This is a genomic window from Brevundimonas sp. NPDC046655 (assembly GCF_044901625.1).
In the GTDB taxonomy this organism is placed as follows: Bacteria; Pseudomonadota; Alphaproteobacteria; order Caulobacterales; family Caulobacteraceae; genus Brevundimonas.
On sequence record NZ_JBJDPV010000005.1, the window covers coordinates 166,524 to 223,577 of the forward strand.

Genomic DNA, 57,054 nt, shown 5'->3' on the forward strand with positions numbered 1-57,054 from the left:
GCCCTGCGCGGCGTGGAACGCGACCCGGCGACCGGACAGCACGGCGCCCTGGTCAGTGACGCCTCGGGCGGGGTCTCGCTCATTCCGGTCGGCGGACGCTACGGCGACGGCTGGCGCATCAGAAATATTTCGGCGGAAGCCGTGACCCTGGCCAAGGGACGCGAGACGCGCGTCATCCGGGTGTTCGGTTGAGTATCGAGGAGAATGGCATGACGAACCTGACCGCGGGTCCCTCCGCCTTCCGGCGTCCGGCCGCGACCGTTCTGCGTCGCGCGGGCCTGCGCGCCGCCGCCTGCCTGGGCCCCATGGCGGTGCTGGCCGGCTGCGCCGCCTTCCCCGAGATGAACACCATGGTGTCGCGCCCCGACGCCCCGGTCGAAGGCGCGTCGCAGGACGGCCTCATCGGCGGCGGCGTCAATGTGGATCGCGGCGCGCGCGGTCCGGCCAGCATCACCTCCACGACCATTCCCGGCGCCGCCGCTCCGGCCGGCCCGACCCGTCAGCCGGCCACGCCCGAGCAGATCGCGGCCCTGGTGCCGGACGAGATGGTGGACGCCAACCTGTCGCCCCAGGCCATCCCGCAGTTCGCCGCCACCGTCTTCGGCGGCGTGCTCAAGGTGCCCTTCACCCTGGCTCCCGACGTCGCTTCCCGCACCGAGGTCATCGCCGGCGGCAGCGGCGGCCCGATCAGCAAGCGCGCCCTGTTCGCCCTGACGCAACAGGCGCTGAAGCAGTACGGGATCGAGGTCTATGCCGACGGCGGCTTCGTCACCGTCGGCGCCGCGCCGCAGGGCACGGGCGTCGAGGTCAACCGCAACCGCACGCCTTCCAGCTCGGCCGGTCGAGTGGTGCAGTTCTATACGGTCCAGACCATCGAGGTGAACGCCCTGCAGAGCCTGCTGCAGGATCTCTACCCCAACCTGGCCGGCGCCCGGATTACGCCCGACCAGTTGAACAACAGCCTCATCATCTCCGGCTCCGGCCGCGAAGTGGCCCAGGTGGTCCGCGCCCTGCGCGAGATCGACCAGCCGCGCTTCGCCGGCGCCGAGGTGCTGCGCATCGAGCCTTCGTTCTGGGCCACCGACGCCCTGGCCGGGGCGCTGGAGCAGGTGCTGACGACCGAGGGTTATGTGGTCTCGCGTCAGGCCCCGGCGGGACGCGCCCTGGTCATCCTGTCCTTCCCCACCGCCAACCAGATCCTGATCTTCGGGCGCGATCCCGAACTTCTCGCCCGCGCCCGACACTGGGCCGAGACCCTGGACCAGCCCGCAGCCCTCGGCGACAAGACTTCAACCTTCGTCTATCAGGTCAAGAACACCGACGCCGCCTCCCTGGGTCAGATGGCCATGGGTCAGGCGCCGACCACGGCTCAACCCCGCGCCCCTGTCGGCGTCCCCGGCACCCCGGCGGTTCAGATCGCAGGCGCCAACGGCGGCGCGGCTCAGAGCAACGCCAACGGGCAAGGCTCCGCCCCGCCGATCGGCCAGGGCGGCCAGTTCATGAACGGCCGGGTTCTGACCGACCCGGTCGGCAACCGCATCATCTTCACCGGCACGGCGACCGAGTTCGCCCAGCTTCGCGGCCTGCTGACGACGCTGGACACGCCGGCGCCCCAGGTGGTGATCGAGGTCATGATCGCCGAGGTCACCCTGACCGACAACACCAGCCTGGGCGTCCAGTTGTTCGGTACGGAAACGCGCGGCGACGGCGTCCTCAGCGGCGGCACCGAGGGCATTGAACTCGGCGGCGGCGGATTGTTGATGAGCTTCATCGGTCCGGAGTTCCGCGCGCGCCTGAACGCCCAGGCGTCGAACAACCGCGTCAACATCCTGCAGCGGCCGCAATTGGTCGCCCGCAGCGGCGGCACGGCCCGCTTCCAGGTCGGCTCCGACGTGCCGATCATCACCTCGCAACGCGCGGCCAACACCCAGGTGGGCGGCGACAGCGACATCCTGCAGAGCGTCCAGTATCGCCAGACCGGCGTGATCCTGGATCTGCAGCCCGTGGTCTATGGCGACCGGGTCGACATCACCATCAGCCAGGAAATCTCGGAAGTCGGCAAGTCGACCAACGCGGCCATCGCCAGCCCGCCGATCCTGAACCGCAGCCTGACCACCCAGATCGCCATCACCGACGGCTGGACCGGCGTTCTGGGCGGCCTGATCAGCAACAACTACAGCAAGGTCAACGACGGCATTCCTTTCCTGAAGGACGTTCCGCTGGTGGGGTCGGCCTTCCAAAGCAATTCGGTGACGGGCGCCCGCACCGAACTTCTGATCCTGATCACGCCGCACATCCTGCGCGGCGATGAGGACATGGCCGACTACGCCGAGCGCTACGCCAGCGACATGAACGCCGCCTTCCGCACCGGTCGCGGCTGGTCCTATACGCTGACGCCGTTCAACGTCGGCTTCGGCGTGCGCGGCGTGGGCTTCGACCTGCCAGCGCCGAACCGTCCCTCAGATCGCCGCGCCGCCGAGAAACCGGCTGGAGCGGCCCCTGCCCCCCCGTCGCCCGCCGCACCTGACGTCACGGTCACGCCCCCTGCGGCCGAACCGGCCGCCGACTGAGGGCCTAGCCCTCGAAGGTCTGCAGCCGCCGCCATCCCAGGCGGTCGAACACGAGAGGCGCGGGGGGACGCCCCTGCGCCCGTTCGACCCCGACCGTGACCTGATAGAGTTGCACCTCGAAGGCGCCGTCGCCCGCCGGGAAGCCCGCGTTGACGCGGCGCTCGCTCTTGGGTTCGGCCGACCAGACAATCGTATCCCCGCCGGGCAGTTCGATCCGCCCCTGCGGCTGCTGCATGGGATTGAGGTTGCGCGTCAGGGCCAGGGCGTTCTCCTGCGCCGCCACCTGTTCGACGGCCAGGGCCGCGCGCTGCTGGCTGCGGGCCATCTGAATCTGCAGCTCGAAGATGGCTATCAGGGTCATCGAGGCGATGGCCAGGGCCACAAGCGCCTCGATCAGGCTGAAGCCGTCGCGGCCCCGCATTGTCGTCATCAGACGACGCCTTCGTAAACGCTCGACAGGGCCAGAACCAGCGACAGGGCCACGAAGCCGACGACGATGGAGATGATGCCGATGGCCATGGGCTCCAGCAGGGCCGTCATCCGCTTCATCCGGTCGCGCAGCCTTGCCTCGTAGTTGTCGGCCATGAAGCCGAACATGGCGCCGATGGCCCCCGATTTCTGACCCGCGCGCAGCAGGCTGAGATCCATGGCTTCCAGCCGGGTGTGCGCGCCGAGCGAGGCGTCCAGCGTCATGCCGGCGCGCAGGTCGCTGTCCAGAAGGTCCAGCCCCTGACGGAAGGGGCCGATAGGCACCGCCGCCCGCGCCAGGGCCGCCGCCGACAACAGGGGCACGCCGTTGTTCAAGGCAAAGGCCGTCAGTCGCGCCCAGGACGCGATCTCGCGCGACTGGATGACGTCGCCGACGACGGGAAGACCATGAGCGACGGTATAGGCCCGCTCGCGGAAAGCCTTGTTGGTGACGATGAAGAAGATCGCGCCGACCAGCAGCAGCGCCGCAACCCCGACCACGCCCAGGTTGGCGTTGGCGAACTCCCCCGCCTCAAGCACCCAGCGCGACATGGCGGGGATGTTCTCGCGGTCGTCCCCGATCATGGTGGCGAAGCGCGGCACGACCTGGGTGAAGATGAAGCCGATGGCGGCCACGCCCGCGAAGCCGAGGAAGCCCGGATAGGTCATGGCGTTGGCGAAGTCACGCTGCAGCCGGTCCTCATAGGCCATCTGCTCGGCGGCCTCTTTCAGCACGTCGGCGATGCGGCCCGAGGCCTCGCCGACGCGAGCCATGGCGTACACATAGTCGGGGAAGCCGGGAACGTGTTCCTCCAGAGCGTCGCCCAGCGAATCGCCGCGCCGCAGGGCGCCGATCGCGGCCTGGAATTGACGCTTGCCCTTGCGGGCCTGCATCCCCTGGGCGACCGTATCCAGCGCCTCCAGCAGGGAGACGCCGGCCTCCAGCATCAGCGCCATCTGGCGCAGCACCAGCACCCGCTCGCCGGTTTTCAGGCCCCGCTCTCGGCCCTCGGCCTTGGCGGCGGCGGCCGGCTTGATGCGCACCACGGTCAGGCCGTCGGCGGCCAGGCGGCGCATGGCCACGGCCTCGTCGGCGGCGCCGATCAGCCCCTTGACCATCCGCCCGTCGCGACCGGCGGCCTCATACTGGAAGGTCAGTTGGTCGGTCATCTACAGCTTGCGGAAACAGGCCATGCGCTGACCGCGCGGGTGGTCCCACTCCCCGATCGGCTCGAAGACCCACTGGGTCGGATCCACCGTCCAGACCAGATCGCTCAGGCGGTAGTGATAGGGGTCCTGATAGTCGTAGGTGGTGATCCCGCCGCCCGGCTGGGCCAGGGGGGCGAACAGGTCCTGACCGTCCAGGCACTCGAAATAGGTGGCGAAGAAGCGCCCGCCCGACGCCATATGCGGCGCCAGATTGTGCAGGCAGCGACGCAGATGGTTCAGCGGCAGATGGGTGAAGACCGACTGGGCGATGGCGAAATCCATCGGTCGGGTCAGGAAGTCGAAGCTGAAGTCGTCGTTGACGCCGAAATGGCTCCAGGGCGTCTTGGCGCGGCCAGCTTGATCCAGTTCCTGCTCATAGCCGGCACGGATCAGGGATTCGTTCAGGTCCGAGCCGAAATAACGCTCGGCGTCGAGATAGGCGACGGCCCGCGCCCCGAGGCGCAGCGATCCACAGCCGACGTCGAGCAGGCGGTGATGCGGCTGCATCCCCTGGGCGATCAGGAAACGCATCTGCAGATCGCCGATCTCGTCCCACAGGCCGCCGATGATCTCGCGGTGACGGCCGTCGCGCACGCCGTCGCCGACGGCGTCCTGATCGTAATAGCCGCTATGGGACACTGGACGCTCCTTCGGCTCCGGCGATTCGATAGACTTCGGACAGGGCCGTCTCGCCGCGTCGCGCCTTCAGGAAGCCGTCGTCGGCGAAGCTGAGGAAGCCCTCGCTGCGGGCGGCGGCGGTCAGCTGATCCTCGTCGGCCGAGGCGCGCATCCCGGCGATGATGGCTGGCGACATGGGGGCCAGTTCATAGACGCCGACGCGGCCGCGGAAGCCGCTCTGGCCGCACTTGGCGCACCCGACCGGCTCGCGCCAGGCGGCGGGCTCGCGCGTGGCGACGGCGCGCAGGTGGGCCGGGATGGCCATCTCGTGGATCTTGGCCTCGGCGGCGGTCGAGGGACGAGCGCAGTCGCCGCACAGGCGACGGATCAGGCGCTGCCCCGCCACGCCGCGCATGACGTCGGCCAGCAGATAGTCCTCGATGCCCAGATCCAGCAGACGCGGAATGGCGGCCAGGGCGGTATTGGTGTGGACGGTCGAGATGACCATGTGGCCGGTCAGGGCGGCCTGGACGGCGATTCGCGCCGTCTCCGGGTCGCGGATTTCACCGATCATGATCACATCAGGGTCCTGGCGCAGGATGGAGCGCAGGCCGGCGGCGAAGGTCAGCCCGATCTCGGAGCGCACCCGCACCTGGATGACGCCGGGCAGGTCCAGCTCCACCGGGTCTTCGACCGTGATGATCTTGCGCTCGCCGTCGTTCAGGTGGGTCAGCAGGCGATAGATGGTGGTGGTCTTGCCCGAGCCGGTCGGGCCGGTGATCAGGAAGACGCCGTTGGGGTGTTCGGCCAGACGCAGGAAGCCGGCTTCCTGCTCGGGGCTGACACCCAGTTCGGACAGCTGCGGCAGGCGGCTGGTCTTGCCCAGCAGACGCAGGACGATGGACTCGCCCCACGAGCACGGCAGGGTCGAGACGCGCAGATCGACTTCCTGCCCCGAGACGCGGATCGACTGGCGGCCGTCCTGCGGCAGGCGGCGCTCGCCGATATCCATGCCGCTGAGCAGCTTGATGCGCGAACAGACGGCGTCGAAGTTGGAGCGCGGGGCGCTACGGGCGGTGGTCAGGACGCCGTCGATCCGCATACGGACCAGGAAGCGGTCCTCATAGGGTTCGACGTGGACATCGGAGGCGCGCCGCGTCAGGGCCTCGGCGAAGACGGCGTTGACGAAGTCGATGGTCGGCGCTTCCTGCGCCAGTTCGCGCAGGCGGGCCGCGTCGGCGCCGGCCCCGCCGGAGCCCATATCGAGCGCAGGGGCGTGGTCGCGGCTGAGATCTTCGGTGAGGGCCTCGATCAGCGAGCGCTGGGCCAGCAGGAAGACGACAGGCTCCGCGGTCGCCTGACTGATTCGCTCGGCCAGGGCCGGGTCCATCGGCTGGACGGCGGCGCAGAGGATGCGCGAAGCCCCCTCTTCGCCCTCGCGCCAGGCCACGGCCTCGCGTTCGGCCCACCAGCCCAGTGGCGAGCGAATCTCGTCGAGGAAGGTCGAGATGCGTTCCGGCGCGGGCCCGTCCTCGGGCAGCAGGACCGCCAGGCCCAACTGCTCGGAAAGGACGTCGAGAAGCTGGGCTTCGGACAGGGCGCCGAGACGCACCAGGTTGAGCCCGATCAGGCCGCCGTTCTGCGCCTGCAGCGACAGGGCGTTAGCGATGTCGGCGGGGCGCACCAACCCGCGCTCGACCAGCACCTCGCCGAGGCGGCGCGGAGCGGGACTGAGATGAGCGGCGGCGGTCTGGCTCACGCGGGGATGCTCCGACGACGGAAGGGCGCGGCGAGCGCCTTAGCCCTGAAGCTCGGGGATCAGGCCCAGAACGACCGGACGCATGTTGGTGGCGGCAGGCGCCATCATGCGCAGGAGGTTGATCGTATTTCCGGCCGCGCCGCCCAGGTTGAAGGTCGCGTTGTTGAACCGGCAGTTGTCGAAACGCGGCGGGACGCCGCCGTCGTAGTTCAACAGGGCGTCGGTGAAGTCGATGTTGATGAAGTCGTTGTCGTCCAGCGTCACGGCGCCGGTCAGGGTTTGATCTTTGAATTCGGCCACGGCGCTCTCCGACGCAAAACAGGTCCGAGTGATAGCCGCTGAACCGGCTGTGGCGCAAAAGAAAAGGGGAGGGCGTGAGCCCTCCCCTTCCCTGTCTGAGTAGATCAGTCGGTCTTAGTTGACCGGCTCGGAGTTGCCCGTGCCAGCCGTACGGCCCAGCGAGACTTCCGACAGAGCGCCGTTGACGGTGCTCTGGACGAAGCGACGGACGATCAGGTTCTGCGGCTGACCTTCGACGGTGACGCGGATGTCGCCGCGGCCGAAGTCGGCGCCCAGAGCCGTCTGGAGCGAGGCCGAGGTCAGGACCAACTCACCGCCCTTGGCGATCGAGGCGGCGACCGGCACCAGGCCGGTGCTGGCGGGAACGCCCGTCGAGCTGGTCAGCAGTTCGACCGAGACAGCGCCGGTGGCAGCGCCGGTGTTGGCGATGCGGACGACGGTGTTGCTGGTCGAAGTGGTCGACAGGGTGCCCGAAGCAACCCACGGCAGCAGGTAGGACGAACCTTCGCGGGTGATCGACTGGATCGCGGCCGGGCCGAAAGTACCCGGAGCCGTGTAACCCGAAGCCAGAGTCAGATCGGCCTGGACAGTGTAGGCCGAACCCTTGATGGCGTACGGAGCAGTTTGCGGTGCGACCGGCGCCTTGATAGCAGCCTCGATGTCATAGGTGCCAGCAACGCCGTTCGTAGCGTCGGTGAAGGACACCACGCCCGACGAGTTGACAGCATCGCCATCGACCAGAACGTCGACAGTCGACAGGTCGCCCTTAACCGTGAACTTAACGCTCACGACGTCCGTGGCGGACGACGCTGCGGCGGCGGCGTGAATGCCGTTATAAGCACCCGTAGCCACGACCTCGGCGGTGCCGAGGGCCGTATCGCCAACGAACGACTTGAAGCCGTCGCTCAGCTTGGCAGCCGTCAACACGTCATCAGCTTCGAACTCGACGTCGAAAGCCTTGGCGAACGAAATCAGGTTCTTGGCGGGAACGGTGCTGGTGGCGGCGACGAAGGTCGAAGCCTTGCCGCCGTCGATCGCCGTGCCGGCTTCCGTCGTCAGATTGGTTTCGACGTTAACGGCCGAGGTCGAGGTCAGCTGGACCGGGATCAGCAGGTTCAGCGGGGCAGTGTTCGTGCAACCGCCCAATTCCGAAACCAGGAAGGTGACGCTGCTGGTGCTGGCGCCGCCGCCCGACGACACGACGGCCGTCGGAGCGCAAGCGCCGGTGTTCTTGATCACAGCAGCGGCCGTCACGGCATCGCCAAACTTGGCGCCGCCGGTGAGCGTCACCGTCAGGATAGCGTTGCCCGAGGGCAGGATGCCGCCAGTCGAAGGCGTCAGGGCCAGGCCGACCTTACCTTTGGACGAGGTCGAGTCCAGCGTCACTTCCGAAGCGACGACATGGTTTGCCTTTACGGTTGCACCAGTCAGAGCGGGAGCGTTGGTGAGCGTGCCAGCGTTGGCGGCACCAGCCACCGCGAGAGTCGTCAGCGCAGCAGCGCCGAGCAGGGTTTGTTTCTTCATGGGATCCCCCAAAAGGTCCAAAAACAGCCAGATTGCAGTCAAGAGGCGAAATCAGCTGACCGCATTACGCTGCCCGCCTGCTCCTCAGACCATCGCTTATTGAACGGCGAAGAGGGCGTAGTCAACTACCACGCGAGGTTTGAATTGCATGAGGTTTGTGGAAGAGGTCGAATCGACGATTTCCAAAACCTTTGTTGCGCATTTGCAACCGAAAGGTAAAGCTTTGTTCACTTTTTGTGGCGCGCTTTGGGCGAAGAGATGGCGAACGTCGCTCCGACAGCCTGTAAAAGGGGCGATTTTTCCTTAAGGAAGACTTCCGCCCTCGCATAAAGCTCTGCCTTATTGCCTTCTATTGTTTCAATCGCCTGACCATCTTTCAGAACCACTCGCCCTTCAGCGTTTAAAATCGACCAAACCTCCTCGGCCACAGCCTCTGCCGCTACCGCCCCGCGCTCGACAGCATCCGCGATCAGTTGGGTCACCCGGTCCATAATGATAGCCCCCCCCACCACGGCGGAGGCCGCATAGGGCAATTCCTCGCCCTGACGTACCCGCGCCAGAATCGCCGCGTTCATGCGTGCAGCGCCCGCCCTAGCCGCCTCCTCCGTGGCCGAGGTTTGAGCTGCAGCTATAAAGTTCGCCGCCAACAGGACGATCACCGCCTGAAGAACCTGGAGGGGAGCGACACCGACCGGCGTCACCGCCGCTTGAATTTCACCGATGGTGTGAGGTCGGTGGTCCGACAGAATATCCAGAATCGGCCTATAGACCTCTTCCTGTAGCGTGATCTGACGTCCATTCAGTTCGATCGCCATCGTGACGCTTTCGACCGGCGCGACCAGGGCGATCCGCTGCTCTGTCAACATCTGCATCCGGCTTCGAGGGGACGGCGTCTCGCCCCCCTTGATCCAGATATCCTTGCGAAACTGCTGATTGACGATGAAGTCGCGCACCCCCTGGGTGAGAAGGTCAGTCGGCGCGGCGTCGATCAGCGCCTTCTGTTCCGGCGTCATCCAGATTTCATCCAGCATGTCACTATAGTTGGCCGAACAGGCGAAGCTGAGCTTGGCAGCTGACAGCATGTCCGCGACCTCACTGAAATACATCGGCTTCCAGTCGCGGTTAAAGTACTCATGCGCTAGATAGCGACGGTCGAGCCCCTTCATCTGGGCGAAGCGCTGAGCGACCTGAGGATTGGACGCCAGATAGGCAGGTTCTACGGCCAAAAGCGCCTCGACGTGAGCAAGCGCCGCTTCAACCTTGTCCTCAGTAGCCAGGCCCGGTGCCGACAAGGTGGTGGCGTGCTCCGCCATAAGTTGCCGCAACGGCATGGCAGCGGCCCATCCCGGCAGAGTATTGTAGCTGATATAGACCACGCCACCGACGCGCAGCTTGCGGCGGATGAAGTCGACGATCAGGGCGCGGTTCTCGTCCGAGATCCAACTCCAGACGCCATGCAGGCCGATGTAGTCGAAATCGGGAAGATCGTCGCGGGCGAAGAACTCGGCGAAGCTTTCGTCGGTCAGTTGCGCCTTGGAGCCCGCCGCCTCGGCCAGACCTGCAGCGAAGGCCGCGTGCGACGGGTTAAAGTCATTGCCGTACCATTCGACGTTCGGCTGGGCCGCCGCGTGCATATTGACCGAAACACCCTGACCGAAACCCAGTTCGCATGCGGTGCGGATACGCGGCGGGGCGTAGCCGGCGTTCAGCAGGGCTATCGGCAGACGAGCCGGATTGAGTTCCGGATAATACTGGCTGCTATAGCCGATGTCGGCCACATAGCCTGCGGTCCAGTCCATTCGATCGCTCCCCTCACGTCGTTTGCATCCCAGCCGTTACCCGCTAAGGCAGCCGTTGAAAACAGCAACGGCCCGGCCGGAGATGGAAAACCGATGAACGTGCGCGACTTCAGCAATGAGCAGGCCCTGGAACTGTCAGCCGGCGCCGGCCACTATCGCAGCTTCGTCGGTCCGGCCTATCGCTACGACCTGCTGGGCGGATCGCAGTTCTCGCTGCTGTTCCTGCTGGGGCTGCGCGAGCATCACAAGCTGCTGGACTTCGGCTGCGGATCGCTGCGGCTGGGACGGATGGCCATCCCCTATCTCGCCGCCGGCAAGTATTTCGGCGTGGAGCCCGAGGCCTGGCTGATCGCCGACGGCCTGGCGCGCGAGATCGGCCGCGAGGTCCAGGAGGTCAAGCGCCCCCGCTTCGATTACAACACCGACTATCGCACCGATGTTTTCGGCGAGCGCTTCGACTTCATCGTCGCCCAGTCCATCTTCTCGCACACCGGCGACGAGGCGACGCGCAAGGCGCTGCATTCCTTCGCCGGATCGCTGAACGACACCGGCCTGATCGTCGCCAACTGGCTGATCGGCGAAGAGACGGCGGAGTTGGCGCCGGAGACCTGCGGCTGGGTCTATCCGGAATGCGTGCCCTTCGCACAGGCGCGTGTAGAGCGCCTGGCCGCCGAGGCCGGCCTGGCGGTGCGCTTCTGCCCCTGGCCGCATGGCGGAGGCCTGAGCTGGTTCGTGCTGGCGCGCTCGGCCGATGTCCTGCCGTCGGAAGACGAGCTGGCGCGCCTGGCCGTGCCGCCGCTGGAACGGCCCTGAGACTTGCGGGGGGCGGACCTAGAGCCCGCCCTCGACCAGGCCGCGCAGATAGCGGCCGTAGTCATTGCCCCCCATCGTCGTCGCCAGCCGCTCCAACTGGCCGGCGTCGATGAAGCCCTGACGCCAGGCGATCTCTTCGGGACAGGCGATCTTGACGCCCTGGCGCTGCTCCAGGGTGCGCACGAACTGGGCCGCGTCGATCAGGCTGTCGGGGGCGCCGGTGTCCAGCCAGGCGTAGCCCCGCCCCATGCGCTCGACCGACAGCTGTCCGCGCTCCAGATAGGCGCGGTTGACGTCGGTGATCTCCAGCTCGCCCCGCGCCGAGGGCCTCAGGTTCGCGGCGATGTCGACCACCTGCTCGTCATAGACATAGAGGCCGGTCACGGCCCAGTTGGAGCGAGGCTGCGCCGGCTTTTCCTCAAGCGAGCGCGCCTGCCCCTCCGCGTCGAACTCGACCACGCCGTAACGGCCCGGATCATTGACGTGATAGGCGAAGACGGTCGCGCCAGAAGGCCGTGCGAAGGCGGCTGCGAACAGGTCGGTCGCGCCGTGGCCGTAGAAGATGTTGTCGCCCAGGATCAGGGCCGACGGCCCGCCCGCGACGAAATCCGCCCCGATGACATAGGCCTGGGCCAGACCCTCGGGCCGGGCCTGCTCGGCATAGGTGATCGAGACGCCCCACTGGCCGCCGTCGCCCAGCAGGGACTCGAAGGCGGGCCGGTCATGCGGCGTCGTGATCAGCAGGATGTCGCGCACCCCGGCCAGCATCAGGGTGGTCAGCGGGTAGTAGATCAGCGGCTTGTCATAGACCGGCATCAACTGCTTGGAGACAGCGATGGTCATGGGGTGCAGGCGCGAGCCCGTGCCGCCCGCCAGAATGATCCCCTTCATTTGTTCGCCCCCGCGCTCTGCGCCGCCCAGTCGGCGATCCGCTCCCGCCAGCCCGGCAGGACCATTCCAAAGTCGCGCGCGAAGGCGGCGCTATCAAGCCGGGAATCCTGAGGACGTCGCGCCGCACAGGGCCATTCGGATGTCGCGATGGCCGCCACGTGCGGCGGCGTCTGGCCGCCCAGACGCGCCCAGGCTTCAACCGCCGCCTCGGCGATCTCATGCCAGGTCGCCGCTTCCGCGCCCGCCACATGATAGAGCCGCTGCGGCGCCGCCCCCCGCGTCAGCCATTCAGCCGCGACGACGATGGCCCGCGCCAGATCGTTCACGTCGGTGGGGCTGCCGGTCTGGTCGGCGACGACGCGCAGATCCTGCCCCGTGGCCGCGCGCTTCAGGATGGCGTCGACGAAGGAGCCACCCTGCCCGCCCAGAAGCCAGGCGGTGCGCAGCACCAGGGCCTGCGGGTGCTGGTCGAGCACCTGTCGTTCGCCCTCCAGCTTGCTGGCCCCATAGAGGTTCAGAGGCGCGGCCGCGTCCGCCTCGATATAGGGACGGCCCAGCCGACCGTCGAAGACGAAGTCGGTCGAGACATGGATCAGATCGGCGCCCGTCTCGGCGGCGGCCTCGGCCAGACGGCCCGCCCCCGCCGCATTGACCGCGAAGGCGGCCTCCCCTTCGCTCTCGGCCAGATCGACCCCGGTGAAGGCGGCGGCGTTGACGATCAGGGCGGGGCGATGCGCCTCAACCCAAGCCATGACCGCCTCGACATTCGTGATGTCCAACTCGGCGCGACCGACCGCGACCGGACGCCAGCCCTGCGGCCAGGCCGCCTGCATGAGGGCGCGCGCCAGACGGCCCCGCCCGCCGGTGATCAGCACCCGACCCGCGTCGGAGCTCACGGCAGAGGCCGAAGTCGGGTGAAGGGCCGCGCCTCGCGGTCGAAACGCCGATTGTAGAAGGGATCGGCGCCGAACTGGGCGCCCCAGCGGCTCCACAGAAGCCGGCCCGAGGCTTCGGCCACCTTCAGCTTCTCGCCGTCGCGGCTGAAGCCACGCGTCTTGGACTCCAGATGATAGAGGGCGACATGGGGGTCGTAGAGCACCTTCAGACCCTGGCTCTGGGCCCGCATGCACAGGTCCACATCATTGCCCTCGACGGGGAAGTGGGCGGCGTCGAACCCGCCGAGCGCCTTGAACTTTTTCGCCTCGATCGCCAGGCAAGCGCCGGTCACGGCCACCGTCCGGCGCAACAGGGCGTGACGCCCCAGGTAGCCGGGATCGCTGGAGGCCGCCCCGACCCCGTCGTGGATCAGGAAGTTGGCCTCGCGCTCGCGCGCCACGAAGCCCGCGTGCTGGATCGTGCCGTCGGCGTAGAGCAGACGCGCGCCGACGCAGGCCACATCCGGCCGCTCGGCCTGAGCGGCCATCTCGTCCTGCCAGTCGCGACTGATCACCACCGTGTCGTTGTTGAGGAAGACCAGGACCTCGCCGCGCGCCTGCTCCACCGCCAGATTGTTCATCAGGGCGAAGTTGAAGCGGCCTTCGTAGCGGACAATGCGCGCCAGGCCCCCGGCGCTCAGTTCGGCCAGATAGGCCCGGGTCGCCGGATCGTCGCTCTCGTGGTCGATGACGATCAGATCCAGCCCGGTCTGATTTTCGGCAGCGGCGGCCAGGACGCTGTCCAGACAGGGCTTGAGCAGGTCCAGCGCGTTGCGCGTGGGGACGATCACGCTGACCGTCTTGCTGGTCGGCCGGCGCTTGATCCGCGCGGCCCCGGCAACGGTCGCGCCGAACGGATCATCGGCCGCGAGGACCGAGACGGACGGATCGGACGCGAGCGCGGCGCGGACCGTTTCGACCCATGCGCCGTCGGTCGGCGCCGACTGGCGGCTCGAGAACAGGATCGCGGACGCCTGACCGATCCGCTTGCCCTCCAGCGCAAGGCGCAGGACCGCCGCGGCCTCGTCGCCACGGCTCGACGGCGCGTCTTCGCCGTGCCGGAAGGCGACGCAGGCGCCGACGTAGGGCGTCTGGCACAGAAGGTCGAGATCGAAGGCCGGTCGCAACTGCGGCGTGTGCCGACGGGCAGTGGTCGCCTCACCCCCTTCCTCGAGATGATCGGCGTCCGCATAGACCGCCGCCACCTCGGGATCGGCGAAGACGCCCGCGAAAACCGAAAGCGCTTCGGGCGCCAGAACGCCGCTCGCCGGCAGGCTCAGACAGAGGTCGAAAGGCGTCGCCGGAGCGTCAGGGTCGAAGGCCGCGATCCGATCGACCGGCCGTCCCGTCCAGGCCAGGCGCGTGCGCAGCGAATTCAGATGTTGAAGACCGTGTTCATCCAGGCCGCGCACCTCCAGCATCCAGTCGTCATGAGTCTGGGCCAGGACCGCCATGACAGCGTCCTCGACCTCGAAGGCGTCGGCTCCATCGGCATGAAGACGCACAAGAACATGCGCGCTCTGGCCGCTTGCCAGCGGGCCGGCATCGGTCGTGCGCCCATAGGTTTCGGCGTAGCCGGCGTAATCCTGCAGCGGATAGCTCAATCGGGTGACCACCTGCGGAAGGGTGTTCTGAATCCGGTCCAGCGCCTCCCGCAGACTGCGTAGTTCAAGCGTCAGGGCGTCATAGGATTCCGGGCTGGACGGGGGGGCGGCGTGCTCGCCCGCCGTCAGGCGTCGCCCCGTCTCGGCGTCGCGTATCTCGACAAAGCGCCCGCCCGCCGCCAGCCGATCGCCGACAGGCAGACGGAACCCGGCCCGCCCTTCGCCGCCGAACCGGTCCTGCAGCTCTCGCCGAACCAGATCGCCCTCGCCGGCCGAGACGAAGCGTCCGTCGATCCAGACTTCGATCCTCAAGGGCTGATCGGGCGCGCCGCGATCCATCGCCCACCCCTCGACCCAGTCCCAGCCGATGTTCTCGATCTGCGCCTGACGTCGGAACTGGGCCGCGTTCTCGACCAGGTAGTTCAAACCGTCCCAGGCCTCGGGCCAGAAGGGGCGCGTGGAGCTCAGGCCGACGACTTCCTGGAACACCGGATCGGCGAAAATGGCAAGATAGAGCGTCGGCCAATAGTCCGCCCTTTCGATAACCAGGGCGGTTTCCGCCGAGACCGGCATGCGCGCGCGTCCCCAGCTCCGCACCTGTTCCGGCACGTCCCCGGCGTAGAAGTCGGTGTCCGGAGGGCGACGCTCGGAAAGCGGGATCAGAACCCGATCGCGGAACTCGGGGCCTTCGAAGAACACGCTCAGCAGGAAGGGCAGCTCGTGCGCCATGAAACCTTCGATGGCGGCCGGGTCGGCGGGGCGCCCCAGCGCCAGACCGTACAGCCCTTCGATGTCCTCACGTGTCACCGCGCCGGATTGGTCTTGCTGAATCTCGCTCTCCATCGTCTGACGCCTTGTTCCCGCGAAGCGCCCCGCTTAGCATCGGCACGGCTTCAGCGGGAACCTCCTTCTGCCGCACACCGACCTTGAAACCGCCGGATCGCGCGCCTCCCTTGGCGCCAGGACCAGACCTTAGCCAATCGGACCTTCCATGAGCCTGTCGCCCAAGGCCCTCTTTCGCAAGCCCAAGGCTCAACCGCTGATCAGGGCGGGGGACCAGGCTCGCGACACGCGCAATTGGCTCGGCGCCGCGGAGGCCTACAGCCGCGCGCTGAAGATCAAGCCCGAACGCGCTGACGTCTGGGTTCAGCTGGGCCACGCCAAGAAAGAATCCGGCGATCTTCCGGGCGCGGAAGCCGCCTATCTGACGTCAATGCGCCTGGCCCCCAAGGTCGCCGACACACACATGCAGATGGGGCATCTGCGCCGCCTGCAGCAACGCCTGGAAGAAGCCGCCGCCTACTTCCTCGACGCCGCTGAGCTGGACCCGACCCTCTCCTATCCCGTCGACGCCCTGATGCAGTTGTCGGCGCAAGGCGTGAAGATGGATCTGGCGCGCGCCCAGGCCGTGGCCGGCCGCGCCGGCCTGACCGCCTTGGCCGAGCCCCAGCCCGTGACCATGGAATTGGTGGCGCAACAGCTCGACGCCGCGCTCGCTCGACTTGCTCCGGCCATCCGCGAGGAAAACGCCGCCCTGATCCAGGCCCTGATGGGCGGGGTCGCCGCCGCCGAGAAGCTGGCGCCGCAAATGTCCCCTGAAGCAGTCCAGAACGCCGGGCTCCACCTCGTCTTCGACATCTCGGACCTGGCCGGCTACTTCAATGTGGCCCGCCTGCCCACCGGGATCCAGCGCGTGCAGATCGAGGTGATCTCCGGCCTGCTGAACAGCCCGCGCGCTGGTCTGGATGTCGCCGTCTGCACCTTCTCCAAGGAACGCGACCTGTGGGTCGAGGTGCCGCGCGACCTCTTCCTGCGCCTGTGCGCCCTGTCGCTGGAAAGCGGCGACGTTCAGGACGCCACGTGGAGGACCGCGGTCAAGGGCCTGAAGGCGCTCACCGACCTCTCGCCGGAGTTCGCCTTCCGACGCGGCGCCTGCCTGGTCAATCTGGGGACCTCCTGGTGGCTGCAGAACTACTTCCTGCACATCCGCAAGGCCAAGGCCCTCTACGGCATCCACTATGTGCCGTTCGTCCACGACATGATCCCGATCATGACGCCCGAGCACTGCGTCAAGGAACTGACCCAGGACTTCATCAGCTGGGCTCTCGGCGTCTTCGCCCACGCCGACCACTTCCTGACCAACTCCGAAGCCTCCAAGCGCGATCTGCTGGCCGTCGCCGATCAGCTGGGTCACGCCGTCGACCCGGCGAACGTTCACGTGGTCCGCCTCGACGCCGACTTCCGCAAGCCGTCCATCAGCGTGCCCGTGACGCAGACCCTGGCCCGTTACGGCCTGTCCGAGGGCGGCTACGTCCTGTTCGTCTCGACCATCGAGTCGCGCAAGAACCACCTGAACGCCTTCAAGGCCTGGCTGGAGCTGATCCAGAAGCATGGCGCCGCCAAGGTTCCGCGCCTGGTCTGCGTCGGCAATCGCGGCTGGCTGAACGACGCCGTCTTCTCCAAGCTGGAGACGAACCGCGAGCTCGGCGCCAAGGTGATGATCGTTTCAGGCGTATCGGATCCTGACCTGGCCAACCTGTATCGGGCCAGCGCCTTCACCCTCTATCCCAGCACCTATGAGGGCTGGGGCCTGCCGGTCACGGAGTCCTTCTGCTACGGCAAGGCGGCCCTGCTGTCCGACGCCTCGTCCCTGCCGGAAGCGGGCGGCGATTTCGCCGACTATTTCCGCGTCGGCGACCAGGCCGAGTTCGTCGCCCGGCTGGAACGCCTGATGCTGGACCTGCCCTATCGGCAATCGCGCGAGCGGAACATCGTCGAGCATTTCAAGCCGCGTCCCTGGCGCGACCTGGGCGTCGAGATCGGCGACCGGATGCTGACCTGGTTCCCCGCGGGTCAGGCCGACGCCCTGCCCGCCGCCCATGCCCCGACGCCGGGACGCTACTATTCGATGCGACGCGTCGACGCCCTGGCCATCCACCGCGCCATGGAATCCGCCGAGCGGTTCCGCAGTGGTCAGGGCTGGTGGTTCCCCGACGACTGGGGCAACTGGACCAAGCCCCAGGGCGGACAACTGACCCTCCGGCTGACCGGCGACCAGCCGATGCGGCTCTACCTCGGTCTGCGCGGCCTGACAGAAGACGAGCAGCCCTACACCGTCGCCTTCGGGGGCATGGTCGCGCAATCCGGAACGCTGGAACCGCAGGAAACCCGCTGGGTCGCGCTCCGCGTCCAGCCCGACGCATTCACTTCCGGCGAGTTGACCATCAGTCTGAAGGGCGACAAGTTCGACGACTTCGCCATCGGCACCAAGGGCGTCGATGTCCGAAAGAGCGGCCTGGGCCTCGTCGGATTCATGATCTGCGAGGAGAGCGACCTCCTGTCGCGGACGGACTTCATGGAAGCCATGACGCTGGACCAGCTCGACAACCTATATGACACCTAAGACCGCCACCGGCCGCTGGCCTCTTCACTCCTGTTGTCTGCCTAACCTACCGGAAATCCCATGTCCGACACGATCTTGAGCCTGACCGATCTCGCCAACGCCTCAGGCTCGGACAAGGGTACGACGCACCCCTACCCCCACCATTACACCCGCATCTACGACATGCTGTTGCAGCCGCACCGACATAGTCTGGAGCGGATGCTGGAGATCGGCCTGATGGCTGGTGGACCGGAAGTAGGCGGCGACGCCGATCGTGTGGTGCGCACCGCTCCTTCAGTGGAGATGTGGCTGCGTTTCTTTCCCAAGGCGCAGATTTGCGGCTTCGACATCAGCGATTTCTCCTGGGTCGATGACGCGCGCTTCAACTTTGTGCGCGGCGACAGCGGCATTCAGGCCGATCTGGAGCGAGCGGCGGCACAAGGTCCGTTCGACCTGATCATCGATGATGGCTCGCACGCCTCCTTCCACCAGCAACTGGCGTTCAAGGTCTTGTTCCCGCACCTGCGCCCGGGCGGACTCTACATCATCGAGGACCTGCAATGGCAGTCGCCCTTCTACGAAGACGACCTGCCGGCCACCCACAAGACCTGCGACGTCATCGACAACTGGTTCAAGACCGGCTCCTTCCCGGAGTTCCCGGCATCAGAGCTGATCGGTCTGCGTGAACTGGACAAGGACATCGCCTTCGCCACTGTATTCAATCAGCCATTCTCGCACGGTAACGTCATTCCCAAGATGGCGGTGATTCACAAGCATCTGAAAGCCGATCAGCCAGATCAGTGATCAGCCTTTGTAGCGAGCTCTGAACTCGTCGCTATTGATCATGTAGTCGGCGATCGTCGCCACGCCGTCCCTAAGCCCGCAACGCGCAACAGTCCCGACATAGGCATTCTGGGCCCCGCCATCGATCGGTCGTCCCAGGATGCCTTCGTACAGACCCGTGACGGCTTCCAGCGCGCTGGAACCGGAGGGCGTCAAAACTTCCTGCTCCCCGCCGGAAAGCACCCGTGACACTTCGGCGCGGATATGAGCCACACGCGACCGCATGTCGCGCGAATTGGACCGCAGGTGTTGCCGAATGAAGCTCGCCCACGCCGAATTGATCAGGTCTGGCGATTCCACCCACATGGCCGCCTTGTAGTCGTCCGACGCCGCCAGAATTTCATGCAGGATCGACTGATCATCCGGCCCACCTGCAGGGAAGTTGGCGACATCAGCAATGCGGGGCCAGGCATCGAGGCAGCGATCATGCCATTCGCGCGCGAACTGCACCCCGATGTCATGCGACAAATTGACGAAAAAGACGCCAGCATTGACGTCCCACCAATTATCTGACGCCAGAGAGGTCGTGAAGATCGCAGCGCGATCCGCATGCTGTTCAAGGTAATGAGCTACATCGAAGGACTGGTCTTCGATCCAAGCGTCCGCGTCCATGTAGCAGACCCAACCGGTCACGCCCCGGCGCAGCATCTCGTCCAAAATGAAGACGCGATTGAAGGTGGCGTGCCAAGGGTGCTTGCCATGCTTCAGGCCCAGAAACATCTCGTACGATAGATTACGGCTCTGCGCGTAAGCTCGGACCGCCTGTGACGTGATTCCGACCATCTCGGCGTAGTAGAAAGCGTCAGCTGTCTGGACAAAGGTGACGGACAAAGAAAACCTCGGATCAAATTAGGCCGTTCACGTCGCCTTACGCGCGCTCGAACGAATAAATTGTGCAGTAATGATAGCCGTCTAGAGGATATTTTCTGAAAGTGAAGCCTTCCTTCTCGAAGATCGACACCAGAAAATCTTCACGGAAGCCCAACTCCATCCAGCCGCGCTGCCGCATGATCGAGACATTTTCTCCATCGAGGCGGATGCCCCACGGATAGGGCAGCCAAGGCACAGCCCCCTGGGCGATCGGCTCTCCCGCCATCATGACCTTGCCGCTCGGCTTCAACATCCTGTGCAGCCGCGGAATGACGTCGAGGAAGTCGAAACAGTGGTGGAAGCTCTCATAGAAATAGATCAGGTCATAGGCGCCGTCCTCGCCCGCCGGATTGTCTCCGAAGGCGCCGACATGGGACGTCAGGGGCGCCTTGTAACGCTCGCCTAGCTGGGCGACGGCCGCGCTGAAGGCCGGATTGATGTCGACCGTATCCACCCGGACGCCCGTACGCGCGAAGGCCAGGGCTATCTGGCCGAAGCCCGCGCCATACTCCAGGGCCCGGTCCCCGGCTTTCAGGCCGCTCTGACGCAGCAAATGCCCCAGCGCCATCAGGTGATCACCGGCGACGAAGGTGTTCCCGGTCGAATAGAAGGCCGGCCTGTGAATCGCATCTGCGTGAACGATCTCAGGCGTGTCTTCGTCGGCGGCTGGATTATAGGCTGGCCGCTGGGTGATGGCCGACCATAACGCCAACTGTTGAGCCCGGTAGTCGTCGCTGCGGGGGTCAATCCAGAGATCGAAGCCGTCGGGCAGGGCGAAGGCGCCGACCTGGGCGATGTTGCGAAACACATCGACGTTCAGGGCGGCCGTCACAGACGCGACCTGATCCAGCGCAAAGCGCCGCGGCTGCCCCTCGCCCAGGATCGCTAGAGCGGTCAGCTTTTCATCGTCGGGACGGTTGTGGAATTCTTGGCTGGCGATCATGTGGCCATTAAGAACGTCGACCACCATCCCGGCGCCGACTTCTCCCAGCCAATGCTGCAGGCCACCCTCATCCGGCTCTCGCCCGAGGATCTGACGATAGGCGCGCTCGACGTCTTCCTTCGTCCCTTGAGGCGACGCCGTTTCAAACCTGACCATCTAGCTGCCCCACAAAATTGCGACGCTCAACGCCATGTATTTCTAGCGTCCTTTGCGGCCAAACATGATCACACCATGGCAACCGCCGTGGTTGGTGTGCTGGATGATGAGATTGTGAAAGCCGTGACGCGAGGTCATCTCGATAATGCGCGACATATCATAGTCGTACATCTCCATCCCCCCGACATCGCCCTGGTCGTGGTCGAATGAAACGAAGCGATCGCCGTCCCACTGGCCGCGGTGCAAGGTCGGCCACAGGTGGGTCAGGAAGCTCTCGTCCTTGAACAGGGTAACGTGCAGGCTGAGTGCTCCGCCGGAGTTCACGCGGGCCAGCAGATCGTCCAGCAGGCGGTAGCCGCGCTGCGGCGGAATGTGCTGGAAGACGATGATCGAGTTGAGCCAGTCGAAGGTCTCGTCGCCGAGCGCGGATACATAGTTCACATTGGCCGGCGCGTGGCGACGCGCCTCGACCAGCATGCCGGGGGAGATGTCGAGGCCCGTCGCCTGTCGGCACATCTCGCCCATCGCCCGCGTCAGCCGCCCCACGCCGCATCCAAAGTCCAGGGCCGAGGCGTCGGAGAAGTCGCCGAAATGAGCCTGGATCAGTTGCCGATAGCCGTGCATCTCATTGCGCCCGGTCTGCCAGAACTCTTCCAGAGCCGCCGGCGTGATGTTGGCGCGCAGGAAGCGCGGATCGCTGAGCACCCCGTAGAAGGGCTCGCCCTCGCCGAGCATAGCCCAGTCAGCATCCGTATCTTTCACGCCCGCCCCCTCGGATCACATCGTTACTGCGCGACCATGCCAGCCCCAGGCGTCGCGCGCCATGTCGGCGATGTCGCGCTTCGGACGCCAGGCCAGCTTCTCGCGGGCGGCGCGGTTGTCCGCCACCAATCGAGGGGCGTCGCCCGGACGTCTCGGCTGCGAAACCGAAGGCACGAGCCGGCCGCTCGCCCTGGACACCGCCTCCAGAAGCTCTCGAACGGTCACGCCACCGCCGGTTCCCAGGTTGAACGCCTCTCCCCCGGCGCCGCCCTCCAGAAGACGACGCAGCGCCAGCACATGAGCATCGGCCAGATCCAGAACATGGACGTAGTCGCGCTCGGCCGTGCCGTCGCGGGTGTCGTAGTCCTCGCCGAAAATAGAAAAGGCCTCGCGCCGCCCCTGCGCCGTCTCGACGGCGATCGGCAGGGCGTGTGTTTCCGGATCGTGCCGCTCGCCGATACGTCCCTGTGGATCAGCCCCGGCAGCGTTGAAATAGCGCAGGATGATCGGACGGATTCCGCCGTAGGCCGCCAGATCCTTCAACGCCTGCTCGACCATCAGCTTGGTACGACCGTAGGGACTGATCGGAGCTTGAGGGTGATCCTCGTCCAGGGGCAGGTACTGCGGCTCCCCATAGGTGGCGCAGGTCGAGGAGAAGACGAAGGGCTGGATGTTCCGCGCCTGCATGGCGCGCAGAACCGTCAGGGCCCCGCCGACATTGGTCTCGTAGAAGTCGCCGACCTGCTGAAACGACAGACCGACCTCGATCAGGGCCGCGAAGTGGATGACCCCGACCGGCGACCAGCGATCCAGCGCGCGCTCGACATCGGCGTGGCTGCGGACGTCGCCTCGCTCAAGCGGCCCCCACTGGACGAAGGCTTCATGTCCGTTCGACAGATTGTCGAAGGCCACCGGCGTAAAGCCTGCTTCGGCCAGACGCAGACAGGTATGGCTGCCGATATAGCCGGCGCCGCCTGTCACCAGAACATGGTCAGACACAGATAGCCCCTATTGCAGCGAAAGCTGATTCAAACCCGACAATTCCTTGCTGCGACCCGTGGCCTCCAGTTGAGTGAAGGCCGACATGATGTGGTAGAAGGTGCTGGCTGGCGCGGCCTCATTGATGAAGCCGCCCTTGGCCAGACGCTTGTCGCGCCAGACCCCTTCCGGCGTCAGGTAGGACCACAGCGCTCTCATGGCGGCGGCGGCGTCATCCAGAAGACGACGACGTTGGCCGTCATGCGCGTCTTCCGCCAGCAGCAAGGACGCCTTCAGCCATTCGGTCTGGGGCCAGAGCCGCGCCCTCCCGCCCAGCGGGCGCCCTTGATCGTCAATGGCGTCCAGGGCCACGGGCATCCGGCCCGCGATGCCGCGCGCGCCCCAGTCGTAAAGCTGGAAGGCCAGGTCCCGACCATTGGAATTCCCGCGAAGACGGGCATGGCGCGCCAGCAGCCAGGCCCATTCGAACTGATGGCCCGGCTCGACCAGCCGGCCGCGCTCGCCCGTCGCCGGCGTCCAGTCCGCCGTGAAAAATTCGCGCAGGAAACCGCCCTCACGGTCAATGAAGACATTGCGCGCAAGGTCCACGAGTTCATCCGCCAGCTTCGCCCAGCCCTGATCGCCGCCGCCTTCCTCCCAGGCCAGACAGGCCTCCAGCAGGTGCATGTGCGCATTGGCCTGGAAGGGCGCCTCCCCCTCCTCGACGAAGGCGCCGTTCGCCATGCGATGGGCGGCCAGGCGTTCCCGCACGCCGACAGCCAGAGCCTCCATGGCCCCCGGCGTCGCCTCGACGCTGCGCGCCGCTTCGAGCGCAAACATGATGAACGCGTGGTCATAGACCCGCGCCGTCTCGTCTAATGCGGCGCCGTCCGGCGCCAGCAGGGTGCGATAGAGACCGTCCGGTCGAAGATAGGCCGATTGCAGGGCCTCGACGCCCGTAGAGACCGCACGGCTCCAGCCGCCCTGCCAGCCAAGGCGTCCCGCTTCAGCATAGGTCCAGATCTGGCGCGCCTGAACGCGCGTCCGGCGCGCGGCCACGAGCGGCCGAGAATCCAGCGTCAGGGCCTCGGCGAAGCGTCCGTCGGACTGCTGCCCGATAGCGCTCCACATCGGCAGGGCTCGAACCCGAAGCCACTCCGCGAAGCGCGCAGCGCCATCTCCCAGGGTCTCCGGTGCGGGTCGGTGGAAGTCCAGATGCTGCGGGAAGGCCGCACCGACGCGGGCCACGACCCGCTTGACGTCCTGCGCCCGTGACAGATCGCAGACCAGAACAGCGTCTGCCTCTACCACGATCGCGACATTTCTCACGCCAAGGGCGGCGACGATCGTGCCCTCCGGCGCCCGAACCAGACAACCATCAGAATCCTCGAGGATGTGCTGACCGAAATCACCTTCGCCGGTGTCGGCGATCGAATCCCAGGCTCCAAGGTCTGACCAGTCGAAGTCCACCTCGAGCACGGACGCCAGTTCGGTGCGCTCCATCACCGCATAGTCGATCGAGATCTTCGGGGACTGGTTGAAGGCGTCACCCAGCACCAGGACCGGACTGGGCGGCGCGTCTGTGAGCGCTTGCCGCGCTGCGACCTCCACGCCTGGCGCAAATTGTCGCAACTCGCGCACCAGGGCGTCGGCGCGAACGATAAAATTACCGCTGTTCCAGAGGTAGCCGTCTTGAATGTAGGCAGCGGCGATCTCGGCATCCGGCTTTTCCCGGAAAGCCTCGACCTCCGACAGGCCGCGCCCAGTCGGCTTGATATAGCCATAGGCCGAGGACGGGGCGGTCGGCATGACGCCAAGGGTGACGATCCGCCCCCCCCCGGCCCCCGTCGCCGCCTCTCGTACTGCCCGGCGGAAAGCCAGATTGTCCGGCACATGATGGTCGGAAGCCAGGAAGACGTTGACGCCGTCGGCATCGTGTTCCTGGGTCCAGATCGCCGCCGCCGCCATGGCCGCCGCGGAATCACGGGCCTGCGGCTCCAGCAGAACCTGGGCGTCCACGCCGACCTCTTCCAGTTGATCCAGAATCCAGTCGCGGTGGCCCACGCCCCCGACCACGATCAGCCGGCCGCCCTCGACGGCCAGAGGCGCGACCCGCAGCACCGTTTCCTGAAACAGCGAGCGATTGCCCGCCAGCGGGATGAACTGCTTGGGCCGCGACGGCCTCGAAGCGGGCCACAGACGCGTGCCGGCGCCGCCGCACATGATCACAGGATAGAGAACCATTCCCCCTCCTAGACTGCACCGCCATGGATGCGAAGAGCCGAGAAGCCGAGTTGCACGATCCCGACGATCGGCGCGAGATTACATTAGTCTTTGCTGCATCGCTTGCCTGTCTCTCTCCACTGTCTAGTGTGACCGCTCTCAGTCCTTCGGCAGGCGTCCATGTCCTCATTCCAGACCGATCAAGATAGCTCGCCCGCTCCCGTCGCCAGCGGCCTTGACGATCCTCTGTACTTCCTGAACGCCGACGCTCGCGGCCTGGGACCGGCTCCGGGCGGCAAACCCTCTCTGACGATCAGCGACGCGGCTCTGCAGCTGACGCGAACAGGGGCGTCCTGGCTCGGCGGCCAACCCCTTGGCTCGGGTGTGACGGTCAGTTTCGCCTTCCGCAGCAATGCGCCGACCACCATGCCGACCGACACCACGGGCTTCAGCCAGTTTTCGGCGACGCAGATCGCCGCCACCCTGCTGGCGCTGCAAACCTGGTCCGATGTGGCCAACATCCGCTTCGTTCGTGTCGATGACGGCAACGGCTATTCCGACAATGCGACCCTGCTTTTCAGCAACTATTCCGGCGGCCAGGACAGCGCGGCGGCCTTCGCATACATGCCCGGCTCCAGCGCCTTCGGATCGGCGTCTGGCGACGTCTGGATCAACAATACCCTGAGCTACAACATCTCACCGATCCAACTGGGGTACGGCCAGCAGGTTCTGGTTCATGAGATCGGCCATGCCATCGGCCTCAGCCATCCCGCAGCTTACAACGCGTCGGACAACGAGACGATCACCTACGCGAAGCACGCCACCTACTATGAAGATTCTCGTCAGTACTCGGTGATGAGCTACTTCAGCGAGAGCAACACCGGCGCCTCGTTCTTCCGTTCCTATTCTTCTGCGCCCCTGCTGGACGACATCGCCGCGATCCAGCGCCTGTACGGCGCCAACATGACGACGCGGACCGGCGACACGGTCTACGGCTTCAACTCGAACACCGGCCTGCCCTGGTTCACCACCAACAACTCCAGCATCGGCGCCATATTCAGCGTGTGGGACGCGGGCGGCATCGATACCCTCGACTTCTCGATCTATAGCCAGAGGCAGGTGATCGACCTGCGCCAGGGACACTTTTCCAACGTCGGCGGCATGATCGGCAACGTCTCCATCGCGATGGGCGCGGTGATCGAGAACGCGATCGGCGGCGGCGGCGCGGACGTCATCGTCGGCAACTCGGCGAACAACCGGCTCACCGGGGGCGCCAGCAACGACGATCTGGACGGCGGCGGCGGCATTGATACGGCCGTTTTCAGCGGCAATCGCTCAGCCTACACGATCGACACCTCAGGTCCCAAGGTGGTGGTCACCGGCCCCGACGGCACAGACACCCTGGTGAACATTGAATTCCTTCAGTTCGCCGATCAGACCATCGCCCTGTCGACCAACACCGGCGTCAGCCTGACGGGTACGGCCGGTCCGGACACCCTGACGGGCACCGAACAGAACGACTCGCTCGAAGGCGGCGGCGGCAACGATGTCCTCGTAGGCCTCGGTGGTAATGACTATCTGGTCGGCGGCGACGGCGACGACATCCTCATCGGCGGCAAGGGCAGCGACAATCTGGCAGGAGGAGCGGGGATCGACACCGCCGTCTTCGGCGGCCTGTCGCGAGGCTACGCCTCGATCAGTTCGACGGCCGTCAGCGGCGGACGCGACGGCGGCACGGACTCGCTGTCGTCAATCGAGAAAATCAAATTCCTGGATGGCGTGAGGTCTTATGTGACCACTGACGCCTACGCCGTCGTCTATCGTCTCTATGACGCGGCCTTCGACCGTGAGCCGGACCCGGTCGGTCTCGCCACCTACGCCCAGCAGCTGTCTTCGGGCGCGACTGTCACGGACATTCTGAGAATCCTGTCCGGTTCGGCCGAATTCCAGACGCGTTTCGGCGGTACGGACAATGAAACCTATGTCCGACTGATGTATCGCTACTCGCTTGACCGTGAGCCGGACGCCGCCGGCCTTGCGCAGCACGTGGCCTCGCTCAACAACGGCCTGTCGCGCCTGGATCTGCTGGCCGTCTTCAGCGAGTCGGCCGAGCACAGGCAGTTGGTGACATCCAAGATCGAGAGCCGGGGCATCTGGGTCCAGGACGAAGCCACCATCGCCGTCGCCCGTCTGTACGACAGCGTTCTGGACCGCGTGCCCGACATCGGCGGGCTGGACCACTATCGCGGCGCCGTGGACCAGGGTTATGGCCTGCAGCAATTCGCCGACAACATGGTGCAGTCGCCCGAATTCCGCGCCCGTTACGGCGATCTGTCGAACACCGACTTCGTCAAACAGATCTACCGCTTCGTTCTGGACCGCGAGGCCGACGCCAAGGGTCTGGGCGAATACGTGACCGCCCTCAACAACGGTCTAACGCGCGCCGAACTGGTGATCATCTTCTCGGAATCGCCGGAGCACCGGGCCTCCTATCAGTCGACCTGGGAAAATCAGGTCCGCAACCTGGAGGCCGGCCTTTACCGGGCGCCCGAACCGGAAGCCTTCCAGGACGGCGCCGCTGAACCGCAGACCTTGCCGCGGGCCGACGACGGTTTTGGCGACCTGACGGACGGCTGGCATCAGGCCGACGCCTTTGTCCTTCCGGCGGAGCTGGAAGGGCTTCTTGCCCTGCCGCCCCTGTTCGCCGACGAAAGCCTGGACGCCCGGCCCCAGACCCTGCCGCCCTTGGAGCCGATCCAGGTCAACCTGGCGCTCGATGGGCTGCATCCGCACGACGGCCTGATCCATTCGCCCGGCCACGACGACTGGTTCCTTGCCGCCTGACGCCGACAGCGACTAACAAGCGCGGGGCCGGCGCATCGCCGGGGCGCAGACAGGGTCAATCGAATGAGCGGCAAGATGGCCCTGGTGGTTCTGGGGATGCATCGCAGCGGCACCTCGTCAGTGGCGGGCGCGCTCGCACTGCTGGGTGCCACCGCGCCTCAGACCCTGATGCAGCCCGCCGAGGACAACCCCAAGGGCTTCTGGGAGAGCGAGGTCCTGGCTGGGCTCAACGACCGCCTGCTGGCGGCGGGCGGTTCGACCTGGCACGACTGGCGGCGCTTTGATCTGGCGACCGTCGGCGACGCCCTGCACGCTTTCCGCGTCGAGGCGGCGGACAGGCTTGCGGCCGAGTTCGGCGACGCCAGCCTGATCGTTCTCAAGGACCCCCGCATCTGCCGCCTGTTCACCTTCTGGCGCGGCGTGCTGGAGGACAGCGGCTACCGCGTCGTCGTGATCAGTCCGGTGAGGCCCCCGGCTGAGGTGGCCGCCTCGCTGATGACCCGCAACGCCATGTCGCGCAGCCATGCCCTGCGGCTGTGGCTTCGCCATGTGTCCGACGCCGAGCGCGTCAGCCGCAACCTGCCCCGCCGCTTCCTGGCCTGGTCCCACTTCATCGCCGACTGGCGCGGGCAGGTCCAACGGATGAGCCGTGATCTCGGCGTAGCCTTTGATCGCAGCACCGAGGCCGAGGCCCGCGTGGACGACTTCCTGTCCGCCGAGCTGAAACGTCAAAACGCCGATGAACGGGTTCCTGACCAGATCCGCCGCGCCCACCAGCTTCTGCTGCTGACCGCCCGCGACGGCGACCACCCCGACCTGCAGCGCGCGCTGGACGGCATCCGTCAGGCCTTTAATCAAGCTTGCGACCTGTTCCCGGATGCGCCCTGCTAAGGCTTCCTGCGCGTCAGGCGCTGCCCGAGCGACCGACCGCCTTGCCGGTCCCTTCGCACACGGGGCAGGTCTCGCCTGAAATCAGTGCGCCTGTGCCCTGACATTCAGGACACAGGGTCGCGTCGGGGTGCTGCAGCGACGCCGGATCGACGGGATCGCCCGGCCCCATGTCGCGGTCGTCGATGTCCGTGGGGTCTATGGAGGGGCTCATGAGGGGGCAAACGCCCCGCGCCCACCCCGGTTTCGTCGTGACTCGCGCGGCCTTCGACGCTATCGAGCGGCCATCATGAAAGAGACCGAACGGCAATCCGAGGAACGCAGCTGGGAAACGGCGAAGACGCTCGCCGAGGCCCTGCCCTATATCCAGGTTTATGACCGCGAGACCGTGGTCATCAAATACGGCGGCCACGCCATGGGCGAGAGCGCCGTGGCCAAGCAGTTCGCCGCCGACGTGGTGCTGCTGAAGCTGATGGGCGTGAACCCCGTGGTGGTCCACGGCGGCGGGCCGCAGATCAGCGCCATGCTGGACAAGGCCGGGGTGAAATCCGCCTTCGTCGACGGCCTGCGCGTGACCGACAAGGACACCATGCAGGTGGCCGAGATGGTCCTGTCCGGCGCCGTCAACAAGGAGATCGCCCACTGGATCACCGTCGCCGGCAAGGAAGCCGACGTGCGCGGCGTCGGCCTGTCGGGCAAGGACGCCGGCCTGCTGACGGTGGAGAAGACCAAGCGCACCAAGCGCGACCCCGACAGCATGATCGAGCACGAGGTCGATCTGGGCTTCGTCGGCGAACCGACCAAGGTCGATCCCAAGCTGATCAAGGGCCTGATCGCCTCCGAGACCGAGGACTGGGTTCCGGTCATCGCCCCCATCGGGGTGGCCGAGGACGGCATGACCTACAACGTCAACGCCGACACGGTGGCGGGCGCCGTCGCCGGGTCGCTGGGCGCCAAGCGGATGCTGCTGCTGACCGACGTGGCGGGCGTGAAGGGCGCGGACGGCGAGATCATCCGCCAGATGAACCTGGAAGAGGCGCAAGGCCTGATCAACACCGGCGTCGCCAACGGCGGCATGATCCCCAAGCTGGAGACGGCCATGGCCGCCGTCCGCGCGGGCGTCGAGGCCGTGGTCATTCTGGACGGTCGCCGTCCCCACGCCATGCTGGTCGAGCTGTTCACCGAGTTCGGCGCGGGCACGCTGGTGAAAGCGAAGTGAGCACTTCGCCGCTGGCGGCGAGCACCGAGATCGGCGCCGACCTGCGCCATGTCCGGTCCTGGGTGTTCGACCTCGACAACACCCTCTATCCGCCTGAAACCCAGTTCCTGAAACAGGTCGAGCAGCGCATCAACCACTATGTGGTGCGCACCTCGGGCCTGGAATCGGCCGAGGCCCTGGCGGTGCAGCGCGGCTATCTGCACGACTACGGCACCTCGCTTGCCGGGCTGATGATGCACTACGAGATCGACCCGCACGACTTCCTCGCCGAGGTCCACGACGTGCCGCTGGACGTGCTGACGCCCGATCCCGGCCTGCACGCGGCGCTGGAACGTCTGAGCGGCCCGCGCCTGATCTTCACCAACGGCTCGATCGGCCACGCCCGGCGGGTGATGGAGCGGCTGGAGCTGACGCGCTTCTTCGACGGGGTTTTCGCCCTGGAGGACGCCGACCTGATCCCCAAGCCGGACCCGCGCACCTTCGACAAGATGCTGGCCCGCTTCGGCGTCGATCCGACCACCGCCTGCTTCTTCGAGGACACGCCCAAGAACCTGGAGCCGGCGCACGCCATCGGCATGACCACGGTTCTGGTCGGGCCCAAGGCCTTCACCGCCGAGGGCGCGCACATCCAACACCGGGCCGCCAACGTCGGCCCCTTCCTGACCACCGCCATGCTGGACGGAGATCCGCAATGACCGACCTGACCCATCTGGAATCCGTGATCGAAGCCGCCTGGGAAGCCCGCGCCGAGGTTTCGGCCGCCACGCGCGGCGAAGTCCGCGACGCCGTCGACACCGCCCTGGCCCTGCTCGACTCCGGTCAGGCCCGCGTCGCCACGCGCGGTGAAGACGGCGTCTGGACCACGCACCAGTGGCTGAAGAAGGCGGTGCTGCTGTCCTTCCGCCTGAACGACAACGTCATCATGCGCGCGGGCCACGCTCCCACCCTGCCGCTGTCGGCCGACCACCCGGTCGCTGTCGGCCCCTTCTGGGACAAGGTGCCGAACAAGTTCGGCGACTGGAGCGCCGCCGACTATCAGGCCGCCGGTTTCCGCTCGGTGCCAGGCGCGATCGTCCGTCGCGGCGCGCATATCGCCAGGAACGTGGTGCTGATGCCGTCCTTCGTGAACATCGGCGCCTTCGTCGATGAAGGCTCGATGGTCGATGCCTGGGCCACGGTCGGCTCCTGCGCCCAGATCGGCAAGAACGTCCACCTGTCCGGCGGCGCGGGCATCGGCGGCGTGCTGGAGCCCCTGCAAGCCAACCCGACCATCATCGAGGACGGCTGCTTCATCGGCGCCCGCGCCGAGGTCGCCGAGGGCGTCATCGTCCGCGAAGGCGCGGTCCTGGCCATGGGCGTCTATCTGTCGGGCTCGACCAAGATCGTCGATCGCGCCACCGGCGAAATCTTCCGCGGCGAGGTCCCGGCCTATTCGGTCGTGGTGCCGGGCGCCCTGCCCGATCCGAACGGCGGCCCGTCGCTGTACTGCGCCGTCATCGTCAAGCGCGTCGATGCCCAGACCCGCGCCAAGACCGGTGTCAACGAACTGCTGCGCGACTGATCCGGAGCGCCGCTTCCAAAAGACAAAGGCCGGTGGATCGCTCCACCGGCCTTTTTCGTATCAGCCTGCCGTCTGAAGGTTAGCGCTCGACGCACAGGGCCACGCCCATGCCGCCGCCGATGCAGAGGGTGGCCAGACCCTTCTTCGCGCCCGAGCGCTTCATCTCGTGCAGCAGTGTGGTCAGGACGCGGGCGCCCGAGGCGCCGACCGGGTGGCCGATGGCGATGGCGCCGCCGTTGACGTTGACCTTGGCCGTATCCAGACCCAGTTCCTTGACCACGCACAGCGACTGGGCGGCGAAGGCTTCGTTGGACTCGATCAGATCCAGGTCGGCGACGGTCCAGCCCGCCTTCTCCAGCGCCTTCTTCGAGGCCGGGATCGGACCGGTGCCCATGATGGCCGGGTCGACGCCCGCCGTGGCCCAGGAGGCGATGCGGGCCAGAGGCTCGAGGCCGCGCGCCTTGGCTTCCTCGGCCGACATCAGCACCAGGGCGGCGGCGCCGTCGTTAATGCCCGAGGCGTTGGCGGCGGTCACCGAGCCGTCCTTGACGAAGGCGGGCTTCAGCTTCTCCATCGCCTCGATAGTGGCGCCGTGGCGGATGTATTCGTCCTGATCCACGACCACGTCGCCCTTGCGGGTCGAGACGGTGACGGGCGCGATCTCGTCGACGAACTTGCCGGCCTTCTGGGCGGCCTCGGCCTTGTTCTGCGAGGCGACGGCGAAGGCGTCCTGAGACGCGCGGTCGATCGACCACTTGTTCGCGATGTTCTCGGCCGTCTGCCCCATGTGATAGCCGTGGAAGGCGTCGATCAGGCCGTCCTGCAGCATGCTGTCCTTGAAGCCCAGTTCGCCCATCTTCTGCCCGTTACGCAGCTGGGCGGTGTGGGGCGACTGGCTCATGCTTTCCTGACCGCCGGCGACGACGATCTTCGCGTCGCCCTGAACGATCTGCTGATAGGCCAGAGCCACGGCGCGCAGGCCCGAGCCGCACAGCTGGTTCAGGCTCCAGGCCGGGGTCTCATTGGGCAGGCCGGCGCCGATCGCGGCCTGACGCGCCGGGCCCTGACCCGCGCCCGCCTGCAGCACCTGCCCCAGGATGACCTCGTCGACGTCGGCGGGCGCGACCCCCGCGCGTTCCAGGGCCGCCTTGATGGCCACCTCGCCCAGCTTGGAAGCGGGCAGGGTCGACAGGGCGCCGAGGAAGGAGCCGACCGGGGTGCGGGCGGCGGAAACGATCACTACGTCAGTCATGATATTCACTCCGGGGAGAAATTCTGATCGAGGTTGTGCCGCATTGCACACTCCGCGTCACCTCTCGCAAGTGCGAAGTTCAGCTCTTCGTCATCATCCGGGCGCAATCTGCCGGGAACGATCCCCTCAACGAACGCTTTTCAGGAGTGATGCTGGTGCGGCTGAAATCCTTGGCGAGACGGGTGTGGACGCCCGACGACCTCGACATGATCGAGCACTATCAGTCGCGCGCCGAGCGCTTGGCCGACCTGTGGGTCCATATCGTGGGCCTGGCCCTGGCGGCCGTCGGCGGCGTCATCCTGGCGGTGCTCGCGGGGCTCTACAGCGGGATCAGTGCGGTGGTGGCCACCGCCATCTACGCCGTATGCCTGCTGGCCATGCTGACGGCCTCGACCATCTACAACCAGACCCACCCCTGCGCCGCCCGCCCCGTGCTGCGACGCCTGGACGAGGCGGCCATCTTCCTGATGATCGCCGGCAGCTACACCCCCTTCACCACCCAGAGGTTCGAGGGGGCCTGGTCGATCGGCTTCACCCTGGCCGTCTGGCTGATGGCCCTGACCGGGGTCGGGGTGAAGATGTTCGCCCCGCGCATTTCCGACGTCTTCTGGAGCGGGGTCTATGTCCTGTTCGGCTGGGTGGCGATCTTTGCGCTGAAGCCGATGATCGAGACGGTGCATCCGCTGGCGCTGGGGCTCTTGGTCGCAGGCGGGCTGATCTACACCTCGGGCGTCTTCGTCTTCATCAGTCAGAAGGTGAAGTTCCGCCGCGCCATCTGGCACGGCTTCGTCGTCGCCGGGGCCGGCGTGCACTGGGCGGCCATCCTGATCGGCGTGGTCCTGGCCCCCGGTGCGGCCTGACGGAAAAGCGCCCTCTGGCCTTCGCGCGCGCAACGCGTGATAGTGCGGCGTTGCAACAACGCGAGAACAAGCGTGAACGACAAGAAATCCGAGGGCGGAAAAACCCGTGACGGCGTCGTCGTCATCAAGAAGTATGCGAACCGGCGGCTCTACAACACCGCCACCAGCGCCTATGTGACGCTGGAAGACCTGGCGCAGATGGTGCGCGAGGGGGTCGAATTCGTCGTCTATGACGCCAAAACCAATGACGAGCTGACACGTCAGATCCTGACCCAGATCATCTTCGAGGAAGAAAGCCGCGGCGAGGCCCTGTTGCCCGTCCAGTTCCTGCGTCAGCTGATCGGCTTCTACGGCAACTCCATGCAGTCGGTCCTGCCCTCCTATCTGGAAATGTCGCTGGACAGCTTCACCCGCCAGCAGGAGCAGCTGCGCAGCCAGTTCAGCCGCGCCTTCGCCGGGACGCCCGGCGGCGGTCTGATGGAAGAGGCCGTGCGCCAGAACATGGCCATGTTCGAGCGCGCCATGAAGATGTTCCCCGGCATGGCCGCCTATGGCCGTCCCCAGGCCGAGCCGGAGAAAGCTCCTGAGCCTGCGTCCGCGGCCAAGGCCGATCCGGCCCTCGATGAGATGCGTCGCCAGATGGACGAGATGCGGGCCCAGATCGAGCGCCTGGCCGGCGCCGGCAAATGACGGACGGCGTGCGTCCGGTCGGTCCGATCGAAGGCCACACAGTGCACGAGCGCCGCGAAGGCGACCGGCGCGGCCGTGATCGACGCGCCGCCGCCGAGGCCGCAACGACGTCGCGCGCCGTCGTCCCGGCCGGCGAGCGGGTCGATCATGCCGCCTCCCCGGCAAAGCCTGCCGTGTCGCCAAGCGCCCCTCCGGCCCTGTTCGCCGCCCAGGTGATCGGGCAGACAGGCCAGAAGCGCGGCCTGAAGGGCGGCCCGCCGGTGCTGGACGCGGCCCGCTCCACCTATCTGGGTGCGGAATACTCGGGCAAGCGCGACCGCCGCCCCCGCGTGGGTCGGGCCAGACAGACCGAAATCTAGGCCCGCCCGGCCGATGGCACGGCGTTTGCGACGACTCCGGCGTCTTCGACCGGAGTTTGCCCCATGGCCGTCCTCAACCTCGCCGCCCGCCTGTTCGACGTGACTATGGTCGCCCTGGTCTTCGTCGCCTTCAGCTAGCGCTCGCTGCCCGAACGGAACAGGCTGCGCGTCAGGGGTTCGAACAGATATTGCAGCGCCGTGCGCTTGCGCGTGACGACCACGACCTCGACCGGCATCCCCGGACGGATGTTGGTCGCTGATGGGCCCAGACGAACCATTTCCTCGGCCGGCACGACAATCTCCACCCGATAGAAGGGATGTGCGCCCGAAGGGGTTTCCGAGGTCAGGCGGTCGGCCGAAATGCGCATCACGCGGCCGTGGATGATGGGCGGGTTGCGGTCGCGCAAGCCCGGGAATTTCACCTCGGTAGTCAGCCCAGGACGCAGACTGTCGATGTCGCCCGGGCTGACCGAGGCGACGATCACCTGAGAGGCGTCGTCCGGCACGATCTCCATCAGGATCTGCCCCGGCTGGACCACGCCGCCGACCGTGAAGACGCTGAGGCCCACCACCTGGCCGGTGGCCGGGGCGCGAACCTGGTTGCGGGCGATCTGGGCGCGCGCCTCCGCCAGACGGGGACGCAGTTCGTTCAACTGCACCTCGACCTGCTTCAACTGCTCGGCCACGTCCTCATTCAGCTTTGTCGTCACCCCGGACATCTCCAACCGCGTCTCGCCTATGGCCTCGCGGGCGCGGGCGACTTGGGCGCGCAAGGACCCCTCCTCGCCTTCCAGAGAGGCCGCGGTGCGCTCTAGCGCCCGAACGCGCGTCAGGGGCGCATAGCCCTGCGCGGCCAAGGAGCGCACGCCGTCCAGTTCCTCGACGATCAGACGACGCTGCTCCAAATTCGAAGCGATCTGCCGCTCCAGACCGGCGATCTGCTGCTCCAACTGCTGCGAGCGCTGCGACAGAACGCCGGTTTCGGTGCCGCGCCCCACGCGACGGGCGGCGAACTGCAGTCGCTGCAGGCGCATGGCCTCGTCGGCCAGGGCCTGATCCTCGGGCGGCAAGCCCGTCAGCTCCGGCGGGGTCTGGATCGCGCCCAGCCGATCCCGTTCGGCGATCATACGCGCCCGCTGCGCCAGCAGGGCATAGACTTGCCCCGCCAGTCCCCGCTCGGCGGCGATCAGTTCGCCGGACGCCAATTCGACCAGCACCTGGCCGCGCGCCACGTGGTCGCCTTCGGCCACCTTCAGGGCCGAGACGATCCCGCCTTCGCGATGCTGAACCGCCTGACGGTTGCCCGACACTGAAACCTCGCCCTGGGCGTAGGCGCCGGCATCCAGCCGTGCGAAGGCGGCCCAGCCTAGGAAGACGACGAAGAAGGCGACGAAGATCGCCGCCCCCAATCGGATGTCACGACCCGGCGCGTCGCCGGCGGCGATCGGAGGCGAAGGCGGGGCGCTCATGCTGGGGAGCTCCGACTCGGAGCGGCGTGACGCAGGCGTTCCAGCACGGTCTCGCGAGGTCCCTCCAGTTGAACGGCGCCGTCCGTGAGCATCAGCAGCCGGTCGACCTGAGCCAGAACCCCGGCCCGGTGGGCCACCACCACGACGGCCGCGCCGCGCGCCGCCGAGCTTTTGACGGCGGACAGGAGGGCGGTCTCGCCTTCCTGATCCAGGTTCGAATTGGGTTCGTCCAGCACCAGCAGCACCGGATCACGGAACATGGCCCGCGCCAGGGCGACCCGCTGGGCCTGGCCCGCCGACAGGCCAGCGCCGAAAGGTCCCAGCAGGGTGTCGTAGCCCAGCGGCAACCGCAGGATCATGTCGTGCGCGCCCGCCGCCTGGGCCGCCGCGACCGCCTCGCGATCCACCAGAACCGGATCATGCTCCAGCGTCGAGGCGAAGCGGGCGATATTGTCCTTGATCGTCCCGGCGAACAGGCTGGGGGTCTGCGGCAGATAGCCGATATGGCGCGCCAGATCGTCGCCGGGCCGCGCCTCATAGGCCGCGCCGTCCAGGCGAATGACGCCGGCGGTCGGCTTCATGCCCCCCGCCAGGATGCGCGCAAGCGTCGTCTTGCCCGAACCGCTGGCCCCGATAACGCCCAGCACCTCGCCCGGCGCGAGGGCCAGAGACACCTGCCGAAGCTGCGGCGCCTCCGTGCCGGCGTAGCGCAGGGACACGCCCTCCAGCGTCACCCGACCGCGCGGTTCGGGCAGAGCCGTCCGCTGAATGTCCTGTGAGGCCGTAGAGGCGAACAGATCGATCAGCGCACGCCAGCTCGCACGGGCCTGAACCAGGCCGGGCCAGGCGCCGACCAGCAGCTCGATCGGCGCCACGGCGCGGCTGAGCAGGACCGAGGAGGCGATGATGGCGCCCGGCGACAACTGGCCACGCACGGCCAGCAGGGCGGCGACGCCCAGGGCCAGCGACTGCAGCGTCAAACGCACGAACTTGATGGCGCCGCTGTAGCGGCCGCCGGTCAGCTGGGCGTCAGCCTGGCGCGAGACGGCCTCGTGGCGTTGGTCGATCTGGCGGGCGATGCTGGCTTCGCGCATGCCCAGAGCCCGCACGACCTCGGCCTGACCGGCGATGGCTTCCTGAGCGGCGTAGGCGACGTTGGCGGCCTGAATGGCCCCGCTCAGACGGGCGCGGCTGTCGCGCTCGTTGGCGACGGCCAACGCCACGAGGACAGCCCCCCCGACCAGGGTCAGAACGCCTATGGCCGGGTGCAGCAAGAAGCAGCACAGCAGGTAGATCGGGGTCCACGGGGCGTCGAACAGGGCCAGAGCCCCCTGCCCCGCCACGGCCGAGCGAACATTGTCGAACTCGCGCAGGACCTGGGAGCCCGGCGCCGGGCCCTCGCGGTCCGTGACCCGCGCCAGAACCCGGGCGGAAAGCAGCCGATCGAGGCGCAGTCCGGCGCGCAGCAGCAGCCGCCCCCTGATCCAGTCCAACCCCGACAGCGCCGCCAGGGCCAGGACGGCGATCACCGTCAGGAAGGCGAGGGTCGTCAAGCCGCCCGTCGGCACGACGCGGTCATAGACCTGCATCATGTAGAGGGTCGGCGTCAGATAAAGCAGATTGACGAGGGCGCTGAACCCCGCCGCCCACAGAAAATGGGTCCGGCAGGCCCGGAAGGCGTCGGCCAGGGGCCGGGTCCCCGGCCCGTCAGGAAGAAGGCTTCTGAACACGCAGCTTTCCAAGGGCCCATGGGCGGAAACCGGCAACCTATCGCGTCGTTCCCCATCGGGATAGACTCTGGTGAACAGCCGGATGACGTGCCTTCCGCTTCAGGGATTGTATCATGCGCCGCCCCACCACCGTCGCGGTATCCATTCTCGCCTGGGCCGTCGCCGCCTCGGCGTCCGCCTGTTCTGGACCATCTTCGATGACCACTTCTGCTTCGACGCCTTCCCAAGCCGTGCCGCAGGATGCGGTCGGCCTGTGGCGCATTTCCATCGCCGGCGACGCGCGCGGATGTCTGCTGGCGCTCAACCTCAATGCGGCGAACGGCGGCTACGGCCTGTTGCTGGAGGATTGCCGTCTGCCCGAGCTATCGAAGGCGCGCAGTTGGCGAATGACGCCAAACGGACTGGAGCTGCGCGACGAGCGCGGCGCGGTGCTGACCCGACTGCGTCGCCAGACCGTGGACGCCTACAAGGCCGAAGGCAAAGGCCCCGCCTACCTCATGGCGCGGGCGCCCCTGACCTAAGGCCCTAGCGCGGATTCAGGTCGAAGTCGCGCCGCGAGGCGACGATGGTGACGATGAAGCCCGCCAGCACGTCCAGCAGCACCATGGTCAGGATCAGGAAGAAGACCGATCCGGCGAAACCCGGCAGCAGCAGGAACTCGACCATGCAGACCACGAACAGCGCCATCGACAGGGCGTGATTGACGATGGCCACCCTCTGGCTGGAGGTCGACTTCAACAACTCCACGAACAGCAGGATCAGCGACAGAAACAGAATCAGGTCGCCTATGCTGATATTCCACATCGCGCCCGAGGTCATCGGCACGCGGAACAGGACCTCGCCCAGCACCGCCGTCGGCCCGAGCAGGGGGTCAGCGCCCGCCCCGCCGAGCAGGATCACCAGGTTGTAGATCACGACCGGCACGATCAGCAGCGGTATGGCGATCGGCATGGACGGCCCCTCCAGATCGCCCTGCTTAACCCTGTTTCCAGCGCTCGGCCATATGGCCGCGGTTCGATCAGAACTCGCTGATCGCGCCTGGACGGCGCGAGCGCGACTTCAGCCACATCACGCCCAGCAGGTCGGAGAACGACGCCCGCAGCCGACCCCAGTTGGTGTACTTCGAGCGGCCCGTCTCGCGGTGACGGTGATCGACGTCGAGATAGCGGTTCTCGTAACCCTCGCGGATCATGAGGGCCGGCAGGTAGCGATGGATGTGATCGAAGTAGGGCAGCCGCAAAAAGACGTCGCGGCGGAAGGCCTTGAGCCCGCAGCCGGTGTCGTCGGCGTCGTCAGACAGCAGCTTCTTGCGGATGCGGTTGGCCCACAAGGAGGCCTGACGCTTGGCGTTGCTGTCCTGACGCTTGGCGCGGACGCCGCCGACCAGGGCGACGCTGGGCGGCGCTGCGATCAGGGCGTCAGCCAGACGCGGGGCGTCGGCCGGGGGGTTCTGGCCGTCGCCGTCCAGCGTGACCACGATCGGGGCCCGCGCGGCCAGGACGCCGGTGCGCACGGCCCGGCTCTGACCGGCGTTGGTCGAATGCGACAGCACGCGCAGGGCCGGCAGCTCCGCCATCGCCGCCTGTAGTTCGGCCAGAGTCGAATCGCGGCTGGCGTCGTTGACGAAGATCATCTCGTAGGACCGACCGGCAAAGGCTTCGGCGATCTCGCGCGCCAGGGGCACGGCGGCGCCGGATTCGTCATGCACCGGCACGACGACGGAAATTTCAGGAGCGGAAGCGAAGCTGTCGATCATTTGTCGCTCTGTAGCGCATTGGCGGGGTCGAGGAAAACGGCGCGCGCGGCGGATGCAAAGCTGAAGCTTCCGGGGGGCGGCGTCGGCGTGATACGACAGCGCCATGAACCGCCTGAACCTGGATCACCTCATCGCCGGCTGGCGCGGCCCCGTTCTGGCGGCCCTGCTGACCCTGCTCGCCGGCCTGCCCAGCCTGCTGCTGCTGCCGCCGCTGGACCGCGACGAGAGCCGCTTCGCCCAGGCGACCGCGCAGATGCTGGAAAGCGGCGACTATGTCGATATCCGCTTCCAGGACGAACCGCGCTGGAAGAAGCCGGTCGGCATCTACTGGATGCAGGCCGTGGCCGTCGGCCTGACCTCGGACGTCGAGGACCGCAACATCCAGCCCTATCGCCTGCCTTCGCTGTTCGGGGCCATGCTGGCCGCCTGGGCCGTGGCCTGGGCGGGAGCGGCCCTGTTCGGCAATCGCGCGGGCTTTTTGGCGGGCGCCATGCTGGGCGCCACCTTCCTGCTGTCGTCCGAAGCGGGCATCGCCAAGACCGACGCCATGCTGTGCGGCCTGACGACCCTGTCGATGGCGGCGCTGGCGCGGATCTATATGGCGACGCGGGCGGGCGAGAAGCCGGTGCGCTGGCACAAGCTGCTGTTCTGGCTGGGCATCGGCCTGTCCATCCTGATCAAGGGACCGATCGGCCTGCTGGTCGTGGCCCTGTCGATCATCGCCCTGTCGGTCTGGGACCGGAACATCAGATGGCTGGGTCGCCTGGGCTGGGGCTGGGGCCTGCCTCTGGTGGCCTTGCTGGTCGGGCCCTGGGCCATCGCCATCACCATCGCCACCGACGGCGGCTTCTGGCGTGAAGCCATCGGCGGCGACCTGGCGCCCAAGCTGGCCGGAGCCCACGAAAGCCACGGCGGCTTCATCGGCATGTACGCCCTGCTGTCGCCCCTGCTGCTCTTCCCCGTCACCCTGATGCTGCCCACCGCCCTGTCGACGGGCTGGCATCGCCGCGCCGAGCCGGCCATCCGCTTCGCCATCTGCTGGCTGGTCCCGGCCTGGCTGATGTTCGAGATCGCCCCGACCAAGCTGTGGCACTACACCCTGCCCACCTTCGGCGCGATCGCCCTGCTGGCCGCCGCCGCCCTGACCCAGCCGATCGGCAAGGTCTCGCGCATTTCCGGCGCCCTGCTGGGCCTGTTCGCCGCTGTCATCATCTGCGCCATCACTGTCTATGGCCTGACCGAGTTCGGGCGTTCGACGGCCCAGACCTGGGCCACGGTGACCATCGTCTTCGCCGTCATGGCGGCGGCGGTCGGCGGCTTCCTGCTGGTCAACCGGGCGGCGATCACCGGGGTTCTGGCCGCCATCGCGTGCGGCGTCATCGCCCACGCCGGTCTGGCCGGGACCATCCGCCAGCTGCGCCCCCTGTCCATCGCTCCGCGTCTGGTGAAGACGCTGGAGTCGGCTGAGCTGAGCCCGGCTCAGGGTCGCTATCCCGGCCCGGTGGCCATCACGACCTTCCATGAGCCCAGCTTCGTCTTCCTGACCGGCCGCGACACCCAGCTGACCGACGGCCCCGGCGCCGCCCGCGCCCTGGCCGAGGGCCGCCCCGCCATCGTCGAGGCCCACGACGACGAAGAGTTCCGCCGCGCGCTGGCTGACCTGGGCGCCGCCGGACGCGCCGTCGGCGTGGTCAGCGGCCACAACTATTCCTCGGGCGACGACGTGCGCCTGACCGTCTATGCGCCCGCCGGCGCCGGCGAACGGAGCGCGCGCTGATGGGCCGCTTCATCCAGATCGTCGAGGTCGGGCCGCGCGACGGCCTGCAGAACGAAAAAGCCGTGCTGACTCCGGCCGTCCGCGCCGACTTCGTGCAGCGCCTCGAAGGTGCGGGCGCCAAACGGATCGAGGCCGTCAGCTTCGTCCACCCCAAATATGTGCCGCAGATGGCCGGGGCTGAAGAGGTCATGGCCGCCCTGCCCCCCGCCGAGAGCCGCAGCCGCATCGGCCTGGTCCTGAACGGCAAGGGCTATGACCGGGCGCTTGGCACGGCGGTGGACGAGGTCAACGTGGCCATGTCCGCCACCGACGGTTTCGGCCTGAAGAACCAGGGCCTGAGCGTCGACCAGCAGGTGCAGATGCTGGCCGACATCATGGCGGGCCGTGCCAATGCAGAAGGCGCGCCGGGCGCCACGCCCAAGCTGACGGCCACCCTGTCCTGCGTCTGGGGCTGCCCCTTCGACGGCGAGGTCTCGGTCGAACAGGTCAGCGAACTGGTGGCCCGCATCGCCGCCCTGGGCGTCGAGGAGATCGCCCTAGCCGACACCATCGGCGTCGGCGATCCCTGGAGCGTGACGAAGAAGGTCGAGACCGCCCGCAAGGCCGCCCCCGACGCTGTCCTGCGCCTGCATTTCCACGACACCCGCAACACCGGCCTGGCCAACGCCTACGCCGGGGTCGAGGCCGGGATCGACATTCTGGACGCCTCCGCTGGGGGCATCGGCGGCTGCCCCTTCGCGCCCGGCGCCACCGGCAACATCGCCACCGAGGACCTGGTCTATATGCTGGAACGCGCCGGCTTCTCGACCGGCTACGACCTCGACAAGCTGATCGAGAGCGCCCGCTGGATCGGCCAGCAAATCGACAAGCCCCGCCTCAGCGCCCTGAGCCGCGCGGGGGGATGGCCAAAGCCGGCCGGTTAAGACAGAAGCTCCAGTCGTCGCTCGCTCGAGTCGCCGCCGCCATCGAGGTCCCATTGTTCAATCCCTTCTCGAAACGCTCGGCACGTTTTCGCCAGCGACTCGCCAAGGCTCCGGCCAGACTCGAGGTGCTCGAAACCCAGGTGGCGCGGCTGGCCCAGGCCCTGGAGGAGCACCGACGCGAAACGCGGCTGCTCTACAGCGCCCTGGCCCTGCCTGAACGCAGCGCATGGGAAGGTCAGCCGCCGCTGCTGAACGGCCAGCCCGGTCAGAACGTCTTTCCCTTCAGCACGGTGTGCCGACAGGACAGCTTTGAAACCCCGGCCTTTTCCTACTGGTGCCGACGCCTGGACGAAGGCCTGCGCTACCATCGCAAGCTGTGGGAGTTCGTCTTCATCTGCCAGGCGCTGTGGGAACGCGGCGCGATACGTCCTGGCGCGCGCGGTCTGGGTTTCGGCGTCGGATCGGAGCCCCTCAGCGCCTATTTCGCCTCCGAGGGCTGCCGGATCACGGCAACCGACATGGCCGTCGAGCGCGCCGAGGAGATGGGCTGGATTCTCACCAACGAACACGCTCAGGGCAAGGCGGCCTTGCGCAAGCCGGCGGTCTGTCCTGACGATCTGTTCGACGCCAATGTCGAGTTCCGCACCTGCGACATGAACCACGTCCCGGACGATCTGACGGGCTATGATTTCTGCTGGTCGGCCTGCGCCTTTGAGCACCTGGGCTCCATCGAGAAGGGCCTCGCCTTCGTCGAGCGCTCGATCGACTGTCTCAAGCCCGGCGGCTGGGCGGTGCATACCTCCGAATACAACTACGGCTCCAACACCGAGACGATCGATCATCAGGACACGGTCCTGTTCCGACGCCGGGATCTGGAAGACCTGGTCGCGCGCCTGCAGGCCAAGGGACACTGCGCGGCCCCGTTCGACTTCTCCATGGGGAACGGCCTGGTCGAGCAGTACATCGACGTCATGCCTTATCGCGACCAGCCGCATCTGAGGATGTCGCTGTGGGGGCACCCGACCACCTCGGTCGGCGTCATCATTCAACGCGGCGAGGCCTGATCATGACGTCTCTTCGAAAGCGTCTTGCGCGCGCGCGTCGCCGTCTTCTCGGCGCGCCCGCGCCCGCGTGCGCCTGCGCCAGCAAGACGGACCGCTACTTCTATCTCGCCCCCGATCTGGCGATGGTCCGTCTGAACTGCGGGCACATGCTGTACGTGGATCCTCTGGACGAGCACGTCAGCGCCAACATCATCGCCCACGGTCACTGGGAAAAGCACATTCACCGGGCCCTGCTCTCGCTGATCCGCCCCGGCTTCCGCATCGTCGAAGTGGGAGCCAATATCGGCTATTACACGACGATCATGGCAGACGCGGTTGGACCAGACGGCTTCATCACCGCTTTCGAGGGCAATCCGCGACTGGCGGGACTGGTGCAACGATCCGTTCTGCTGAACGGCTATGCGCCCCGCACCCGCATCATCTCCAAGGCCGCCCTGGATCAGCCCGGTCATATCGACTTTGTGGTGTCTCGCCGGAACTCGGGCGGGGGCTATGTCACGCACTGGTCGGACAATCCCTATGAGGACGGCGAAACCCTGAAGGTCGAGGCCGTGCGCATCGACGATCAGGACGTCGGTCGTGTGGACCTGATCCGCATCGACGCCGAAGGCTCCGAGCCCTTCATCCTGCGTGGCGCCGAAGCGGCCCTGCGCGCCAACCCCGACATCATCGTCTGCCTGGAATGGAGCGTGGTCCAGATGGGATCCCGGACCTCGGTGCCCGACTTCGTCGCCTGGATGGACGGCATGGGCTTCAAGTTCTGGCGTATCGGAGGCGACTCCCGCCTGATCGAGACGCCGAACGACACGTTGCTGTCTCTGGAAAACTGCGACCTTGTCGCAGCGCGTCAACTGCTTCGAACCCTCTAGCGGGCGCTACGTAGCAAGCTGATCGGCGCATGAGCCCGCGTTGTTCGGGCGCTGCGGCGCACGAAACGAAGCAAACGGCCCAACGCTCCGTCTCCCCCGGTCCGCGCGACCGCCTCACGATAACGCTCAAGAGTGCTGAAATACCCAGATTGATGCGGGTCTAGAGCAATCGCCTGATTGATGGCATCTACCGCCAATTCAACTGAACCGAGACGCCAGAGAATCAGGCTTCGCCATGCTCTCAGGTGCGCTTGCTCGGGAAGTTGCTCGATCACTTCGTCAGCTAGGACCAGCGCTTCATCAAGGCGTCCGGCCGCCACAAGGGCGTTGCCATGCGACACAAGACAGTTGGGTGCGCGCTGACTGACCTCCGTGGCCCGCTCATGCAAGGCCACCGCCTGATCATGGTCGCCAATATCGGCGCAGTATCCGCCCAGCACGCCCAGAGCGATCGGATCATTGGGCGCAATTTCGCAGGCGCGTCGCGCCAGAGCCATACCGGTCTTGCGTCGATGCGACGGCTGGAGCTCCGCGAGACGGGAAAGATAGGTCGCGCTGTGTCGCCGACGTTGCGCCGCCTCGCGCTTGAAGGCAGGGGCGTCGAACACGCCCGACAGCACGTCGAACACCAGTGGTTTAAGCAGGCCCGCCTCGACCAGATAGGTGGTCGAGGGATGCTTGCTATAGCGAAGGTCTACGGGGACGATATCGATCTCCGCCTCGACAAGGCGGACATGGGGTCCGTCCTCGCCCGCCGGATCGAACACGATCACCGGCCGACACCCGCAGACCAACTTACCGTCGATCTCGGGCAGCCATTGGATACGGTGGCCGTCTTGCAGCCAACGCGTCTCGAACGGCACCTTGGCCGGATCGATCGAATACTGGGGCGAGATGGCCAGGGCGGCGTTCGCGCCAGCGGCGTCGGCGAAGCGCAGCGCCGCATAGGCCCCCATGCTGGTCCCATAGGCCATCACGCGGCCGCCGTGCGCCGTCGCCCGACGCACGGCGGCCATGGCCTCAGCCATCTCAGGGTACTGATACCAGTCCTCGCGGCGCCCCATAACGTGGATGGCCGAGACGCCAGATTGTCGGAGGAAGTCCTCTCCGAACCCTGGACGGTCAAAGCCGGGGCCAATGCCGTAGTGGTCAAAGGTGACAACCCAGCGGCTGTCGTCCTGCGCAGGCACGCTGCGGACCACGACATTATCGCTACGAAACAGGTCGATCATCCAGGCTCCTTAAACGCACGCCTTAGACCGATTTGCGGCGAAGCGCGACGAACCGCGCGCTTCGCCGTCTTCACAATCAGAGGTTCAGCAGCGCGGGGTCGCCGCCCTGGGCCGCGATGTTGACGCTGATGGCCTTCTCAGCCGCGTAGCGGATCAGGCTGTTGGGGCCGCCGGCTTTCGGGCCGGTGCCCGACAGGCCTTCGCCGCCAAAGGGTTGCACGCCGACCACGGCGCCGATGATCGAGCGGTTCACATAGACGTTGCCGGCCGGGACCAGACGCACGACCTCGTCGGCGAAGGCCTCGATGCGGCTGTGGACGCCGAGCGTCAGGCCATAGCCGCGCGCGGCCAGCTTGGCGGCGACCGACTTCAGGTCCTTCGAGTCATAGCGATAGACGTGCAGGATCGGGCCGAAGACCTCGCGCTCGAGGAAGTCGGGCGTGGGGATTTCGGCGATGGTCGGGGCGAACAGGTCGCCCTTGTCCGAACCGGGAGCCAGTTCGGCGCGAGCGACGATCTTCGCGTCTTTCGACAGGCGCGCGACGTGGGCTTCCAGATTGGTGCGGCTCTCGGCGTCGATGACGGGGCCGATGTCGGTCCTGGGATCGGTGGGGTCGCCGATCACCTGGGTCGCCAGCGCGCCCTTGAGGCCCTCGATCAGGGCGTCGGCGGCCTCCTTGGGCGCATAGAGGATGCGCAGGGCCGAGCAGCGCTGACCGGCCGAGCCGAAGGCCGACAGGATGACGTCGTCGATGACCTGTTCCTTCAGCGCCGTGGTGTCCACGAACATGGCGTTCAGGCCGCCCGTCTCGGCGATGAAGGGGATGATGGCGCCGGGGCGCGCGGCCAGGCCGCGGTTGATAGCCGAGGCCGTGTCGGTGCCGCCGGTGAAGGCCACGCCGTCAATGCCCGGATGGCTGGTCAGGGCCGCGCCGACCACCTCGCCGCGACCGGGGACCAGAGCCAGCAGATCGGGGTTCAGACCGGCCTTGAAGAAGAGGCGGACGGCCTCGGCGGCGATCAGCGGGGTCTGCTCGGCGGGCTTGGCGACCACGCCGTTGCCGGCGGCAAGCGCCGCGGCGATCTGGCCGGTGAAGATGGCCAGGGGGAAGTTCCACGGGCTGATGGCGGCGAAGACGCCGCGGCCGTGCAGGACCAGTTCATTGGTCTCGCCCGTCGGGCCCTTCAGCGTCTGGCGACCGCCGAAGTCGCGCTCGGCCAGCAGGGCGTAGTAGCGGCAGAAGTCGGCGGCTTCGCGCACCTCGGCCACGCCGTCGTTCAGGGTCTTGCCCGCTTCGCGCGACAGCAGGGCGACCAGACGGTCCATGTCGGCTTCCAGCCCGTCGGCCATGGCGCGCAGGATGGGGGCGCGGCCCGAACCGCCGATACGGTCCCAGGCGACCTGGGCGTTGGCGGCGGCGATGACGGCGGCGTCCACGTCCTCGACCGAGGCTTCGGACACATGGCCCAGGACCTGCGAACGGTCGGCCGGGTTGGTCACGTCCTGCGGGTTCACTCCTGCCCGGAGTTTGCCGCCGATGATGGGGCCCGACGTCAGCTTCTCGCTGTCGACGCGCTCCAGGGCCTTGGCGTGGCGCTCACGGTCGGCGGCCTGCGAATAGTCGCGGCCGAGGGAGTTCTGGCGATCGCCGTAGATGTTCATGGGAACCGGAATCCTGGGGTGGCGGTCGGGCTGGGCCTCGACGGCGGTGATGGGGTCGGCGGCGACGGCGGTCGCCGGAACGCGCTCGTCCAGCAGGGCGTGGACGAAGGAGGAGTTGGCGCCGTTTTCCAGCAGGCGGCGCACCAGATAGGGCAGCAGTTCTTCATGGCCGCCGACGGGGGCGTAGGCGCGCACGATGACCGTCTCGTCGGCCCAGGCCTCGTGCGCGGCGTCATAGAGGGCCTCGCCCATGCCGTGCAGACGCTGGTGCTCGATGGTCACGTTGCGGTCGCGGGCCATGCGGCGCACGGCGGCCAGGGTATGGGCGTTGTGGGTGGCGAACTGGGCGTAGATGTAGGGCGAGGCCTCGATCAGGGCCTTGGCGCAGACCAGATAGTTGAGATCGGTCGCCGGCTTGGTGGTGAAGACCGGATAGTCGGTGCGGCCCATGACCTGGGCGCGCTTGATCTCGGTGTCCCAGTAGGCGCCCTTGACCAGGCGCACCATCAGACGGCGCCCCGAAGACCTGGCCAGGTCCGCCAGCTTGGCCACGGTTTCGGTCGTGCGCTTCTGATAGGCCTGAACGGCCAGGCCCAGACCCTTCCAGTCGCCCAGTTCCGGCTCGCGGGCCAGCCGCTCCAGCAGCTTCAGCGACAGGGCCAGACGGTCGGCCTCTTCGGCGTCGATGGTGTAGTTGATGTCGTATTTGGCGGCGATCAGGGCCAGACGCAGGATGCGGGGATAGAGCTCCTCCCACACGCGGTCTTCCTGGGTCGCCTCATAGCGGGGCGACAGGGCCGACAGCTTGACCGAAACGCCGTGACCGGCTTCCGGGCCCTGGCCCTTGGCGGTCTTGCCCACGGCCTCGATGGCGTCGGCGTAGATCTTCTCATAGCGCTCGGCGTCGGCGACGGTGCGGGCGCCCTCGCCCAGCATGTCGAAGCTGCACAGCCAGCCTTCACGGTCCGAGCGCTTCAGCGCGGCCTCGATGGTGCGCCCAACGACGAACTGCTCGCCCATGATCTTGACGGCGGTGGCCACGGCCTGACGGATGACCGGCTCGCCCAGACGCCCGGCGATGCGCTTGAGGAAGCCCGACAGGTCGGTTTTCGCCTCTTCGTCAACGTCGACGAGCTTGCCGGTCAACATCAGTCCCCAGGTCGAGGCGTTGACGAACAGGCTGTCCGACTGACCCATGTGCGAGGCCCAGTCGGCCGAACCGATCTTCTCGGCGATCAGACGGTCACGAGTGTCGGCGTCGGGCGTGCGCAGCAGGGCCTCGGCCAGGCACATCAGGGCCAGCCCTTCGCGGGTGCCCAGCGAAAACTCCTGCAGGAAGCTCTCGACCACGCCCTGCTTCTTCTGGCTGGCGCGAGCCTGATCGACCAGGGCCACGGCGTCGCGGAAGACGTCGGCGCGCTCGGCCGGCGTCAGGCCGGGCTCAGCCAGCAGTTCGGCCACCACGGCGCGTTCGTCGCGGAACTTGTTCCGGTCCAGATCGTCCCAGTGCTTCAGGTCGGTCGGCGTCATCATCTCACCCTGGGATCAAACCCTTCGATTTGCGGCATATATGGCGGACTTGGCCGAATGTGCACTGTATGATGGCGACCTGAACCAGAGATCATTCGGCAATCAGACTCATTCGCCATGCAAATTCTTGACGATACCGACCGCCGTTTGCTGCGCGTTCTGCAGATCGACGGCCGCATCTCCAACGCGGAACTGGCCCGAAGGTGCAATCTGTCGCCCGCCGCCTGCTTCGAGCGGGTCAAGCGGTTGAAGGAGCGCAAGGTCATCACCGGCTACGCGGCCCTGATCGACCCGGCCTCGGCCGACCGCGCCCTGCTGATCTTCATCGAGGTTCTGCTGGACCGCACAACGGGCGACGTCTTCGACGCCTTCGCCGACGCCGTGCGCCGCCAGCCGGAGGTGCTGGAGTGTCACATGGTGGCGGGCGGGTTCGACTATCTGATCAAGGCGCGGGTGGCCGACATGGACGCCTATCGCGTCTTCCTCGGCGACATCCTGGTGCGGATGCCGGGCGTGCGCGAGACGCGGACCTATGCTGTTCTCGAAGAGGTGAAGTCGACGACGGTCTTGCCGCTCTAGTCGGTTGCCGCTTGCTAGGCGATCATCAAAAATCGATGATACGCGAGGATGGGACCAATGAAGATTCGATACGCCTACATCGCGATTGCCCTCGCCGGCGCTTCCTCCATTGCCGGAGCTCAGTCACGTGAAATCCTCATTATGGGTGGGCAGTCGCAAGACACATTCTTGGGCTGCTTAACGTGCAACGAGTACGCATCAAATTCTGTTTGGAACGAACACAGCCCACACGGTTGGTCCAATAAGTACGGAACCTGGAACCGATATGGACAACACGCCAGCGAGTACGCCTCACATTCGGCATGCAATCCTTACAGTAGCAGCGCGCCAGCACTGGTAGATAGGCAGGGCAATTTTTACGGCCGCCTGTCCACAAACGAGTACGCCGCTGGGAGCATTTGCGGCGCTCAGGGCGTGCCCCAAATCTGTAGAGCTCTCCGCGTGATGTGCGCGGATTCATAGCCTACAGCTACGCCATCACAAGCATGCGTCTCGCCTTCGTCATGCGAAGCGGCTAGAACTTCCCGCTCAGCGAAACGGCCCGGGCCCACTCGACTTCATGCGCATTGTTCTGGTCACCGACGCCTGGGAACCCCAGGTCAACGGCGTCGTCCGCACCCTGACCCGCACCGTGGCCGAGTGCCGCGCCATGGGCCATGAGGTCGATGTCATTGAACCCAGCCAGTTCAAGACCATCCCCTGCCCCACCTATCCCGAGATCCGGCTGGCCCTGGGCGCGGAAGAAGAGATTCGCGAACGCCTGCGCGCCTTCGAGCCCGAGGCCGTCCATATCGCCACCGAAGGCCCGCTGGGCATCGCCACGCGCCGCATCTGCGTGGAGTGGAAGCTGCCGTTCACGACCAGCTATCACACCAAGTTCCCGGAATACGTCTCGGCGCGGTTCCCGATCCCGGTCCAGGTGGGCTACGCCTACATGAAGTGGTTCCACAAGCCGTCGGGCCGACTAATGGTGGCGACGCCCACCCTGCGCGACGAACTGGTCGAGCATGGCTTCCGTAACGTCTCGCCCTGGACGCGTGGAGTCGACACCGAGCTGTTCCGGCCCGACCTGGAGCCCATCTACAAGGAGATGGGCGGCGAGAACTGGCCCCGTCCCTTCTTCCTCAACGTCGGCCGCGTGGCGGTCGAAAAGAACATCGAGACCTTCCTCGAACTGGACCTGCCCGGCACCAAGATCGTGGTCGGAGACGGCCCGGCCCGCGCCGAGCTGGAAGAAAAGTACCCCGACGCCAAGTTCCTGGGCGCCCGCTTCGGCGACGAGTTGGCCCGCTGCTTCGCCGACGCCGACGTCTTCGTCTTCCCCAGCTGGACCGACACCTTCGGCCTGGTGATCCTGGAGGCCATGGGCGCCGGCACCCCGGTGGCGGCCTATCCGGCCCACGGCCCCATCGACATCATCCCGGGTTCGGGCGCGGGCTTCATCGACGACGACCTGAAGACGGCCTGCCTGAAAGCCCTGGAGCTGGATCGCAAGGATGTGCGCGCCTACGCCGAGAAGTTCAGCTGGCGCGCCTCGGCGGAACAGTTCGTCGAGAACCTGCAGCCCTACCCCGAGCCCGCGCGCGGCCGTTTCTGGCGCCGCCTGCGTCGCATCGCCCGGCTAAGGCGCAAGGCGGCGGCCTAGATCCTTCCGCTGTCCCTGCGCTTCACCGGACTTCAAACAGCAAAACGCCCCGGACGACCATCGTCCGGGGCGTTAGCTTTTCAGCGAACCGAACGCCTTAGTTCGGGCGGGCCATCGAAGTCATGGCGGCGGCCTTGGCGCGTTCGGCCGTCAGTTGGTCGGCGGGCAGCGGCACCAGGCCGCGGTCCTGCAGGTAGCCGCCGCGGGCAGCGGAGCCTTCCGACATGAACTCCTGGACGAACTGCTCCAGGCCCGGCGTCACGCCCACGTGGGCCTTCTTGACGTAGATGTAGAGGCTGCGGGCCAGAGGATAGCTTCCGTCGGCGATGGTCTCGGCGGAAGGGGCGACGCCGTCGATGGTCTCGGCCTTCACCGTGTCCATGTTCTGCTCCAGGAAGGAGAAGCCGAACACGCCCAGCGAGCCCGGGGTGCGGGTCAGGGTCTGGACGATGGCGTTGTCGTTCTCACCCGAGTCGACCCAGGCGCCGTCTTCACGCAGGGTGTGGGTCAGGGTCTCGAACTTGGTCTTGTCGTCCTTGAAGGCGGCGACGGCGGGGATCAGCTTGCCGCCCGGGGCCATGCCCAGCTCCAGGAAGGCGTCGCGCGTGCCCGAGGTGGGCGGCGGGCCGTAGACCTGGATGCGCTGGTTGGGCAGGCTCTTGTTGACCTCGTTCCAGGTCTTGGCCGGGTTGGCGATGAAGGTCCCGTTCGGGCCCGGCACTTCCTTGGCCAGACCTTCGTAGAGGTCGTTCAGTTCGAAGTTGAAGCTGTTGCCGGTGCGGGCCGTGGCGATGACGATGCCGTCGAAGCCGATCTTGATCTCGACGATGTCGGTGACGCCGTTGGCCACGCAGCGGTCGAACTCGCTCTGCTTCATCGGACGCGAGGCGTTGGCGATGTCCGGGGTCGAGGGGCCGACGCCGGCGCAGAAGGCCTGGATGCCGCCGCCGGTGCCCAGCGACTCGATGCGCGGCGCGGCCGTGCTGCCCGAGGTGCGGGCGAAGTTCTCAGCCACGCGGGTGGCGAAGGGGAAGACGGTCGAGGAACCGGCGGCCCAGATGCCCGCGCGGGCCTTCTGGCTGCCAGGGGCGGCGCCGCCCTCGTTGTTGCCGCAGGCGGCGAGCGCGACCAGGGCGGCAGCGCAAGCGCCGAATTTGGCGGTGAGTTTCAGGGAACGGATCATGGCCGGACCTCTCCAAGTCGTCAGTATGCGACGCTTTAGAGCAGCAGAGTGTGACGGTCCGGCCAGACCTTTGTGACAGTCAGAGCAAACCTTGCGGCCGCTCCCGCAGAGGCCCGTTACAGCAGGCGCTTGCGCATGACCTGCGACAGGGTGTCGATCAGGGTCACGGCCACGACCACGATGATGACGATGGCCGACACCGCGCGGAAGTTAAAGGCGTTCATGCTGTCGAACAGCACCTGCCCGATGCCGCCGGCGCCGATCAGGCCCAGGACGGTGGCCGAACGGCTGTTGGATTCGAAGCGATAAAGGGCGAACGAGGTCCACAGCGGCGCCACCTGAGGGATCACGCCCCAGACGATCTCATGCAGCTTGGACGCGCCGGTGGCGCGGACGCCCTCGACCGGACCCTTGTCGATCGACTCGACCGCTTCCGAGAACAGCTTGGCCAGAACGCCGGCCGTGTTCAGGGTGATGGCCAGAACGCCGGCCAGGGGGCCGAGGCCCACGGCCGTGACGAACAGCAGGCCGATGACCAGATCGGGGACCGAACGCAGCAGGTTCATGACCCAGCGCACGGGCGTCACCACCCAGGCCGGTGCCATGTTGCGGGCGGCGGCCAGACCCAGGGGAATGCCGAACAGGACGGCCAGGAAGGTGCCCCACAGAGCGATCTGGACCGTCTCCCACATCTTGGCGACGAACATCTTCCAGTCGGAGAAGTCCGGACGCAGCAGGTCCTGCACGAACAGGCGGGTGCTCTCATTGCCCGAGAACAGGCGCGAGATATTGCCCAGATCGACGGCGTCGACGCTGTAGAGCAGGACGGCGATCACGCCGCCCCAGACCAGGATGTCCATCGCCCACGAGACGGCGGACTTTTGCGGCGCGGCGGGAACAGCGGCCGGCGTAAGCGGAGCAGAGGTCAAGGCTGGACCTCACGCAGGCTGCGCAGACGCTGAAGCTCGGCCGCGGCGGCGGCGGCGCCGGCCTTGTCGCCCTTGGCCTCGGCTTCGCCGCGCTTCTGGTCGGCGATCATCTCGCGGATCGGGTTGAGGTAGCTGTCGTCAGCGGCGGCGAAGCGCGAATACTCCAGACCGGCCAGAACCTTGCGCTGGCGCTCGGCTTCCGGGCCTTCGCCCTGGCCGTAGGTCAGGAAGAAGCTGCGGATCTTTTCCTTCAGGGCCGGATCCAGGTCTTCACGCACGACGATGCCGCTTTCGGGGACCGGCGGCGAGACCCAGATCTCCTCGATCTGATCGGCCAGCTGCGGGTTCTCGCGACGAATGAAGATGGTGTTGACGCTGTTCGAGGTCGCCACGTCGATCACGCCGGTGGCCACGCCAAAGGCGTTGGCCTGGTGATTGGCCGAGCGGACGGTCTTGAAGCATTGCGACGGCACGACGTCGCGCGCGTTGAACAGGAAGGTCATGGGCGCGAGGGTGCCCGAGGTCGACTGGGCGTCGCCTATGCCGAAGTTGTACTGCTTGCCGCAGGCCAGAACCTTGTCCAGCGTGATGCCCGAGCCCTTCTTGACGATCAGGGTCGACTGATAGCTGTCCAGGCCTTCACGGTTGACCGTGCGGGCGATGACCTCGGCGTTGGCGCGGTCAATGGCCTCGACCTCGGGCTTGGCCGAGAACCAGCCCACCTGGGTGTGGTTGCCGCGCATGGCTTCGACCAGAACCGTGTAGTTCGAGCCGAAATAGGGCTTCACAGGCACGCCAATGGCCTTGGACATGTCCTCAAGCAGGGGCTGCCACAGCGGGCCCGACGAGGCCTGGCCCTCGGCCGACAGGATGGAGAAGGTGATTTCCTTCGGGGCCGCGCCCGAGGTCTTCTCTTCGCCCTTGCCGCAAGCGGCGAGGCCCAGGGTCAGGGCGGCGACGGCGGCGACGCCCATGAGGCGGCGAGTGATGGGGGTGCGGGTCATGCCTTGGCTTCCCAGAACGCGTCCTCGTACTCAGGACCGTAAATTTCAATCAGGCGCTTGGAATCGAGACCGGTCGAGGGGCCATCGTAGACCACCTTGCCCTTCTGCAGGGCGATGACCCGGTCGCAATAGCGGATGGCGTAGTCGACCTGGTGCAGGGTGACGATGACGCCCATGCCGTCGCGCTTGTTCAGCTCGACCAGCAGCTCCATCACCTTGCGGGCCGAAACCGGGTCCAGCGAGGCGACGGGTTCGTCGGCCAGGATGGCCTGCGCGCCCTGAACGATGGCGCGGGCGATGGCGCCGCGCTGCTGCTGCCCGCCCGACAGGGTGTTGGCGCGCTGAGGTGCGTAGTCGGACACGCCGACGCGGTGCAGGGCCGCCATGGCCCGATCCTTGTCGGCCTTGGGCCAGACGCCGAAGATCCCGCGCCAGCCCGGCAGACGACCGAGCGCGCCCAGCATGACGTTGGAAAAGAGCGACAGGCGCCCCACCAGGTTGAACTGCTGGAAAATCATGCCCAGACGTCCGCGCGCCTTGCGCACGGCGCCGGTGATGCGGCCGTTCTGCTGAACAGTCTCGCCGAACACCTGGATCGTCCCCTTGCCGGGATCGATGGGATGCAGGCCGGTGATGGAGCGCAGCAGGGTGGACTTGCCCGATCCGGACGGACCGATCAGGGCGACCATCTCGCCGGCGGCCACTTCGACGGACACGCCGTCGAGCGCCTTTCGGGCTCCGTAGGTCTTTGACACATCCCTTACGGACGCGACAGCGGCGGTTGAAGAACTCATGAACCCGTGGGTGGCGGTTGCAACAGGGGGCGCCGCATGACGCGCCACGCGCGTTTCGACAAGTCTTAATGGCACGGCTGCGTCGTTTTCGTCCAGTCTGAGGCCCCGAAGCGCCGGTTCCCCTGTGGATCGGATGTGGATCAGGTCATGAAATTACCGCTTTACATGACAGCCGCGCATCCCTACATCGCGCGTTCCGGCGGACCCCGTGGTCTAACCGTTAAGCGCTGCTAACGCCGGTCTGGGTTAACAATTAGCAGGGGGTTACGTGAATTGCGCACGTACCAACTTCCCCTGGACCTGGTCCGTGAGCGGTCCCCTGAACGTCCCGTCGCCCTCGTGCGGCCGCGTTCGGTTTCCGTAGCGGCGCGCTGGTTCCAGGATAATCTGAAAGCCGACGTCTTCTATGCGGTGAAGGCGAACCCTTCGCGCTGGGTCATCGAGACCCTCGTCGAGCAGGGCGTCAATGCTTTCGACGTCGCCTCCCTGGCTGAGATCGAGCTGGTTCGCTCGGTCAGCCCGAACGCGCGTCTGGCCTTCATGCACCCGGTCAAGAGCCGCGGCGCGATCCGTGCGGCCTACGCCGACCACGGCGTGCGCACCTTCGTGCTCGACAGCCACGACGAGTTGCAGAAGATCATCGAGGCCACCGACAACGCCGACGACCTGAACCTGGTCGTGCGCATGGCCGTCTCGGCCGACGGCGCCGCCTATTCCCTGTCGGGCAAGTTCGGCGTCTCGCCGGATCAGGCCCCCGGCCTGCTGCTGGCCGTGCGCCAGGCGGTTCAGGACGGCCTGATGGGCGTGTCGTTCCACGTCGGCTCGCAGTGCATGCGTCCGTCGGCCTATGAAGCGGCCATGTCGCAGGTCGGCCGCGCCATCAAGAAGGCGGGCGTCTTCGTCGACATCGTCGACGTCGGCGGCGGCTTCCCCTCGGTCTATCCGGGCATGGTCCCGCCGGACCTGAGCGAATACGCCGACGCTATCCACCGCGGTTTCAACGAGATGCCGGTGTCGGAAACGACTGAGCTGTGGTGCGAGCCCGGCCGGGCCCTGGTGGCCGAGTCGTCGTCGGTGCTGTGCCGCGTGGACCTGCGCAAGGGCGACGCCCTCTATCTGAACGACGGCTCCTACGGCTCGCTGTTCGACGCCACCCACTCGCGCTGGCCCTTCCCGACCAAGCTGGTCCGGGACGGTGAAAGCTCGGGCGAGTTGAAGCCCTTCCGCTTCTACGGCCCGACCTGCGACAGCATCGACCACATGCCGGGCCCGTTCTGGCTGCCGGCCGATGTGCAGGAAGGCGACTTCATCGAGATCGGCATGCTCGGCGCCTATGGCGTGGCCATGACGACGGGTTTCAACGGCTATGGCGAGCACGAGATCGCCGCGGTCGAGGACGCCCCGATGGCTTCGCTCTACGGCCTGGCTCCGCGCTCGATCCCCACGGTCCGCACCTCGGCCGAGGAAGCCGCCCGCAAGGTCGTCCGCCTGTCGCGTCCGAAGGGCAAGGCCGGCGCCCGCAAGCGCAAGCGCTGATCGCCTGACCCAAAACCGTCTTCGGACGTTGGCATGAGATCCGCAACGGCCCGTCGCTCCGTCCGGGCCGTTGCGTCTGCTTGACGACGGGCGCTCATATCTCAGGGAAACCGCCGAAATGAACGCTCCCGTTCAGTCGAACCAGAAGGCTGCGCTGCTGCAGAACACCGTCGAGCACGTCGACATCACATCCTTCGACGCGCGCCCGATCATCGACAGCATGCGCAAGATGTCCTTCAGCTCGCGCGACACCGCCCGCGCCGCCGACATCTTCAACATGGCGCTGGAAGACAAGGCCTGCTCGCCCTGGCTGATCCTGGCCGGCTCGACCTCGGCCGGCGGCTGCATGCACGTCTACCGCGACATGGTGAAGTTCGGCATGGTCGACGCCGTGGTCGCCACCGGCGCCTCGATCGTCGACATGGATTTCTTCGAGGCCCTGGGCTTCAAGCACTATCAGGCCGCCGGCGAGGTGGACGACAACGTCCTGCGCGACAACTACATCGACCGGATCTACGACACCTATATCGACGAGGAAGAGCTCCAGGCCTGCGACCACACCATCCTGGAGATCGCTAACCGGCTGGAGCCGCGCGGCTATTCCAGCCGCGAGTTCATCTGGGAGATGGGCAAGTGGCTGTCCGAGGGTAATGCGAAAAAGCCCGGTTCGCTGATCCAGACCGCCTATGAAGAAGGCGTGCCGATCTTCTGCCCGGCCTTCGTCGACAGCTCCGCCGGCTTCGGTCTGGTCAAGCACCAGAAGGAGCGCGCGGCGGCGGGCAAGCCCTATCTGATGCTGGACGCCATCGCCGACTTCCGCGAACTGACCGACATCAAGATCGCGGCGGGCGTGACCGGCCTGTTCATGGTCGGCGGCGGCGTGCCCAAGAACTTCGCCCAGGACACCGTCGTCTGCGCCGAGATCCTGGGCGTGGAAGCCGAGATGCACCGCTATGCGGTCCAGATCACCGTGGCCGACGTGCGCGACGGCGCCTGCTCGTCCTCGACGCTGAAGGAGGCCGCCTCCTGGGGCAAGGTTCAGACGACGCAC

At 66.8% G+C, this 57,054-nt stretch carries 49 protein-coding genes (2 of these 49 running past the window's edge); 22 read left to right on the forward strand and 27 right to left on the reverse strand.

The genetic code is table 11. The features are described from left to right. Both ACI2KI_RS14375 and ACI2KI_RS14380 read left to right on the forward strand, forming a co-directional pair. Positions 1-192: the 3' portion of a hypothetical protein gene (locus ACI2KI_RS14375; protein WP_404621137.1), read on the forward strand. The gene continues 276 nt to the left of window position 1, outside the view; 192 of the gene's 468 nt are visible here — the last part of the coding sequence; its start codon lies off the left edge, out of view; its stop codon occupies positions 190-192. 17 nt (positions 193-209) lie between these two features. Next, complete coding sequence (locus tag ACI2KI_RS14380; RefSeq protein ID WP_404621139.1) at positions 210-2,570, forward strand: secretin N-terminal domain-containing protein; 2,361 nt, start codon at positions 210-212, stop codon at positions 2,568-2,570. Positions 2,571-2,574: 4 nt separating this feature from the next. Here ACI2KI_RS14380 and ACI2KI_RS14385 read toward each other — a convergent pair whose 3' ends face one another. The 7 genes from ACI2KI_RS14385 to ACI2KI_RS14415 all read right to left on the reverse strand — a co-directional run bounded on the left by ACI2KI_RS14385 (position 2,575) and on the right by ACI2KI_RS14415 (position 10,247). After that, positions 2,575-3,000, reverse strand: coding sequence for a prepilin-type N-terminal cleavage/methylation domain-containing protein (locus ACI2KI_RS14385; RefSeq protein WP_404621141.1), 426 nt, complete (start codon positions 2,998-3,000; stop codon positions 2,575-2,577). Further along, positions 3,000-4,208 (reverse strand): type II secretion system F family protein, encoded by a 1,209-nt coding sequence (locus ACI2KI_RS14390; protein ID WP_404621143.1) that lies wholly within the window; start codon positions 4,206-4,208, stop codon positions 3,000-3,002. Before ACI2KI_RS14390 ends, ACI2KI_RS14385 begins: the two co-directional genes overlap by 1 nt. Next, the gene (locus tag ACI2KI_RS14395) at positions 4,209-4,886 is read right to left on the reverse strand and encodes a methyltransferase (RefSeq protein ID WP_404621145.1); all 678 of its coding nucleotides are present in this window, start codon (positions 4,884-4,886) and stop codon (positions 4,209-4,211) included. It abuts the gene before it with no gap. Further along, on the reverse strand, positions 4,876-6,624 hold the full coding sequence (locus ACI2KI_RS14400) for a GspE/PulE family protein (protein WP_404621147.1): 1,749 nt from the start codon (positions 6,622-6,624) through the stop codon (positions 4,876-4,878). The genes ACI2KI_RS14395 and ACI2KI_RS14400 overlap by 11 nt, the downstream gene beginning before the upstream one ends. A 39-nt stretch (positions 6,625-6,663) precedes the next feature. Further along, entirely contained in the window at positions 6,664-6,924 is a 261-nt protein-coding gene (locus tag ACI2KI_RS14405; protein ID WP_404621149.1) for a hypothetical protein, read from the reverse strand. 114 nt (positions 6,925-7,038) lie between these two features. After that, complete coding sequence (locus ACI2KI_RS14410) at positions 7,039-8,448, reverse strand: hypothetical protein (protein ID WP_404621151.1); 1,410 nt, start codon at positions 8,446-8,448, stop codon at positions 7,039-7,041. Between the two features lie 227 nt (positions 8,449-8,675). Further along, a complete protein-coding gene (locus ACI2KI_RS14415; RefSeq protein WP_404621153.1) occupies positions 8,676-10,247 on the reverse strand; it encodes a class I SAM-dependent methyltransferase in 1,572 nt (523 codons plus the stop codon). Positions 10,248-10,340: 93 nt separating this feature from the next. On the opposite strand from ACI2KI_RS14415, the gene ACI2KI_RS14420 reads away from it, so the two are divergent. Beyond that, positions 10,341-11,060, forward strand: coding sequence for an SAM-dependent methyltransferase (locus tag ACI2KI_RS14420; RefSeq protein WP_404621155.1), 720 nt, complete (start codon positions 10,341-10,343; stop codon positions 11,058-11,060). 18 nt (positions 11,061-11,078) lie between these two features. On the opposite strand, the gene rfbA is transcribed toward ACI2KI_RS14420, so the two are convergent. Genes rfbA through ACI2KI_RS14435 form a run of 3 tightly spaced genes read right to left on the reverse strand, consistent with a single transcriptional unit; the run spans position 11,079 to position 15,333 of the window. Next, entirely contained in the window at positions 11,079-11,951 is an 873-nt protein-coding gene (gene rfbA, locus ACI2KI_RS14425; protein ID WP_404621157.1) for a glucose-1-phosphate thymidylyltransferase RfbA, read from the reverse strand. Then, positions 11,948-12,847, reverse strand: a complete 900-nt coding sequence (gene rfbD, locus ACI2KI_RS14430; protein WP_404621159.1) for a dTDP-4-dehydrorhamnose reductase — start codon at positions 12,845-12,847, stop codon at positions 11,948-11,950. The genes rfbA and rfbD overlap by 4 nt, the downstream gene beginning before the upstream one ends. Further along, positions 12,844-15,333, reverse strand: coding sequence for a glycosyltransferase family 2 protein (locus ACI2KI_RS14435; protein ID WP_404621161.1), 2,490 nt, complete (start codon positions 15,331-15,333; stop codon positions 12,844-12,846). Before ACI2KI_RS14435 ends, rfbD begins: the two co-directional genes overlap by 4 nt. Before the next feature lie 148 nt (positions 15,334-15,481). On the opposite strand from ACI2KI_RS14435, the gene ACI2KI_RS14440 reads away from it, so the two are divergent. Beyond that, positions 15,482-17,893, forward strand: coding sequence for a glycosyltransferase (locus ACI2KI_RS14440; protein WP_404621163.1), 2,412 nt, complete (start codon positions 15,482-15,484; stop codon positions 17,891-17,893). Positions 17,894-17,953: 60 nt separating this feature from the next. Next, positions 17,954-18,676 (forward strand): hypothetical protein, encoded by a 723-nt coding sequence (locus tag ACI2KI_RS14445; RefSeq protein ID WP_404621165.1) that lies wholly within the window; start codon positions 17,954-17,956, stop codon positions 18,674-18,676. Here the strand turns inward: ACI2KI_RS14445 and ACI2KI_RS14450 are convergent, their stop codons facing one another. The 5 genes from ACI2KI_RS14450 to ACI2KI_RS14470 are packed head-to-tail and all read right to left on the reverse strand — an operon-like array spanning position 18,677 to position 24,668. Further along, the gene (locus ACI2KI_RS14450) at positions 18,677-19,546 is read right to left on the reverse strand and encodes a hypothetical protein (RefSeq protein WP_404621167.1); all 870 of its coding nucleotides are present in this window, start codon (positions 19,544-19,546) and stop codon (positions 18,677-18,679) included. A 37-nt stretch (positions 19,547-19,583) separates the two neighbouring features. Then, entirely contained in the window at positions 19,584-20,684 is a 1,101-nt protein-coding gene (locus ACI2KI_RS14455; RefSeq protein WP_404621169.1) for a methyltransferase domain-containing protein, read from the reverse strand. A gap of 42 nt (positions 20,685-20,726) precedes the next feature. Continuing rightward, positions 20,727-21,446 carry a class I SAM-dependent methyltransferase gene (locus ACI2KI_RS14460; protein ID WP_404621171.1) on the reverse strand — a complete coding sequence of 240 codons (720 nt, stop codon included), beginning with the start codon at positions 21,444-21,446 and terminating at the stop codon, positions 20,727-20,729. A gap of 15 nt (positions 21,447-21,461) precedes the next feature. Continuing rightward, positions 21,462-22,445, reverse strand: coding sequence for a UDP-glucose 4-epimerase GalE (gene galE, locus ACI2KI_RS14465; protein ID WP_390182417.1), 984 nt, complete (start codon positions 22,443-22,445; stop codon positions 21,462-21,464). A gap of 9 nt (positions 22,446-22,454) precedes the next feature. Beyond that, positions 22,455-24,668: an AGE family epimerase/isomerase gene (locus tag ACI2KI_RS14470; protein WP_404621173.1), complete on the reverse strand. Its 2,214-nt coding sequence runs from the start codon at positions 24,666-24,668 to the stop codon at positions 22,455-22,457. A gap of 159 nt (positions 24,669-24,827) precedes the next feature. Here ACI2KI_RS14470 and ACI2KI_RS14475 point away from each other — a divergent pair, with 159 nt between their 5' ends. Both ACI2KI_RS14475 and ACI2KI_RS14480 read left to right on the forward strand, forming a co-directional pair. Further along, on the forward strand, positions 24,828-27,491 hold the full coding sequence (locus ACI2KI_RS14475; protein WP_404621175.1) for a DUF4214 domain-containing protein: 2,664 nt from the start codon (positions 24,828-24,830) through the stop codon (positions 27,489-27,491). Between the two features lie 63 nt (positions 27,492-27,554). Then, the gene (locus tag ACI2KI_RS14480; protein WP_404621177.1) at positions 27,555-28,382 is read left to right on the forward strand and encodes a hypothetical protein; all 828 of its coding nucleotides are present in this window, start codon (positions 27,555-27,557) and stop codon (positions 28,380-28,382) included. Positions 28,383-28,395: 13 nt separating this feature from the next. On the opposite strand, the gene ACI2KI_RS14485 is transcribed toward ACI2KI_RS14480, so the two are convergent. Continuing rightward, a complete protein-coding gene (locus ACI2KI_RS14485) occupies positions 28,396-28,593 on the reverse strand; it encodes a hypothetical protein (RefSeq protein WP_404621179.1) in 198 nt (65 codons plus the stop codon). Positions 28,594-28,668: 75 nt separating this feature from the next. Here ACI2KI_RS14485 and argB point away from each other — a divergent pair, with 75 nt between their 5' ends. From argB to dapD, 3 genes are read left to right on the forward strand one after another with little or no spacing between them, the layout of a single operon-like run. Next, a complete protein-coding gene (gene argB / locus ACI2KI_RS14490) occupies positions 28,669-29,598 on the forward strand; it encodes an acetylglutamate kinase (RefSeq protein WP_404621181.1) in 930 nt (309 codons plus the stop codon). Next, on the forward strand, positions 29,595-30,293 hold the full coding sequence (locus ACI2KI_RS14495; protein WP_404621183.1) for a pyrimidine 5'-nucleotidase: 699 nt from the start codon (positions 29,595-29,597) through the stop codon (positions 30,291-30,293). The genes argB and ACI2KI_RS14495 overlap by 4 nt, the downstream gene beginning before the upstream one ends. Further along, the gene (gene dapD, locus ACI2KI_RS14500) at positions 30,290-31,159 is read left to right on the forward strand and encodes a 2,3,4,5-tetrahydropyridine-2,6-dicarboxylate N-succinyltransferase (protein WP_313102389.1); all 870 of its coding nucleotides are present in this window, start codon (positions 30,290-30,292) and stop codon (positions 31,157-31,159) included. Before ACI2KI_RS14495 ends, dapD begins: the two co-directional genes overlap by 4 nt. A 79-nt stretch (positions 31,160-31,238) precedes the next feature. Here dapD and ACI2KI_RS14505 read toward each other — a convergent pair whose 3' ends face one another. Next, positions 31,239-32,411, reverse strand: a complete 1,173-nt coding sequence (locus tag ACI2KI_RS14505; protein WP_404621185.1) for an acetyl-CoA C-acetyltransferase — start codon at positions 32,409-32,411, stop codon at positions 31,239-31,241. Between the two features lie 149 nt (positions 32,412-32,560). On the opposite strand from ACI2KI_RS14505, the gene ACI2KI_RS14510 reads away from it, so the two are divergent. The 3 genes from ACI2KI_RS14510 to ACI2KI_RS14520 all read left to right on the forward strand — a co-directional run bounded on the left by ACI2KI_RS14510 (position 32,561) and on the right by ACI2KI_RS14520 (position 34,320). Beyond that, the gene (locus ACI2KI_RS14510; RefSeq protein WP_390182408.1) at positions 32,561-33,271 is read left to right on the forward strand and encodes a hemolysin III family protein; all 711 of its coding nucleotides are present in this window, start codon (positions 32,561-32,563) and stop codon (positions 33,269-33,271) included. Positions 33,272-33,343: 72 nt separating this feature from the next. After that, positions 33,344-33,961, forward strand: coding sequence for a polyhydroxyalkanoate synthesis repressor PhaR (phaR, locus tag ACI2KI_RS14515; RefSeq protein ID WP_404621187.1), 618 nt, complete (start codon positions 33,344-33,346; stop codon positions 33,959-33,961). After that, a complete protein-coding gene (locus ACI2KI_RS14520; RefSeq protein ID WP_404621189.1) occupies positions 33,958-34,320 on the forward strand; it encodes a hypothetical protein in 363 nt (120 codons plus the stop codon). Before phaR ends, ACI2KI_RS14520 begins: the two co-directional genes overlap by 4 nt. A gap of 134 nt (positions 34,321-34,454) precedes the next feature. Here the strand turns inward: ACI2KI_RS14520 and ACI2KI_RS14525 are convergent, their stop codons facing one another. Further along, positions 34,455-35,789, reverse strand: a complete 1,335-nt coding sequence (locus tag ACI2KI_RS14525) for an HlyD family type I secretion periplasmic adaptor subunit (protein WP_404621191.1) — start codon at positions 35,787-35,789, stop codon at positions 34,455-34,457. Beyond that, positions 35,786-37,519, reverse strand: a complete 1,734-nt coding sequence (locus ACI2KI_RS14530) for a type I secretion system permease/ATPase (protein WP_404621193.1) — start codon at positions 37,517-37,519, stop codon at positions 35,786-35,788. The genes ACI2KI_RS14525 and ACI2KI_RS14530 overlap by 4 nt, the downstream gene beginning before the upstream one ends. A gap of 113 nt (positions 37,520-37,632) precedes the next feature. On the opposite strand from ACI2KI_RS14530, the gene ACI2KI_RS14535 reads away from it, so the two are divergent. Continuing rightward, entirely contained in the window at positions 37,633-38,040 is a 408-nt protein-coding gene (locus ACI2KI_RS14535; protein WP_404621195.1) for an AprI/Inh family metalloprotease inhibitor, read from the forward strand. Positions 38,041-38,044: 4 nt separating this feature from the next. Here the strand turns inward: ACI2KI_RS14535 and ACI2KI_RS14540 are convergent, their stop codons facing one another. After that, positions 38,045-38,470 carry a hypothetical protein gene (locus ACI2KI_RS14540; protein ID WP_404621197.1) on the reverse strand — a complete coding sequence of 142 codons (426 nt, stop codon included), beginning with the start codon at positions 38,468-38,470 and terminating at the stop codon, positions 38,045-38,047. A 67-nt stretch (positions 38,471-38,537) separates the two neighbouring features. After that, complete coding sequence (locus tag ACI2KI_RS14545) at positions 38,538-39,275, reverse strand: glycosyltransferase family 2 protein (RefSeq protein ID WP_312062157.1); 738 nt, start codon at positions 39,273-39,275, stop codon at positions 38,538-38,540. Between the two features lie 103 nt (positions 39,276-39,378). On the opposite strand from ACI2KI_RS14545, the gene ACI2KI_RS14550 reads away from it, so the two are divergent. Genes ACI2KI_RS14550 through ACI2KI_RS14565 form a run of 4 tightly spaced genes read left to right on the forward strand, consistent with a single transcriptional unit; the run spans position 39,379 to position 43,908 of the window. After that, positions 39,379-41,052: an ArnT family glycosyltransferase gene (locus tag ACI2KI_RS14550; protein ID WP_404621199.1), complete on the forward strand. Its 1,674-nt coding sequence runs from the start codon at positions 39,379-39,381 to the stop codon at positions 41,050-41,052. After that, complete coding sequence (locus tag ACI2KI_RS14555) at positions 41,052-41,975, forward strand: hydroxymethylglutaryl-CoA lyase (RefSeq protein WP_404621201.1); 924 nt, start codon at positions 41,052-41,054, stop codon at positions 41,973-41,975. Before ACI2KI_RS14550 ends, ACI2KI_RS14555 begins: the two co-directional genes overlap by 1 nt. Then, positions 41,954-43,039: an SAM-dependent methyltransferase gene (locus ACI2KI_RS14560; RefSeq protein ID WP_404621203.1), complete on the forward strand. Its 1,086-nt coding sequence runs from the start codon at positions 41,954-41,956 to the stop codon at positions 43,037-43,039. Before ACI2KI_RS14555 ends, ACI2KI_RS14560 begins: the two co-directional genes overlap by 22 nt. Positions 43,040-43,041: 2 nt before the next feature. After that, positions 43,042-43,908, forward strand: coding sequence for an FkbM family methyltransferase (locus tag ACI2KI_RS14565; protein WP_404621205.1), 867 nt, complete (start codon positions 43,042-43,044; stop codon positions 43,906-43,908). Here the strand turns inward: ACI2KI_RS14565 and ACI2KI_RS14570 are convergent. After that, on the reverse strand, positions 43,905-45,140 hold the full coding sequence (locus tag ACI2KI_RS14570) for a tetratricopeptide repeat protein (RefSeq protein ID WP_404621207.1): 1,236 nt from the start codon (positions 45,138-45,140) through the stop codon (positions 43,905-43,907). The two genes, ACI2KI_RS14565 and ACI2KI_RS14570, sit on opposite strands and share 4 nt — an antisense overlap. Positions 45,141-45,216: 76 nt before the next feature. Beyond that, the gene (gene putA, locus ACI2KI_RS14575; protein ID WP_404621209.1) at positions 45,217-48,333 is read right to left on the reverse strand and encodes a bifunctional proline dehydrogenase/L-glutamate gamma-semialdehyde dehydrogenase PutA; all 3,117 of its coding nucleotides are present in this window, start codon (positions 48,331-48,333) and stop codon (positions 45,217-45,219) included. Between the two features lie 117 nt (positions 48,334-48,450). Between putA and ACI2KI_RS14580 the strand changes: the two genes are divergently transcribed. Continuing rightward, positions 48,451-48,912: an Lrp/AsnC ligand binding domain-containing protein gene (locus ACI2KI_RS14580; RefSeq protein ID WP_313472902.1), complete on the forward strand. Its 462-nt coding sequence runs from the start codon at positions 48,451-48,453 to the stop codon at positions 48,910-48,912. A 559-nt stretch (positions 48,913-49,471) separates the two neighbouring features. Continuing rightward, positions 49,472-50,557 (forward strand): glycosyltransferase family 4 protein, encoded by a 1,086-nt coding sequence (locus ACI2KI_RS14585; RefSeq protein ID WP_390182394.1) that lies wholly within the window; start codon positions 49,472-49,474, stop codon positions 50,555-50,557. 97 nt (positions 50,558-50,654) lie between these two features. Here the strand turns inward: ACI2KI_RS14585 and ACI2KI_RS14590 are convergent, their stop codons facing one another. From ACI2KI_RS14590 to phnC, 4 genes are all read right to left on the reverse strand, one after another. Continuing rightward, positions 50,655-51,740 (reverse strand): substrate-binding domain-containing protein, encoded by a 1,086-nt coding sequence (locus tag ACI2KI_RS14590; RefSeq protein ID WP_404621211.1) that lies wholly within the window; start codon positions 51,738-51,740, stop codon positions 50,655-50,657. Positions 51,741-51,856: 116 nt separating this feature from the next. Next, positions 51,857-52,600, reverse strand: coding sequence for a phosphonate ABC transporter, permease protein PhnE (gene phnE / locus ACI2KI_RS14595; RefSeq protein WP_404621312.1), 744 nt, complete (start codon positions 52,598-52,600; stop codon positions 51,857-51,859). 65 nt (positions 52,601-52,665) lie between these two features. After that, positions 52,666-53,673, reverse strand: a complete 1,008-nt coding sequence (gene phnD / locus ACI2KI_RS14600; protein ID WP_404621213.1) for a phosphate/phosphite/phosphonate ABC transporter substrate-binding protein — start codon at positions 53,671-53,673, stop codon at positions 52,666-52,668. After that, positions 53,670-54,467 (reverse strand): phosphonate ABC transporter ATP-binding protein, encoded by a 798-nt coding sequence (gene phnC, locus ACI2KI_RS14605; protein ID WP_292082311.1) that lies wholly within the window; start codon positions 54,465-54,467, stop codon positions 53,670-53,672. The genes phnD and phnC overlap by 4 nt, the downstream gene beginning before the upstream one ends. Before the next feature lie 273 nt (positions 54,468-54,740). Here phnC and ACI2KI_RS14610 point away from each other — a divergent pair, with 273 nt between their 5' ends. Both ACI2KI_RS14610 and ACI2KI_RS14615 read left to right on the forward strand, forming a co-directional pair. Further along, complete coding sequence (locus ACI2KI_RS14610; protein ID WP_404621215.1) at positions 54,741-56,003, forward strand: type III PLP-dependent enzyme; 1,263 nt, start codon at positions 54,741-54,743, stop codon at positions 56,001-56,003. A gap of 118 nt (positions 56,004-56,121) precedes the next feature. Next, positions 56,122-57,054, forward strand: partial view of a 1,9-bis(guanidino)-5-aza-nonane synthase gene (locus tag ACI2KI_RS14615; RefSeq protein ID WP_292082315.1) — the 5' portion only. It continues 126 nt past the right edge of the window; 933 of the gene's 1,059 nt are visible here — the first part of the coding sequence; the start codon lies at positions 56,122-56,124; its stop codon lies beyond the right edge, outside the window.

Excerpts from the sequence above, each read along its gene's own strand:
- ACI2KI_RS14535 (WP_404621195.1), top strand. The coding sequence starts at position 37,633 with ATGCGCCGCCCCACCACCGTCGCGGTATCCATTCTCGCCTGGGCCGTC.
- ACI2KI_RS14560 (WP_404621203.1), top strand. The coding sequence starts at position 41,954 with ATGGCCAAAGCCGGCCGGTTAAGACAGAAGCTCCAGTCGTCGCTCGCT.
- ACI2KI_RS14410 (WP_404621151.1), bottom strand. The coding sequence starts at position 8,448 with ATGAAGAAACAAACCCTGCTCGGCGCTGCTGCGCTGACGACTCTCGCG.
- phnD (WP_404621213.1), bottom strand. The coding sequence starts at position 53,673 with ATGACCCGCACCCCCATCACTCGCCGCCTCATGGGCGTCGCCGCCGTC.
- dapD (WP_313102389.1), top strand. The coding sequence starts at position 30,290 with ATGACCGACCTGACCCATCTGGAATCCGTGATCGAAGCCGCCTGGGAA.
- ACI2KI_RS14510 (WP_390182408.1), top strand. The coding sequence starts at position 32,561 with ATGCTGGTGCGGCTGAAATCCTTGGCGAGACGGGTGTGGACGCCCGAC.
- ACI2KI_RS14565 (WP_404621205.1), top strand. The coding sequence starts at position 43,042 with ATGACGTCTCTTCGAAAGCGTCTTGCGCGCGCGCGTCGCCGTCTTCTC.
- argB (WP_404621181.1), top strand. The coding sequence starts at position 28,669 with ATGAAAGAGACCGAACGGCAATCCGAGGAACGCAGCTGGGAAACGGCG.
- ACI2KI_RS14390 (WP_404621143.1), bottom strand. The coding sequence starts at position 4,208 with ATGACCGACCAACTGACCTTCCAGTATGAGGCCGCCGGTCGCGACGGG.
- putA (WP_404621209.1), bottom strand. The coding sequence starts at position 48,333 with ATGACGCCGACCGACCTGAAGCACTGGGACGATCTGGACCGGAACAAG.
- ACI2KI_RS14520 (WP_404621189.1), top strand. The coding sequence starts at position 33,958 with ATGACGGACGGCGTGCGTCCGGTCGGTCCGATCGAAGGCCACACAGTG.
- rfbA (WP_404621157.1), bottom strand. The coding sequence starts at position 11,951 with ATGAAGGGGATCATTCTGGCGGGCGGCACGGGCTCGCGCCTGCACCCC.
- ACI2KI_RS14420 (WP_404621155.1), top strand. The coding sequence starts at position 10,341 with ATGAACGTGCGCGACTTCAGCAATGAGCAGGCCCTGGAACTGTCAGCC.
- ACI2KI_RS14580 (WP_313472902.1), top strand. The coding sequence starts at position 48,451 with ATGCAAATTCTTGACGATACCGACCGCCGTTTGCTGCGCGTTCTGCAG.
- ACI2KI_RS14435 (WP_404621161.1), bottom strand. The coding sequence starts at position 15,333 with ATGGAGAGCGAGATTCAGCAAGACCAATCCGGCGCGGTGACACGTGAG.
- ACI2KI_RS14525 (WP_404621191.1), bottom strand. The coding sequence starts at position 35,789 with ATGAGCGCCCCGCCTTCGCCTCCGATCGCCGCCGGCGACGCGCCGGGT.
- ACI2KI_RS14440 (WP_404621163.1), top strand. The coding sequence starts at position 15,482 with ATGAGCCTGTCGCCCAAGGCCCTCTTTCGCAAGCCCAAGGCTCAACCG.
- ACI2KI_RS14570 (WP_404621207.1), bottom strand. The coding sequence starts at position 45,140 with ATGATCGACCTGTTTCGTAGCGATAATGTCGTGGTCCGCAGCGTGCCT.
- ACI2KI_RS14550 (WP_404621199.1), top strand. The coding sequence starts at position 39,379 with ATGAACCGCCTGAACCTGGATCACCTCATCGCCGGCTGGCGCGGCCCC.
- ACI2KI_RS14385 (WP_404621141.1), bottom strand. The coding sequence starts at position 3,000 with ATGACGACAATGCGGGGCCGCGACGGCTTCAGCCTGATCGAGGCGCTT.
- ACI2KI_RS14585 (WP_390182394.1), top strand. The coding sequence starts at position 49,472 with ATGCGCATTGTTCTGGTCACCGACGCCTGGGAACCCCAGGTCAACGGC.
- ACI2KI_RS14480 (WP_404621177.1), top strand. The coding sequence starts at position 27,555 with ATGAGCGGCAAGATGGCCCTGGTGGTTCTGGGGATGCATCGCAGCGGC.
- ACI2KI_RS14475 (WP_404621175.1), top strand. The coding sequence starts at position 24,828 with ATGTCCTCATTCCAGACCGATCAAGATAGCTCGCCCGCTCCCGTCGCC.
- ACI2KI_RS14455 (WP_404621169.1), bottom strand. The coding sequence starts at position 20,684 with ATGGTCAGGTTTGAAACGGCGTCGCCTCAAGGGACGAAGGAAGACGTC.
- ACI2KI_RS14445 (WP_404621165.1), top strand. The coding sequence starts at position 17,954 with ATGTCCGACACGATCTTGAGCCTGACCGATCTCGCCAACGCCTCAGGC.
- ACI2KI_RS14545 (WP_312062157.1), bottom strand. The coding sequence starts at position 39,275 with ATGATCGACAGCTTCGCTTCCGCTCCTGAAATTTCCGTCGTCGTGCCG.
- ACI2KI_RS14555 (WP_404621201.1), top strand. The coding sequence starts at position 41,052 with ATGGGCCGCTTCATCCAGATCGTCGAGGTCGGGCCGCGCGACGGCCTG.
- ACI2KI_RS14590 (WP_404621211.1), bottom strand. The coding sequence starts at position 51,740 with ATGATCCGTTCCCTGAAACTCACCGCCAAATTCGGCGCTTGCGCTGCC.
- ACI2KI_RS14380 (WP_404621139.1), top strand. The coding sequence starts at position 210 with ATGACGAACCTGACCGCGGGTCCCTCCGCCTTCCGGCGTCCGGCCGCG.
- ACI2KI_RS14485 (WP_404621179.1), bottom strand. The coding sequence starts at position 28,593 with ATGAGCCCCTCCATAGACCCCACGGACATCGACGACCGCGACATGGGG.
- ACI2KI_RS14540 (WP_404621197.1), bottom strand. The coding sequence starts at position 38,470 with ATGCCGATCGCCATACCGCTGCTGATCGTGCCGGTCGTGATCTACAAC.
- ACI2KI_RS14415 (WP_404621153.1), bottom strand. The coding sequence starts at position 10,247 with ATGGACTGGACCGCAGGCTATGTGGCCGACATCGGCTATAGCAGCCAG.
- phnE (WP_404621312.1), bottom strand. The coding sequence starts at position 52,600 with ATGGACATCCTGGTCTGGGGCGGCGTGATCGCCGTCCTGCTCTACAGC.
- phnC (WP_292082311.1), bottom strand. The coding sequence starts at position 54,467 with ATGAGTTCTTCAACCGCCGCTGTCGCGTCCGTAAGGGATGTGTCAAAG.
- ACI2KI_RS14470 (WP_404621173.1), bottom strand. The coding sequence starts at position 24,668 with ATGGTTCTCTATCCTGTGATCATGTGCGGCGGCGCCGGCACGCGTCTG.
- ACI2KI_RS14505 (WP_404621185.1), bottom strand. The coding sequence starts at position 32,411 with ATGACTGACGTAGTGATCGTTTCCGCCGCCCGCACCCCGGTCGGCTCC.